This window comes from Goodfellowiella coeruleoviolacea (assembly GCF_024171785.1).
In the GTDB taxonomy this organism is placed as follows: domain Bacteria; phylum Actinomycetota; class Actinomycetes; order Mycobacteriales; family Pseudonocardiaceae; genus Goodfellowiella; species Goodfellowiella coeruleoviolacea.
In genome coordinates this window covers 143571-201241 of sequence record NZ_JAMTCK010000013.1, presented here as the reverse complement: position 1 = coordinate 201241, position 57671 = coordinate 143571, and the positions used below count along the sequence as shown (strand labels likewise).

General features: G+C 72.2%; 49 protein-coding genes and 1 pseudogene (2 of these 50 cut by a window edge). 24 read left to right on the top strand and 26 right to left on the bottom strand.

The window, feature by feature from the left end:
* Both LX83_RS26430 and LX83_RS26425 read right to left on the bottom strand, forming a co-directional pair.
* Positions 1 to 1089, bottom strand: the 5' portion of a protein-coding gene (locus LX83_RS26430; protein ID WP_301328926.1) for a cation:dicarboxylate symporter family transporter. The gene continues 315 nt to the left of window position 1, outside the view; the window shows 1089 of its 1404 coding nt (coding positions 1–1089); its start codon is at positions 1087 to 1089; its stop codon lies off the left edge, out of view.
* A gap of 206 nt (positions 1090 to 1295) precedes the next feature.
* Positions 1296 to 2537 carry a YihY/virulence factor BrkB family protein gene (locus LX83_RS26425; protein ID WP_253776074.1) on the bottom strand — a complete coding sequence of 414 codons (1242 nt, stop codon included), beginning with the start codon at positions 2535 to 2537 and terminating at the stop codon, positions 1296 to 1298.
* Positions 2538 to 2767: 230 nt separating this feature from the next.
* On the opposite strand from LX83_RS26425, the gene LX83_RS26420 reads away from it, so the two are divergent.
* The 5 genes from LX83_RS26420 to LX83_RS26400 all read left to right on the top strand — a co-directional run bounded on the left by LX83_RS26420 (position 2768) and on the right by LX83_RS26400 (position 9956).
* Complete coding sequence (locus tag LX83_RS26420) at positions 2768 to 4513, top strand: DEAD/DEAH box helicase (RefSeq protein WP_253776072.1); 1746 nt, start codon at positions 2768 to 2770, stop codon at positions 4511 to 4513.
* 446 nt (positions 4514 to 4959) lie between these two features.
* Complete coding sequence (locus LX83_RS26415) at positions 4960 to 6090, top strand: sugar ABC transporter substrate-binding protein (RefSeq protein WP_253776070.1); 1131 nt, start codon at positions 4960 to 4962, stop codon at positions 6088 to 6090.
* A 148-nt stretch (positions 6091 to 6238) separates the two neighbouring features.
* On the top strand, positions 6239 to 7012 hold the full coding sequence (locus tag LX83_RS26410; RefSeq protein ID WP_253776069.1) for an ATP-binding cassette domain-containing protein: 774 nt from the start codon (positions 6239 to 6241) through the stop codon (positions 7010 to 7012).
* Positions 7013 to 7113: 101 nt separating this feature from the next.
* Positions 7114 to 8643 carry a sugar ABC transporter permease gene (locus tag LX83_RS26405; protein WP_253776068.1) on the top strand — a complete coding sequence of 510 codons (1530 nt, stop codon included), beginning with the start codon at positions 7114 to 7116 and terminating at the stop codon, positions 8641 to 8643.
* Between the two features lie 140 nt (positions 8644 to 8783).
* Positions 8784 to 9956, top strand: a complete 1173-nt coding sequence (locus LX83_RS26400; protein ID WP_253776066.1) for an ROK family protein — start codon at positions 8784 to 8786, stop codon at positions 9954 to 9956.
* 304 nt (positions 9957 to 10260) lie between these two features.
* Here LX83_RS26400 and LX83_RS26395 read toward each other — a convergent pair whose 3' ends face one another.
* From LX83_RS26395 to ppgK, 3 genes are all read right to left on the bottom strand, one after another.
* Entirely contained in the window at positions 10261 to 10440 is a 180-nt protein-coding gene (locus LX83_RS26395) for a DUF7455 domain-containing protein (RefSeq protein ID WP_253776064.1), read from the bottom strand.
* 446 nt (positions 10441 to 10886) lie between these two features.
* Complete coding sequence (locus LX83_RS26390) at positions 10887 to 12275, bottom strand: RNA polymerase sigma factor (protein ID WP_253776062.1); 1389 nt, start codon at positions 12273 to 12275, stop codon at positions 10887 to 10889.
* A 278-nt stretch (positions 12276 to 12553) separates the two neighbouring features.
* Complete coding sequence (gene ppgK, locus LX83_RS26385; RefSeq protein ID WP_253776060.1) at positions 12554 to 13318, bottom strand: polyphosphate--glucose phosphotransferase; 765 nt, start codon at positions 13316 to 13318, stop codon at positions 12554 to 12556.
* A gap of 98 nt (positions 13319 to 13416) precedes the next feature.
* Between ppgK and LX83_RS26380 the strand changes: the two genes are divergently transcribed.
* Entirely contained in the window at positions 13417 to 14220 is an 804-nt protein-coding gene (locus LX83_RS26380) for an inositol monophosphatase family protein (RefSeq protein ID WP_253776058.1), read from the top strand.
* Between the two features lie 139 nt (positions 14221 to 14359).
* Here the strand turns inward: LX83_RS26380 and cei are convergent, their stop codons facing one another.
* Positions 14360 to 15061 carry an envelope integrity protein Cei gene (cei, locus tag LX83_RS26375; protein WP_308204054.1) on the bottom strand — a complete coding sequence of 234 codons (702 nt, stop codon included), beginning with the start codon at positions 15059 to 15061 and terminating at the stop codon, positions 14360 to 14362.
* A gap of 508 nt (positions 15062 to 15569) precedes the next feature.
* Here cei and LX83_RS26370 point away from each other — a divergent pair.
* Positions 15570 to 15869, top strand: a complete 300-nt coding sequence (locus tag LX83_RS26370) for a DUF4193 domain-containing protein (protein ID WP_253776053.1) — start codon at positions 15570 to 15572, stop codon at positions 15867 to 15869.
* 123 nt (positions 15870 to 15992) lie between these two features.
* Here LX83_RS26370 and LX83_RS26365 read toward each other — a convergent pair whose 3' ends face one another.
* Positions 15993 to 16481, bottom strand: a complete 489-nt coding sequence (locus LX83_RS26365; RefSeq protein ID WP_253776266.1) for a DUF3093 domain-containing protein — start codon at positions 16479 to 16481, stop codon at positions 15993 to 15995.
* Positions 16482 to 16529: 48 nt separating this feature from the next.
* Here LX83_RS26365 and dut point away from each other — a divergent pair.
* Positions 16530 to 16985: pseudogene (gene dut / locus LX83_RS26360) on the top strand (dUTP diphosphatase); the annotation flags it as partial.
* A gap of 173 nt (positions 16986 to 17158) precedes the next feature.
* Positions 17159 to 17806 (top strand): DUF3710 domain-containing protein, encoded by a 648-nt coding sequence (locus LX83_RS26355; protein ID WP_253776050.1) that lies wholly within the window; start codon positions 17159 to 17161, stop codon positions 17804 to 17806.
* Positions 17807 to 18423: 617 nt separating this feature from the next.
* On the opposite strand, the gene LX83_RS26350 is transcribed toward LX83_RS26355, so the two are convergent.
* Entirely contained in the window at positions 18424 to 19218 is a 795-nt protein-coding gene (locus LX83_RS26350) for an alpha/beta fold hydrolase (RefSeq protein WP_253776048.1), read from the bottom strand.
* Between the two features lie 106 nt (positions 19219 to 19324).
* Between LX83_RS26350 and LX83_RS26345 the strand changes: the two genes are divergently transcribed.
* A complete protein-coding gene (locus tag LX83_RS26345) occupies positions 19325 to 19702 on the top strand; it encodes an OB-fold nucleic acid binding domain-containing protein (RefSeq protein WP_253776046.1) in 378 nt (125 codons plus the stop codon).
* Positions 19699 to 20493 (top strand): DUF3159 domain-containing protein, encoded by a 795-nt coding sequence (locus LX83_RS26340; RefSeq protein ID WP_407649669.1) that lies wholly within the window; start codon positions 19699 to 19701, stop codon positions 20491 to 20493. Before LX83_RS26345 ends, LX83_RS26340 begins: the two co-directional genes overlap by 4 nt.
* Positions 20494 to 20682: 189 nt before the next feature.
* On the opposite strand, the gene LX83_RS26335 is transcribed toward LX83_RS26340, so the two are convergent.
* Positions 20683 to 21339, bottom strand: coding sequence for a potassium channel family protein (locus LX83_RS26335; protein WP_253776044.1), 657 nt, complete (start codon positions 21337 to 21339; stop codon positions 20683 to 20685).
* Entirely contained in the window at positions 21339 to 22004 is a 666-nt protein-coding gene (locus tag LX83_RS26330) for a potassium channel family protein (protein WP_253776042.1), read from the bottom strand. Before LX83_RS26330 ends, LX83_RS26335 begins: the two co-directional genes overlap by 1 nt.
* A 188-nt stretch (positions 22005 to 22192) precedes the next feature.
* Here LX83_RS26330 and LX83_RS26325 point away from each other — a divergent pair, with 188 nt between their 5' ends.
* The 5 genes from LX83_RS26325 (at position 22193) to LX83_RS26305 (ending at position 30015) form a co-directional block, all read left to right on the top strand.
* Entirely contained in the window at positions 22193 to 24205 is a 2013-nt protein-coding gene (locus LX83_RS26325; protein ID WP_253776041.1) for an APC family permease, read from the top strand.
* Positions 24202 to 25485 (top strand): class I SAM-dependent RNA methyltransferase, encoded by a 1284-nt coding sequence (locus LX83_RS26320; protein ID WP_253776040.1) that lies wholly within the window; start codon positions 24202 to 24204, stop codon positions 25483 to 25485. Before LX83_RS26325 ends, LX83_RS26320 begins: the two co-directional genes overlap by 4 nt.
* A 596-nt stretch (positions 25486 to 26081) precedes the next feature.
* Positions 26082 to 28034 (top strand): 1-deoxy-D-xylulose-5-phosphate synthase, encoded by a 1953-nt coding sequence (dxs, locus tag LX83_RS26315; protein WP_253776039.1) that lies wholly within the window; start codon positions 26082 to 26084, stop codon positions 28032 to 28034.
* Positions 28035 to 28166: 132 nt separating this feature from the next.
* Positions 28167 to 28874, top strand: coding sequence for a response regulator transcription factor (locus LX83_RS26310; protein WP_253776038.1), 708 nt, complete (start codon positions 28167 to 28169; stop codon positions 28872 to 28874).
* Positions 28875 to 28887: 13 nt separating this feature from the next.
* Complete coding sequence (locus tag LX83_RS26305; RefSeq protein ID WP_253776037.1) at positions 28888 to 30015, top strand: sensor histidine kinase; 1128 nt, start codon at positions 28888 to 28890, stop codon at positions 30013 to 30015.
* A 185-nt stretch (positions 30016 to 30200) separates the two neighbouring features.
* Here LX83_RS26305 and LX83_RS26300 read toward each other — a convergent pair whose 3' ends face one another.
* Both LX83_RS26300 and LX83_RS26295 read right to left on the bottom strand, forming a co-directional pair.
* Complete coding sequence (locus tag LX83_RS26300; protein ID WP_253776036.1) at positions 30201 to 30365, bottom strand: hypothetical protein; 165 nt, start codon at positions 30363 to 30365, stop codon at positions 30201 to 30203.
* 826 nt (positions 30366 to 31191) lie between these two features.
* Positions 31192 to 31581 (bottom strand): HNH endonuclease, encoded by a 390-nt coding sequence (locus tag LX83_RS26295; RefSeq protein WP_253776035.1) that lies wholly within the window; start codon positions 31579 to 31581, stop codon positions 31192 to 31194.
* Positions 31582 to 32314: 733 nt separating this feature from the next.
* Between LX83_RS26295 and LX83_RS26290 the strand changes: the two genes are divergently transcribed.
* A complete protein-coding gene (locus LX83_RS26290; RefSeq protein WP_253776033.1) occupies positions 32315 to 32548 on the top strand; it encodes a hypothetical protein in 234 nt (77 codons plus the stop codon).
* A 195-nt stretch (positions 32549 to 32743) separates the two neighbouring features.
* On the opposite strand, the gene LX83_RS26285 is transcribed toward LX83_RS26290, so the two are convergent.
* From LX83_RS26285 to LX83_RS26265, 5 genes are all read right to left on the bottom strand, one after another.
* A complete protein-coding gene (locus LX83_RS26285; RefSeq protein ID WP_253776262.1) occupies positions 32744 to 33628 on the bottom strand; it encodes a DUF72 domain-containing protein in 885 nt (294 codons plus the stop codon).
* A gap of 429 nt (positions 33629 to 34057) precedes the next feature.
* On the bottom strand, positions 34058 to 36178 hold the full coding sequence (locus LX83_RS26280) for a 3-hydroxyacyl-CoA dehydrogenase NAD-binding domain-containing protein (protein ID WP_253776031.1): 2121 nt from the start codon (positions 36176 to 36178) through the stop codon (positions 34058 to 34060).
* On the bottom strand, positions 36175 to 37377 hold the full coding sequence (locus tag LX83_RS26275) for a thiolase family protein (protein WP_253776029.1): 1203 nt from the start codon (positions 37375 to 37377) through the stop codon (positions 36175 to 36177). Before LX83_RS26275 ends, LX83_RS26280 begins: the two co-directional genes overlap by 4 nt.
* Before the next feature lie 329 nt (positions 37378 to 37706).
* A complete protein-coding gene (locus tag LX83_RS26270; protein ID WP_253776027.1) occupies positions 37707 to 38948 on the bottom strand; it encodes an HRDC domain-containing protein in 1242 nt (413 codons plus the stop codon).
* A gap of 51 nt (positions 38949 to 38999) precedes the next feature.
* Positions 39000 to 39716, bottom strand: a complete 717-nt coding sequence (locus LX83_RS26265; RefSeq protein WP_253776025.1) for a response regulator transcription factor — start codon at positions 39714 to 39716, stop codon at positions 39000 to 39002.
* A gap of 594 nt (positions 39717 to 40310) precedes the next feature.
* On the opposite strand from LX83_RS26265, the gene LX83_RS26260 reads away from it, so the two are divergent.
* Positions 40311 to 40457: a hypothetical protein gene (locus LX83_RS26260; protein ID WP_253776023.1), complete on the top strand. Its 147-nt coding sequence runs from the start codon at positions 40311 to 40313 to the stop codon at positions 40455 to 40457.
* Positions 40458 to 41047: 590 nt separating this feature from the next.
* On the opposite strand, the gene LX83_RS26255 is transcribed toward LX83_RS26260, so the two are convergent.
* The gene (locus LX83_RS26255) at positions 41048 to 41635 is read right to left on the bottom strand and encodes a DUF3000 domain-containing protein (protein WP_308204053.1); all 588 of its coding nucleotides are present in this window, start codon (positions 41633 to 41635) and stop codon (positions 41048 to 41050) included.
* 108 nt (positions 41636 to 41743) lie between these two features.
* On the opposite strand from LX83_RS26255, the gene hemE reads away from it, so the two are divergent.
* From hemE to hemQ, 3 genes are all read left to right on the top strand, one after another.
* Positions 41744 to 42832: a uroporphyrinogen decarboxylase gene (gene hemE / locus LX83_RS26250; RefSeq protein WP_253776021.1), complete on the top strand. Its 1089-nt coding sequence runs from the start codon at positions 41744 to 41746 to the stop codon at positions 42830 to 42832.
* Positions 42833 to 42902: 70 nt separating this feature from the next.
* On the top strand, positions 42903 to 44345 hold the full coding sequence (hemG, locus tag LX83_RS26245) for a protoporphyrinogen oxidase (protein WP_253776019.1): 1443 nt from the start codon (positions 42903 to 42905) through the stop codon (positions 44343 to 44345).
* A gap of 17 nt (positions 44346 to 44362) precedes the next feature.
* A complete protein-coding gene (gene hemQ / locus LX83_RS26240; RefSeq protein ID WP_253776017.1) occupies positions 44363 to 45055 on the top strand; it encodes a hydrogen peroxide-dependent heme synthase in 693 nt (230 codons plus the stop codon).
* A gap of 205 nt (positions 45056 to 45260) precedes the next feature.
* Here hemQ and LX83_RS26235 read toward each other — a convergent pair whose 3' ends face one another.
* Positions 45261 to 48566, bottom strand: coding sequence for a S8 family peptidase (locus LX83_RS26235; RefSeq protein ID WP_301328924.1), 3306 nt, complete (start codon positions 48564 to 48566; stop codon positions 45261 to 45263).
* Between the two features lie 807 nt (positions 48567 to 49373).
* Here LX83_RS26235 and LX83_RS26225 point away from each other — a divergent pair.
* Positions 49374 to 50801: an aminopeptidase P family protein gene (locus LX83_RS26225; RefSeq protein WP_253776015.1), complete on the top strand. Its 1428-nt coding sequence runs from the start codon at positions 49374 to 49376 to the stop codon at positions 50799 to 50801.
* 92 nt (positions 50802 to 50893) lie between these two features.
* Here the strand turns inward: LX83_RS26225 and LX83_RS26220 are convergent, their stop codons facing one another.
* The 7 genes from LX83_RS26220 to LX83_RS26190 form a co-directional block, all read right to left on the bottom strand.
* Positions 50894 to 51457 carry a hypothetical protein gene (locus LX83_RS26220; protein ID WP_253776013.1) on the bottom strand — a complete coding sequence of 188 codons (564 nt, stop codon included), beginning with the start codon at positions 51455 to 51457 and terminating at the stop codon, positions 50894 to 50896.
* Between the two features lie 173 nt (positions 51458 to 51630).
* Positions 51631 to 52062: a hypothetical protein gene (locus tag LX83_RS26215; RefSeq protein WP_308204052.1), complete on the bottom strand. Its 432-nt coding sequence runs from the start codon at positions 52060 to 52062 to the stop codon at positions 51631 to 51633.
* Complete coding sequence (locus tag LX83_RS26210) at positions 52059 to 52883, bottom strand: DUF692 domain-containing protein (RefSeq protein WP_253776011.1); 825 nt, start codon at positions 52881 to 52883, stop codon at positions 52059 to 52061. Before LX83_RS26210 ends, LX83_RS26215 begins: the two co-directional genes overlap by 4 nt.
* Before the next feature lie 261 nt (positions 52884 to 53144).
* A complete protein-coding gene (locus tag LX83_RS26205) occupies positions 53145 to 54095 on the bottom strand; it encodes a TIGR04222 domain-containing membrane protein (RefSeq protein ID WP_301328923.1) in 951 nt (316 codons plus the stop codon).
* A gap of 253 nt (positions 54096 to 54348) precedes the next feature.
* Positions 54349 to 54780, bottom strand: a complete 432-nt coding sequence (msrB, locus tag LX83_RS26200) for a peptide-methionine (R)-S-oxide reductase MsrB (protein WP_253776008.1) — start codon at positions 54778 to 54780, stop codon at positions 54349 to 54351.
* Between the two features lie 59 nt (positions 54781 to 54839).
* A complete protein-coding gene (locus tag LX83_RS26195) occupies positions 54840 to 55169 on the bottom strand; it encodes a hypothetical protein (RefSeq protein ID WP_253776006.1) in 330 nt (109 codons plus the stop codon).
* 64 nt (positions 55170 to 55233) lie between these two features.
* On the bottom strand, positions 55234 to 56202 hold the full coding sequence (locus LX83_RS26190; RefSeq protein WP_253776004.1) for an asparaginase: 969 nt from the start codon (positions 56200 to 56202) through the stop codon (positions 55234 to 55236).
* A gap of 213 nt (positions 56203 to 56415) precedes the next feature.
* On the opposite strand from LX83_RS26190, the gene ligD reads away from it, so the two are divergent.
* Both ligD and LX83_RS26180 read left to right on the top strand, forming a co-directional pair.
* Entirely contained in the window at positions 56416 to 57435 is a 1020-nt protein-coding gene (ligD, locus tag LX83_RS26185) for a non-homologous end-joining DNA ligase (protein ID WP_253776002.1), read from the top strand.
* Between the two features lie 112 nt (positions 57436 to 57547).
* On the top strand, positions 57548 to 57671 hold the 5' portion of the coding sequence (locus LX83_RS26180) for a hypothetical protein (protein WP_253776000.1). It continues 95 nt past the right edge of the window; only the first 124 of its 219 coding nucleotides appear in the window; it begins with the start codon at positions 57548 to 57550; the stop codon falls past the right edge of the window.

Genomic DNA, 57671 nt, shown 5'->3' with positions numbered 1-57671 from the left:
CGTGGCCAGCCCGGCGCCGGACACCCCGGCCGCGCCCTTGGACGCGATCACCATGAACAGCAGCAGGGTGATCTGCTCGGCCACCGACAGCGGCTTGCCCATGGCGTTGGCCACGAACAGCGAGGCCATGGTCAGGTAGATGGCGGTGCCGTCCAGGTTGAACGAGTAGCCGGTGGGCACGGTGATACCGGCCACCGACCGGCTCACGCCCAGGTGCTCCATCTTCGCGATCAGCCGGGGCAGCGCGGTCTCCGACGACGAGCTGCCCAGGATCAGCAGGAACTCCCGGCCCAGGTAGCGCAGCAGCGAGAAGATGTTCACCCGCGCCACCAGCCACAGCAGGGCGCCGAGCACCACCACCACGAACAGCACGCAGGTGATGTAGAAGCCCACCATCACCAGGGCCAGGTCGCGCAGGGCGGTGACGCCGGTGTTGCCGACCACGCCGGCGATCGCGCCGAACGCGCCCACCGGGGCCACCCACATGACCATCGCCAGGATGCGGAACACCAGCCGCTGGATGTGCCCGATGCCGCGCAGGATCGGCGCGCCGGTCTTGCCCATGGCCTGCAGGGCGAACCCGGCCAGCAGGGCGACCAGCAGCGTCTGCAGCACCTCGCCCTCGGTGAACGCGGACACCAGCGTCTTGGGGATGATCCCGAGCAGGAAGTCGGCCAGTCCCTCACCGCCCTTGACCTGGGCTTCCCCGGTCTTGCGCATGGCGTCGGTCAGCTGCAGGCTGTCCGCGTGCGGCAGCACGTTGCCGACCACCAGGCCGATGGCCAGCGCCACCGTGGACATCACCACGAAGTAGCCCAGGGCCAGGCCGCCGACCGCGCCGACCTTGGCCGCCTTGGCCACCGAGCCGATGCCGAGCACGATGGTGCAGAAGATGATCGGGCTGATCAGCATCTTGATCAGCGCGACGAACCCGTCACCCAGCGGCTTGAGGTTCTTGGCGACGTCCGGGGCGGCCAGCCCCACGACGATGCCGAGCAGGACCGCAGCGATGACCGCCAGGTAGAGAAAATGGGTGCGATCCCGCCTGCGCGGGGTCGGGCGCCCGTCAGACGGCGCGGTAGTGGACAACGCTCCTCCTCGACATGCTGTGCTGCTGCTGCGCTGCGGCGCACTGGCCCCGCGGGGCGGGTGACGGCGGAGCAACTATGTGCCAGTTCATGACCTGCGTCACCCTTGTGGTCATTTCGTACACGCGACACCGCCGTTACGGGCAGCACACGAAATCAGGGCCTGACCACGAATGGAGCATATTAGGTGCCCGCTGGCGGACACGCTCAGTCAGTATCCGTCCGGTTGGACTCGTCCGACGAGGGGGGCCGGCCGTACTCCGGTCGCCGGGCCCGGTCCGCGGTGGGCGGCCGGCCGTTGGCGCCGCGCCCCGGCTGCTCGGCCCACGGCCCGGACGGGCCGTCCGGTGGCTGAACGTCCGGGGACTGGCCGTGCGGGGGCTGGTCGTCCGGGGGCTGGTCGTCCAGGAGCGGCTGGTCGCCCGGCTGGTCCGCCGGGCGCCTGGCCCGCCAGGCCCGGCGGCCCTCCTCGGCGCGCAGCCGCTCGGCCGCCCGCTCCATCTCCAGCCGCCGCCACCTGCGGCGCTGCCGGCGGGTCATCTTCGCCGGGTACATCTCCTGGATCGCGCTGTTGAAGTAGGCGCCGCTGACGATGGCCAGCCCGATGAAGAACGCGAACAGCAGGAAGGCGATCGGGGTGGCCAGCGCGCCGTAGGTGTAGCCGGTGGTGGTGATCCAGCCGATGTAGAGCCGCAGGCCGATGCTGGACAGGATGAACACCACCATGGCCAGCACCGCGCCGGGCAGGCCCCGGTGCCAGGGCAGCTTGCGGGGCAGCGCCAGCTTGTAGAGCGTGGCCAGGGCGAGCACCAGCAGCACCGCGACCACCGGGTAGTAGAGCAGGCTGACCCACTCGGTGATGGTCGGCTGCCAGGCCACCGGGAAGAAGTTGGGCAGCAGGTCGGGGCCGATGGCCAGCACCGGCAGCCCGACGATGGCCAGCACCAGGAACGCCACGTACAGCAGCAGCGCGAAGATGCGCTGCCACACGTCGTGCCGCACCCCGTACTGGCCGTGCGCGACGGTGATGGCGTCCACGAACGAGGACATGGCCGACGAGCCCGCCCACAGCGAGAGCAGGAACCCCAGTGACACGATCTCGCTGCGGCCCTTGGTGAGGATGTCGGCCACGGTGGGCGCGATGATCCGCTCCACCACGTCCCGGTTGAAGATCGTCTGGCTGAACGACAGGATCTTGCCCTGCACCTGGTGCACCACGTCCGGCCCGAACCAGTCGCCCAGAAAGCCCAGGCTGCCCAGCAGGCCGAGGAGCAGCGGGGGCAGCGACATCGTCTGCCAGAAGGCGGCCTCGGCCGCCTCGGAGAAGATGTTGCCCTCCCACGCCTTGGCCAGCGTGCGCGCGAACAGCCGCAGCGCCCCTCGCCGCACCGGTGGCTCACCGGACGGGTGGCTGCTGCGGGCCGTGGTGTGACCGGACTGCGGATCCATCGCGTGCTCAAGCATGGTGCATGGACTTCGGCTGGGCCCAACCAACCCCGACATCAGGGGTGTGGCGCGCGGGCGTGGCCCGGCCCACGGGTGTTGCGCCACCGGGGCGATCGGCCGAACGGGTAGGCTGCCATGCGCCCTCACCAGCTTCCCGGCAGTGCTGCTGGCGCCCTGTGAGGGCATTCGTGCGTTCACGAGCCGGTGACCCCGAGGAAAGGAGCGGAGAGTCCGTGGCCCAGCCCGACTCCCTGGTCCAGGCTGACCCGGCAGCGGGCGTGCAGGCGCGGCCGCTGCGAGCCTGGCAGCGCAGAGCGCTGACGAAGTACCTCACCACCAAGCCCAGGGACTTCCTGGCGGTGGCCACGCCCGGCGCCGGCAAGACCACCTTCGGCCTGCGGGTCGCCGCCGAGCTGCTGGCCGACCGCACGGTCGAGACGGTCACCATCGTCGCGCCCACCGAGCACCTCAAGCACCAGTGGGCCGGCGCGGCCAGCGCGGCCGGCATCCCGATCGACTCCAACTTCCGCAACAGCTCCGGGGCGACCTCGCGGGACTACCGGGGGGTCGCCGTGACCTACGCCCAGGTGGCCGCGCACCCCTCGCTGCACCGGGTGCGCACGGAGAACCGCAAGACCCTGGTGATCCTGGACGAGGTGCACCACGGCGGCGACGCCAAGTCCTGGGGCGATGCCATCCGGGAGGCGTTCACCCCGGCCACCCGCCGGCTGGCGCTCACCGGAACGCCGTTCCGCAGCGACGACTCGCCCATCCCGTTCGTGGAGTACGAGCCGGACTCCGCCGGTGCGCTGCGCAGCCGCGCCGACCACGCCTACGGCTACGCGGACGCGCTGCGCGACGGCGTGGTCCGGCCGGTGATCTTCCTGGCCTACTCCGGTGAGACGACCTGGCGGACCAGCGCCGGCGAGGAGTACACCGCGCGGCTGGGCGAGCCGCTGACCGCCGAGCACACCGCCCGGGCCTGGCGCACCGCGCTGGACCCGACCGGCGAGTGGATCCCGTCCGTGCTGGCCGCCGCGGACAAGCGGCTGACCCAGGTGCGCCAGGGCGTGCCGGACGCGGGCGGCCTGGTGATCGCCACCGACCACGTCACGGCCAAGGCCTACGCGGACATCCTGCACCGCACCACCGGGCACGAGCCGGTGGTGGTGCTCTCCGACGACCCCAAGGCGTCCGGCCGCATCGCCGAGTTCTCCGCCTCGGACGACCGCTGGCTGGTGGCGGTGCGGATGGTCAGCGAGGGCGTTGACGTGCCCCGGCTGGCCGTGGGCGTCTACGCCACCAGCGCGTCCACCCCGCTGTTCTTCGCGCAGGCGGTGGGCCGGTTCGTGCGGGCGCGCCGGCCGGGCGAGACGGCCAGCGTGTTCCTGCCCAGCGTGCCCGTGCTCCTGCAGCTGGCCAGCGAGCTGGAGGAACAGCGCGACCACGTGCTCGGCAAGCCGCACCGGGAGAAGGGCGGCTGGGACGACGAGCTGGTCGCCGACGCCAACCGCACCAAGGACGAGCCGGGTGAGGAGGAGCGCGCGTTCACCGCGGTCGGCGCCTCGGCCGAGCTGGACCAGGTGATCTACGACGGCAACTCGTTCGGCACGGCCGCGCTCGCCGGCACCGCCGAGGAGCAGGAGTACCTGGGGCTGCCCGGGTTGCTCGAACCCGACCAGGTGCGCGCGCTGCTGCGGCAGCGCCAGCAGGAGCAGCTGGCCCAGGCCAGCAGGCGCAAGGCCGAGCAGCCCGAACCACCGCCCGAGCCCAAGCCGGCCCGCCCGGCGAGCGTGCAGGAGCACCTGGCCTCGCTGCGCCGGGAACTCAACACCCTGGTGGCGCTGCACCACCACCGCACCCGCAAACCGCACGGGGTGATCCACGGGGAGCTGCGGCGCGTGTGCGGTGGCCCGCCCACGGCCATGGCCACGGTGGAGCAGCTGGAGGAGCGCATCGCCACGCTGCGCTCCTGGTGACGCCCACCAGCGACGCCCGGCCCGCCCGCCAACCCGATCCGCCGGTCGGGTTGGCGCGGGCTGCCCGGATCAGCCCCGGCAGGCCCAGAACGAGGGGCCAGAACGGGACCCGGGACGGGGCCGGAACGGGGCGCTGAACCAGGCCGCGAACCGAGGCACCAGGTCCTGAACCAGGTCCTGGACAAGCCGCACCGACCGCACATCCGGCGGCCGCGCACCGGTCATCTGCCGGCCATCTGGCCGTTACACTGCGTGAACATTTGGTGTGAATGTCGCAGTCAGTCACCCGGTTAGTTATCTCGCTGTTGCCGCATCGTGTTGCGGAAATTCACCTGTATCGATTCCGTGTGGTTCCAGTCACCCGGCTGGGGGGCATACGTTGTGCGCCACAACATTCTCGGTCGGCGGCATCGACGCCGTCATGGCTGGCAGGAAAGGGATGGCGCATGCGCAGCAGAACCCTGGCCCTCGTCGCTGCGGGTACGGGCCTGGTCATGGGCCTCACGGGATGTGGGGCCAACAGCGCTGACAGCGGTTCGAGCAGCAGCACCACCAGCGCCGGCAACGGCAGCTCCGGTGGCGGCATCAAGGTGGGCGTGATCCTGCCCGAGACGACCAGTTCGGCCAGGTGGGAGGGGTTTGACAAGCCCCTGCTCGAACAGGCCATGCGCGCCCAGGGGCTGGACCCGGACGTGCAGAACGCCCAGGGCGACGTGAACAAGTTCTCCACCCTGGCCGACGGCATGATCAACAGTGGCGTGAAGGTCCTGGTCATCGCCTCGATCAGCAGTGAGAGCGGCTCGGCCGTGGCCGCCAAGGCCAAGGCACAGGGCATCCCCACCATCGACTACGACCGCCTCAACCTCGGCGGCAGCTCCGAGTACTACGTTTCCTTCGACAACCAAAAGGTCGGCCAGCTGCAGGGCCAGGGCCTGGCCGACGCGCTGGGTGACAAGCAGGGCGCGGAGATCATCGAGATCCAGGGCGCCCCCACCGACAACAACGCGACCCTGTTCAAGAACGGGCAGCGCCGGGTGCTCCAGCCCAAGTACGACTCGGGCGCCTACAAGCTGGTGCAGAGCCAGCCCATCGACAAGTGGGACAACCAGGTGGGCGGCCAGACCTTCGAGCAGATCCTCACCGGCAACGGCCAGAAGGTGGACGGCGTGATCGCCGCCAACGACGGGCTGGCCAGCGCGGTCATCACCGTGCTGCAGAAGTACGGCCTCAACGGCAAGGTCCCGGTGACCGGCCAGGACGCCACCCCGGACGGGCTCAAGGCGGTGCTGCGCGGCGACCAGTACATGACCGTGTACAAGCCGATCAAGCAGGAGGCCGAGGCCACCGCCAAGCTGGCCGCCGCACTGGCCAAGGGCGACACCGCGGGTGCCGACAAGATCGCCACCCAGACCGAGAAGGACCCGACCGGCAACCGCGACGTCAAGTCGGTGCTGCTGGAGCCGCAGCTGATCACCAAGGACAAGGTCAAGACCGTGTTCGACCAGGGCGAGATCAAGGTCTCCGACGTGTGCACCGGCGACACCGCCGCGCTGTGCCAGGCGCAGGGCATCTCCTGAGCACCACCACCCGCAGTCCGGCCCGACCCACCGTCGACCGAGCGACCCGAGGCGGTCGCGGGCCGGAACGCCCCCGTGGCGGGGTGCCGACCACACCCCGAACGGCACCCCGCCACGGCCCCACCCGTTCACGCATGGAGGAGTGCCGGTGAGCGAGCCCATTCTCGAACTACGCGGCATCAACAAGAGCTTCGGCGCCGTGCACGTGCTGCACGACGTCGACTTCACCGTCCGGGCCGGCGAGGTCACCGCACTGGTCGGCGACAACGGCGCCGGCAAGTCAACCCTGGTCAAGTGCATCGCCGGGATCCACCCGACCGACTCGGGCGAGGTGCTCTTCGACGGCAGGCAGGTCAGCATCCACGGCCCCAAGGACGCCGCCGACCTGGGCATCGAGGTCGTCTACCAGGACCTCGCCCTGTGCGACAACCTCGACATCGTGCAGAACATGTTCCTCGGCCGGGAACGCGGCAAGGCCGGCGTGCTCGACGAGGCCGACATGGAACAGGCCGCACGCCGAACCCTGGCCTCGCTGTCGGTGCGCACGGTGAAGTCGGTGCGCACCCCGGTGGCCGCGCTGTCCGGCGGCCAGCGGCAGACCGTGGCCATCGCCAAGGCCGTGCTGTGGGACAGCAAGGTCGTGCTGCTCGACGAGCCCACCGCCGCCCTCGGCGTCGCCCAGACCCGCCAGGTGCTCGACCTGGTGCGCCGCCTGGCCGAACAGGGCCTGGGCGTGGTGCTGATCAGCCACAACATGAACGACGTGTTCGAGGTGGCCGACCGGATCGCCTGCCTGTACCTGGGGCGGATGGCCGCCGAGCTGCCGACCAAGGACGTCAGCCACAGCCAGGTGGTCGAGCTGATCACCGCCGGCCGCTCCGGTGACCTGGGCATCGCCCGGCCGGACATGGCCGCGGTCTAGCGACCGGCCAGCCCACCACACCCGGCCGCAGCACGTCGGCCACCCACCGTCCACGGGACCGGACCACCAGAACCGGCCCGGCATTCGTGAGGACCCCGAGCATGAGCGACACCTCAGCCGGCACGGCGACGACCGGCGACAAGAACGACGAGCGCGGGCCCGCCCCGACCGGGGGCGAGGCCGGCGCGACCGCCAAGAACACCGCCAAGGGCCCGGACAGGAGCACCGACAAGGCGACCCCCAGCGCGGCCATCGCCGACTTCGGCATCGACACCACCTCCCAGACCACCGGCGAGGCCCTGCGCGCCTACGTCGCCCGGGTGCGCGGCGGCGAGTTCGGCTCGCTGCCCGCGCTGCTGGGTCTGGTGGTGCTGCTGGTCGTGTTCAGCGCCCTGTCCGACAGCTTCCTGACCCTGGGCAACATCGCCAACCTGCTGGCCCAGGGCACCGGCACCACGATCATCGCCATGGGCCTGGTCTTCGTGCTGCTGCTCGGCGAGATCGACCTGTCCGCGGGCACCGCGTCCGGCGTGACCGCCTCGGTGATGGCACTGCACCTGGTGCGCAACGGAAACCTGCTCTCCGGCATGGGCACCACGGTGTTCTACCTGTTCGCCGCGGCGCTCGTGGTCGCCGTGGTGCTCGCGCTGCTGCTGCGCGTCTGGATCGGCGCGGGGCTGTCCGCGGTGGCACTGGTCATCGTGCTGGCCGGCGTCCCGGCCAACCCGTGGGTGGAGATGCTGCTGGCGCTGTGCGTCGGCGCCGCGATCGGCTGCATCACCGGATTCCTGGTCGCCAAGGTCGGCATCCCCTCGTTCGTGGTGACCCTGGCGCTGTTCCTGGCCTGGGGCGGGGTCGTGCTCCAGTTCATCGGCGAGGGCGGCACCCTGGGGCTGCGCAACGACGTGCTGTTCGCGGTGGCCAACGGAAACCTGTCCACGGCGGCCAGCTGGGCGCTGTTCGTGGTCGCCGCCGGCGGCTACGCCGCGGTGGTGCTCACCCGGCACTTCAGCCGGCTGCGCAAGGGTTTGGTGGCCCAGCCGACCACCCTGGTCGCGGTCCGGGTCGGTGCCGTGGTCGTGCTCGGCGCGGCAGCCACCTACCTGCTGACGCTCAACCGCTCGGTGAGCAACGTGGTGACCATCTCCGGTGTGCCCTACGTGGTGCCGATCGTGCTGGTGCTGCTGGTGATCGGCACCTTCGTGCTGGACCGCACCCGCTACGGCCGGCACATCTACGCGGTGGGCGGCAACAAGGAGGCGGCCCGCCGGGCCGGCATCAACGTGACCCAGATCCGGATGAGCGTGTTCGTCATCTGCTCCTCGGTCGCGGCGCTCGGCGCCATCGTCTACTCCTCGAAGGTCGGCTCGGTCGACCCGAACGCCGGTGGCGGCAACACCCTGCTGTTCGCGGTCGGCGCGGCCGTGATCGGTGGCACGTCCCTGTTCGGCGGCAAGGGAAGGATCCGCGACGCGGTGATCGGCGGCGCCGTGCTGGCGATCATCCAGAACGGACTCGGCCTGCTCAAGCAGCCAGCCGCGGTCGTCTCCATCGTCACCGGCCTGGTGCTGCTGCTGGCGGCCAGTGTGGACGCGCTGTCCCGGCGGCGGGCCGCGGCCGCGCCGCGCTGAACCGCCTGACGCGCGCCACGTGGGAGATCAGGACCCGAGCGGATCAGCGTCGATCCGCTCGTGGTAGTCAACTGGTGTCCACTGTGCACGGCACGAGCAGGCAAGGCGCACCCGCTGAACGGGACTGACGGGATGACCACGTGACCACATCGACCGCTGGGGCCCGCCCGGACGAGGTCCGCAGACACAACCGGACCGCGGTGCTGCGCCGGCTGCACGTCGGCGGTCCGTGCACCCGGGCCGCGCTGGCCACCGAACTCGGTCTGAACCGCAGCACCATCAAGGCACTGGTCGACGGGCTCGCCTCGATCGGGCTGGTGGTGGAGAAGCTGCCGGCCCAGCGCAGCGGCGCCGGCCGGCCGTCGCTGCTGGTGCTGCCGCAGCCGCACGCGGCCGTGGTGCTGGCCGTGGACGTGCGGGTCGAACAGGTGGCCATCGCCATGGTCGGCATCGGCGGCGAGATCCTGGGCCGGCACAGCTGGAACCTGCACGGCAAGGCCCGCCGCCCCGACGAGGTGCTGACCCACATCGTGGAGTCGTCCCGGCTGCTGGCCGACGAGCTGTCCGTGGACATGGTGGGCGTTGGCGTGTCCGTGCCGGGCGTGGTCCGCCGCTCCGACGGGCTCGTGCACGAGGCACCCAACCTGCACTGGACCGACGTTCCACTGGGCGACCGGCTGTCCGCGGTGTTCCGGCTGCCCGTCCAGGTCGGCAACGACGCCGAACTCGGCGCACTGGCCGAACACGTGCGGGGCGCGGCCAGGACCGCCTCGGACATCGTCTACATCTCGGCGGACGTGGGCGTGGGCGGCGGCGTGATCTCGGACGGCGCGCCGCTGCGCGGCGCCGGCGGCTACATCGGCGAGATCGGCCACATGGTGGTCCGCCCGGACGGGCGCGCCTGCTACTGCGGCTGCCAGGGGTGCTGGGAGACCGAGGTGGGCGAGGCCGCGCTGTGCCGGGCCATGGCACTGCCCGAGGGCTCACCGCGCGGCGCGCTGGTCGCCGAACTGCGCTCGCTGGCCAGCCACCCGGACAGCGTGGCGCACCGGCTCGGCGAGTTCATGGACTGGCTGGCCCTCGGCCTGGTCAACGTGGTGAACATGCTGGCGCCCGAACTGGTCGTGCTCGGCGACCTGTTCACCGCGCTGCCCGCCCAGGTGGTGGAGCGGGTCAGCGCGATCGTGCGCGAGCGCAGCCTGGTGAGCAGGGCGGTCGGCGGCACCCGCGTGGTCAGCTCCCCGCTGGGCCGGGACGCCAAACTGGTGGGCGCCGCCGAACTGGCCTTCGAACCCATCCTCGACAACGTGTGAGCCGCGCCGCCGCACCCGAGCGGCTTCCACGCGGCGAGGACACGCCCCGGCCTCTGGTTGGTCCGGTCCGCACCGGGTACTGACCTCGGACGTGCCGGAAACTCGTCGACCTCATCGACCTCGTCGACCTCATCGCCGCGGGCCCGGGTTCCGCACCGCGGGTCGGCGCGCCGGTTCCGGCTCAGGCGGCTCGGCGGGCTCGTACCGGGTGGCGGGCCAGCGGGTGGCACCGGGAAGAAAAAACACCAGGGCGGGCGAGACCTGGGTGTCTCGCCCGCCCTGTGCGCCCGGAGTGCGGGTGCGGTCAGCCCTCCTGGATCTCGGCCGACAGCTCCCGCAGCTTCGCCCGGTGTTCACGCGCGTGGTGACCGCAGAACAGCAGTTCACCGCCGGTCGGAAGCACTGCGCGGATCTGCGCGGCGGCCCCGCAGCGGTCGCAACGGTCTGCAGCGGTCAGCTCGGGGCGGGTGAGCGTGGTGGTCATGGGTGTCTCCCTCCGTCCCGGCACCAGGGTTGGTGCCATTGATCCGGCTGCGACCACAGCGCCCTGGCTGGTCCGCGGTGCTCGCTAGTTCCACTCTTGCAGACGCTCGGCCGTACGTCAGTGTTCCCAGGCGGTTGGCGATTGCCGTCACGTCAGGAACTACCCGGATGTCGCAGCGATCAATCGCTCTACCTAACGTTTCCGTGCTTTCGAATGCTTCCCGCGTTCACGCACGGCGAACACCGGCCGACCGCGCCACCCGGCCCGTCAGCCCACCAACGGCGCCGCCGGCCGCCCACGCACACCAGCCGCCAGCGGGCCCAGGGCCGGCCAAGGCCGCTCGACAGCCACCCCAGAACGCCCCCGAACGCACCGGTGCCCCCGGCCGTCGTGCTGACCGGCCAGGGGCACCGCTGCGGGCTGTGCGCGTGTCGCGAAGGGGCAGCTCAGTCGAGGTAGTCGCGGAGCACCTGGGACCGCGACGGGTGGCGCAGCTTCGACATGGTCTTCGACTCGATCTGCCGGATGCGCTCCCGGGTCACGCCGTACACCTGGCCGATCTCGTCCAGGGTGCGCGGCTGCCCGTCGGTCAGGCCGAACCGCAGCCGGACCACGCCCGCCTCCCGCTCGGACAGCGTGGCCAACACCGACTGCAGCTGGTCCTGCAGCAGGGTGAAGGACACCGCGTCCACCGCGACGACCGCCTCGGAGTCCTCGATGAAGTCGCCGAGCTGGCTGTCGCCCTCGTCGCCGATGGTCTGGTCCAGCGAGATCGGCTCCCGGGCGTACTGCTGGATCTCCAGCACCTTCTCCGGGGTGATGTCCATCTCCTTGGCCAGTTCCTCCGGCGTGGGCTCACGGCCGAGGTCCTGGAGCAGCTCCCGCTGGATGCGGCCGAGCTTGTTGATCACCTCGACCATGTGCACCGGGATGCGGATGGTCCTGGCCTGGTCGGCCATGGCCCTGGTGATGGCCTGCCGGATCCACCAGGTCGCGTAGGTGGAGAACTTGTAACCCTTGGTGTAGTCGAACTTCTCCACCGCGCGGATCAGACCGAGGTTGCCCTCCTGGATCAGGTCCAGGAACGCCATGCCCCGGCCGGTGTAGCGCTTGGCCAGCGAGACCACCAGCCGCAGGTTCGCCTCCAGCAGGTGGCGCTTGGCCCGCTCACCGTCGCGGACGATCCACTGGAGGTCGCGGCGCATCTGCGGAACGAGCTTCTCGTTCTCCTCCTCGGCGCGGCGCACCCGCTCGGCCGCGTAGAGGCCGGCCTCGATCCGCTTGGCGAGTTCGACCTCCTCCTCGGCGTTGAGCAGCGCGACCTTGCCGATCTGCTTGAGGTAGGCCCGAACCGAGTCGGCCGACGCCGTCAGCTCGGCGTCCTTGCGGGCCTGCCGGAGGGCCTCGGACTCCTCCTCGTCCCAGACGAAGTCGCCGTCACCCGGCTTCGGCTCCTCAGCCTCGGCCTCGTCGGTGACGTCGTCGTCGACGAGGTCGACCTCGACGTCGGCGAGGTCCTCGACGTCCGGCGACTCCAGGTCGTCCGGCTCGTCGGAGTCGGAGACCTTCTTGGCCTTGGTCGGGCTCGCCTTGCCAGCGGTCTTCTTGGGCGCCCTGGTGGTCTTGGCGCCCGGCGATGCCGCCTTGGTGGTCCGGCCGGTCGCCGACTTCTTCGCGCCGGTCGACCTGGCCGCGGTCTTCCGCCCGGTGGTCGGCTTGGCGGCCTCGTCAGGCTCCGCCCTTACCGCGGCCGTCGTGGTGGTGGTGGCCTGGCTCGTCTTGGCGGCGCTCGCGGCGGTGCTGGAGCGTCGGGTTGCGGTTTCTGCGGCTGCCACGTACGCCCTTTCGCGACGATCGATCACGGCAGACCAAAGCGCGCGAACTTCGGTCGCCAGAATTCGGGGGAGAACCCATCGGCCTGAGAGTCCGCGTCAGGAGAGCTTGCGGTCCCAACCGCTCTCCCGCCGCCGGCCCTTGGTCGTGGGCACCGTTCCATTGTAACGACGAGAACCGCACCTGGTTGCTCCACGCGGCCAGCAAACTCGCGTCAACCAGCATCAGTGCAGCTAGAACGGGGTGCGGTTCTCGTCGTCCGGCAGTGGTGGCGCGAGGGTCAGTGCCCGATGCCGCCGCTGGCCGCCGAGGCGGCGCCGACGATGCCGGCGTCGTTCTTCAGCGCCGCCGCGACCACCTCACTGCGCACCTTCAACAACGGCAGCCACTTCTCCGCCTTCTTGCTCACCCCACCGCCGGCGATGATCAGATCCGGCCAGAGCAGGTTCTCCAGCGCGCCCAGGTACCGGCTCACCCGCTCGGCCCACTCCTCCCAGGACAGGTCCTTGTCCTCCTTCACCGAGGCGGCCGCGCGCTTCTCCGCGTCGTGGCCGTCCACCTCCAGGTGGCCGAACTCGGTGTTGGGCACCAGGTTGCCGTTCAGGAACAGCGCGCTGCCGATGCCGGTGCCGAAGGTGAGCAGCGTGACCACCCCGGACCGGTTCACCCCCGCGCCGAACCGCATCTCCGCCAGGCCGGCCGCGTCCGCGTCGTTGAGCACCACCACCTGGTCCTTGGCCAACCCGAGCCGGATCGCGAACAGCGCGGCGGCGTCGGTGTTGATCCACCGCTTGTCGACGTTGGCCGCTGTCAGCGCTGTGCCCTGCTTCACAACGCAGGGCAGGGTGATGCCGACCGGGCCGTCCCAGGCGAACTTCTCGACGATCTCGGCGACCACGTCGGCGACCGCCTCCGGGGTCGACGGCTGCGGCGTGGGGATGCGAAGACGCTCACCCTCCAGCGCACCTGCCTCCAGGTCAACAAGGCCGCCCTTGATGCCCGAACCGCCAATGTCAACCCCGAACCCGCGGGTAGTACCGCCCATCCCCGTGGTCCCTTCCTACTCGATTCAGTCCGTGGTGTCCGCAGAATCTAGCCTGGTGTAGTCCATAGGTGTCCTGCGAGTATGTGAAGAGGAACAATTTGAGGCACGACCTCCACGAGTTGGTCGACACCGCGCTGCGCGTCGCCACCGAAGCGGGTGAGCTGGTGCTCACCACCAGGCGCGCCGCCGTCGACCAGGTGGACACCAAGTCCAGTGCGACAGATGTGGTGACCGCCGGCGACCGGGCCGCCGAGCGGCTGGTCCGGACCAGGCTCGCCGAACTCCGCCCCGGCGAGCCGGTGCTCGGCGAGGAGGAGGGCGGGAACTCGACCACGGCCGGGCTGCGCTGGGTGGTCGACCCGATCGACGGCACGGTCAACTACCTCTACGGCATGCCCTGGTACGCGGTGTCCATCGCCGCACAGCTGGACGGGGTGTCACTGGCGGGAGCGGTGGTCGAGCCCGTGTCCGGCCGGGCGTGGACCGCGGCGCGCGGACACGGCGCCTACCTGGACGGTGCCCGGCTGCGGGTGTCCACCACCACCAGGCTGGACCTGTCCCTGGTGGCCACCGGTTTCGCCTACCGCGTCGAACGCCGCGCGCGGCAGGCCGAGATGGTCGCCAACCTGCTGCCCAGGGTACGGGACATCCGCCGCGCGGGAGCGGCCTCGCTGGACCTGTGCGCGGTGGCGGCGGGCTGGGCGGACGCATACGTGGAGCATGGCCTCAACCGGTGGGACTGGGCCGCCGGAGCCCTGGTGGCGGCCGAGGCCGGCGCCATCGTCACCCTGCCGGGCGATGCGGACAACAGGTTCGGCGCGGACGCCACGGTGGCCGCGACCCCGGGCATCGTCGACGAGCTGCACGCCGCCCTGCACGACTGCGGCTTCGCCGCTGTCTGACTCTGACCGCCACCCAGCCGCCCAAGCCCCTGAGCGCGGGCCCTGACGCGGGCCCTGACCGCTGCGGACCGGCGGGGGCCGCACGGTGCCGCCCGGTGCCGCCCGGCTGCCGGGAGGGCGCACGGGCCCGGCGGCGGCGTCAGCAGCGCACGTTGCGGGCGGCCTGCAGCAGCGCGGGGTCCAGGGTGGGCTGGCTGGCCTCGGCGACCTGCCCGCCCGGCTGCTCGGGGTGCTGCTCCGCCCACGCCTTGAGCTGGTCGAGCACCTTGCGCGCGTCGCCGTTCGGCTTGGTCTCGTCGAACTTCTCGCCCACGGCGAAGTCCACTGTGGCGTCCTGCCGGTCGTCGCGGACCAACTCCAGGCACGGCTCCACGATGCTGAGCGTGCGCGCGGCCTGCGCGCCGTTCGCGCCGAACCTGATCTGGCCGCGGCAGTTGAGGTCGCTGGCCGGGTACACCGGGTCGTTGTCCGGTTCCGCCGCCTGCTGGAAGCCCAGCTCGGTCAGCGCGGTCGCCGCGTACTTGGCCTGGTTGCGCCGGGTGCTGCCGTTGAACACCCGCACCTGCACCTCGTTGACCGGGATCGGGTCGGTGCGGTCAAGGGCGTCGTGCCCGAGCACCTGCCCCACCGGGGCGGCGGGTTCCCCGGACGGCCCCAGCGAGGGGTTCGTCGGAGCATTGCACCGGGTGGCCGCGTTCACGTCGTTGGCGTCGCTGAGCACCTCGACCCAGACGAAGACCGCCACCATGCCCAGGATGACGAAGAGCGCCAACGCCGGTAGCGGTCGCCGCCGCCGGTAACGCGACAACCGACTGCTCCCCCTGACGCCCGCGGCACCCACGTCCGCCGTCCTTCCTGGCCTCGCGCCACTAGCCCGGTTACTGAAGTTCGCCACTTGCCCGGTCACAGAAGTGTTTCCCCGGTCACTGAGTTGTTCGCGTTGATCAGCCTAGGTGTTGCCGCGTTTCCCCGTGGGGTCGCATACCCCCGGCGCTGCCGTTGCGGCACGCGATCGGGTCGACGCGGACAGTCATAGTGTGAATGACAAGCATCACGCTCCGCACGAGGTGGCAACACTGGTCACCAGCGTATCCGGCCAGCTAGGCCAGGTCCTTTCGTGGCATGGACTCCCTGTGGGTGACCCGATGCGCGAAACCGCGCGCGGTGGGCTACCCTCTCCGCGCTCTGCACACGATGGTCGGACTGGCACACGCGTTCTCAGGGGGTGGGCGTCCGACCGTGGGCACGAGACCTCCGTCACGTGGGCGGAGGGCACAAATTGGGGCGCTGGGACGTTGACCAGCGGCACGAACACAGTCTCCGTCGACCGCAGGGGTGAAAAGTAAGAGATGGCGACCGACTACGACGCTCCGCGCCGCAGCGAAGCGGACGAGCTCGCTGAGGACTCCCTTGAGGAGTTGAAGGCGCGGCGTAACGAGACGCAGTCAGGTGTGGTCGACGTCGACGAAGACGCGACCGCAGAGAACTTCGAGCTTCCCGGTGCCGACCTGTCGGGTGAGGAACTCACCTTCAAGGTGCTGCCGAAGCAGGCTGACGAGTTCACCTGCTCCCGGTGCTTCCTGGTGCACCACCGCAGCAGGCTCGCCGAGGAGAACAACGGGCAGTACATCTGCCGCGACTGCGCGTGATGGCCACATCGGCTTGACGGCCGCACCGCACGACAACCGCGACGCGCCGGGCCGCCACCCCGAAACGGGGTGCGACCCGGCGCGTTGTCGTTGACCCGTCCCGATCCCGCCGACCCGGCCGGCTCAGCGGATGCGCTCGCGCAGCAGCTCGGCCAACCGGTCCGCGGCGCGGACGCTGAACAGCCAGTAGGGGGTCGGGTCGTCCGGGTCGTTCAACCGCACCCGCAGCACCGGCCCGACCCAGCCGCGGTGCAGCACGAACGCCCTGGGGTCCAGTTCGGGGCCGAGCGCCTTGCGCTTGTCCTTGGCCGAGATCGCCTCGACCGAGTCGATGAACTCCACCGGCAGGTGCGCGTCACCCACCCACAGCTCGTCGTCGGCCAGCCGCACCCTGGTCCGGCCGAACATCAGCAACAGCAGCACCACCAGCGGCACCGCCACCAGGTAGGGCAGCCAGTACCAGATGCCGGGGAAACCCATGTTCACCTCGGCCGCCAGCAGGCAGCCGGCCACCAGCGGCAACGGCCACCCCCACCAGGGCACGGAGAGTCGTTCGGAGAACTCGGGCCGCACCTGCCGCCCGGGCTGCTCGCTGCTGTTCTCGCGGGTCATGGCCGCACCTGCCCTGTCGGTCACGGGTTCAGGGTAGTCTCGCGCGCCGTGCCCACCGTGGAGGTCCTGCTGACCCGGCTCGACCCGGGTGTCCCGTTGCCCAGCTACGCCCGTCCGGGAGACGCCGGCGCGGACCTGGTGACCACCACGAACGTGGTCATCGAACCGGGTGAACGTGTGGTGGTCGGCACGGGCATCGCCGTGGCGCTGCCCGAGGGGTACGCGGGCTTCGTGCACCCGCGCTCCGGGCTGGCGGCCCGGGTCGGGCTGAGCGTGGTGAACACCCCGGGCACGATCGACGCCGGCTACCGGGGCGAGATCAGGATCTGCCTGATCAACCACGACCGCCGGGAACCGGTGGTGCTGACCCGCGGTGACCGGATCGCGCAACTGGTGATCCAACGCGTGGAGCACGCCGTGTTCCGCGAGGTGGACTCCCTCACCGACCTGCCCGAGTCAGAACGCGGCAGCGGCGGGTATGGCTCGACCGGTGGACATCCCGTGTTCCACGGCTCACTGGAGGGCCCGGTGCGAGTACCGTCACCCAGCGCTGAGATCTCCGCCGACGTGACCAACACCGAAGTGGCCAATGTCGAGCCGGTCAACACGGAGGCGGGCGGCGGGGCGGCGGACGGTGCCGGATCACAGAGCCGGCAGGGGACGGAGGGGTAGACACGATGTTCGGAAGGCGCCGCAAGCGCGGCCGGCAGCACGACCAGTTCGACCAGCGGTCCGAGATCGACGCCGAGTTCGACGCGGACGAGCGGTTCGACGAGGACGTGACCGGCCCGTTCGACGAGGCGGACGCGCCCGACGACGGAGTGTCCCGCCTGGACCTCGGCTCGGTCCGGCTGCCGGTGCCGGTGGGCGCGCAGCTGCAGGTGGAGATGGACCCGGCCGGCGCGGTGCGCGCCGTGCACCTGATCACCCCGGGCGGCCAGCTCACCGTCAACGCCTTTGCCGCACCCCGGTCGGGCGGGCTGTGGAAGGAGGTCAGCCAGGAGCTGACCACCCAGCTCACCAGCGACGGCGCCCGGGTGAACCGGGAGACCGGCGAGTGGGGCCCCGAACTGGTCGCCCTGACCCAGGGCGTGACCGTGCGGTTCATCGGCGTGGACGGGCCCCGCTGGATGCTGCGCGCCGTGGGCGCCGGTCCCCAGGAGCACGCCGACGCCGTGGCCACGGCCCTGCGGGACCTGGTGCGCGGCACCGTGGTGGTGCGGGGCGGCCACCCGCTGCCGGTGCGCACCCCGCTGCCCATCGAACTGCCCGAGAAGATCGCCAGGCACATCTCCCAGGCCCAGGCCGGCCAACAACAAGCCTGACCGCGCCACCGGGCGCGCACGAACACCCGCGCGGGCGGCCACCGGCCGCCCGCAGGGGTGACTCCGCCCGCGGTCGGGCGTTGACTGCCGTCGGGCGCTGACTGCCGTCGGGCGCTGACTGCCGCTGGCTCCGCCGGTCGCGGTCCGTGGCTGACGGCGGGGCCGGTTTCGCGCGGCAGGCGGGCTCCGGTTCGGGCGGATGCTCGCTGCCGTCGCGTTGCTGGCTGCCATCAGGTTCTGACTGCCGTTGCGTTGCTGACTGCCGTCAGGTTCTGCTGCCGTCAGGTTCAGGGCCTGGCTGGCATCAGGTTCGGGTTCAGTCCTGGCTGCCATCAGTTCCGGCTCAGGCAGGTTCTCACCGCCAGCCGAGGGGACGGCGGCGCCCGGTTTCTGTCGGTGCTCACCGGTAACGTGAAATCAGGGGGACCCCCTCGCGGGGGACCCCTGTTCAGGTTGTCTTTGGTGGGCACTGCTGCCGGCTGTTTCACCCGTTGGGGCACTGCGCGCGGGATGGCGGGCCCGGGAAGTGACCGGCGCGCGGCGGGCCAGCGCCCGTCAGGAAGGGGCCAGCCAGGTGTGCGCCGCCGGTCAAGCGCCACGCCGCCCAGCCCGGTGCCTCACCGTCCCGGCTCGTGCTGTGCTGGCCCGTGCTGTGCCGTCGTCCCGTGGTTGCGGTGGCGGTGGCGGTGGTGCGCCCGGAGCCAGGCCAGGACCGCGGCGCGGCCCAGCGCCTGCCGGTCCACGCCCAGGGCGGCCAGCGTGGTGGTGCGCAGCTGTGCGTGCGGCAGCGCGGCCACCCACTCCCGCGCCACGGCCAGCGGGTGCACCGGGTCGTCGCGGCAGGCGGCCACGCCCACCGGCAGGGTGAGGCCGCGCAACTCGGCCGGGGTGGGCGCCGGGCAGGCAGCGGCGGCCAGCAGTGAGGCGGCCAGTCCGCTCCCGTGTCGCGGCCAGGCGCGGCCCAGTTCCTCGGCCAGCCACGCTGGCGCGCCCTGCCGCGCCCTGGCCAGCGCGCCGGCCAGGCCCAGCCGGGTCACCGCGGCCGCGCTGGCCCGGGCGGACAGCGCGCCAGGAGCGCCCTCAGGTGACCCGTGCCAGCCGGGCAGGGCCACCAGCAGGCCGGCGCACCGGTGCGGGTTGGCCAGCGCCCACCGCGCCGCCAGGTGCCCGCCCAGGGAGATGCCGCCGACCAGCACCGGGCCGGCCCCGGCCGCCGCGTCCAGCGCGGCGAGCCAGTGGTCCACCAGGTCCGGGCCGGGACGCGGTGCCGGCGCCACCACCTCGACCCCGAGCAGGGCCAGCGGCTCGGCGAAGACCGCGCGCACGAACACCTCGTCGGACCCGGCACCGGGCAGCAGCACGGCGACCCGGGCGGGCGGCCCGGACAGCCGTGGCGGAATCGAGTGAATCACGCGGAGGATCCTCCACCCGGGTAGCGGACCGGCCGGCCTCGGACGGTTACGCTGGCTCGTAGGCGGGCTTCGCGGTCGAGGCCCCTTGGACACAGGAGTTCGGGGAATGGGCGATAACGGAGACGGCTACTGGCGCCGTCTCGTGCGTCGGCTGACCAGCGACGTGGCAGAGCTGGACGCCGACGACCTATCGCGAAAAGCCGAGGCCGTCGGCGCTGTGCGGGCGTGCGACTGCCGGTCCGGTGAGGAAGTCACCGTGCTGGGCAGGGTCCGCAGCGTGGGGTTGTGCCCCCGCAACGCCGCGGCCACCCTGGAGGCGGAACTCTACGACGGCACCGAGGGCGTGACCCTGGTCTGGCTGGGCCGGCGCAAGATCGCCGGCATCGAACCGGGCCGCACGATCAAGGCGCGCGGTCGCATCTCCGTTCGGGAGGGGCGCAAGGTGCTGTACAACCCCTACTACGAGTTGCAGACGACGTCATGACCCAACCTGGCGAGCAGCCGAACGCACCGGACGAGCAGCCCCCGGCGGGGCAGCCGGCGACTGACGGACCGGCTGACGGACCGGCTGACGGGGCACAACCCACCCTGCTCGAACAGATGGGCGGGGTCAGCGGGCTGTTCTACTCGTCGGTGCCGGTGCTGGTCTTCGTCCTGGTCAACGCGCTCACCTCGTTGATGCCGGCGATCTGGGCGTCGATCGGCAGCGCGGTGCTCATCGCCGTGGTCCGGCTGATCCGCAAGGAACCACTGCAGCCGGCGATCTCGGGCCTGTTCGGCATCGCCATCGCCGCGTTCATCGCCTACCGCACCGGCTCGGCCAAGGGCTTCTTCCTGTTCGGCGTGTGGGCCAGCCTGATCTACGGCGGGGTCTTCCTCGTCTCGATCCTGGTGCGCTGGCCGCTGGTCGGGGTGGTCTGGTCCACGCTGAACGGCTCCGGCATGGGCTGGCACAAGGACAAGCCGGCGCGGTACGGCTACGACCTGGCCACACTGACCTGGACGCTGGTGTTCTTCGGCCGGTTCGTGGTGCAGCGCTGGCTGTACGAGGAGGACCAGGTCGGCTGGCTGGCCTTCGCCCGGATCGCCATGGGCTACCCGCTGACCGCGGTGGCCCTCGTGGTCACCGTGTGGGCGGTGCGCCGGGCGGACCGCCGGCAGCAGGCGTTCGAGGAGGCGCGGGAGGCGGAGAACCGGGAAGCCGAGGAGCGGCTGCGGGCCGCCGCCGCGGCCAGGCTCACCACCCGGCACCGCCTGGAGGGCGGCCAGAGCTGAGCGGCTGACGGCCCACTGGCTGGCGCCCAGCCGGGGGTGACCCGGACGGGCGCCGCCGCTGTCTGCGCACCCCGTCGGCGTCCGCCCGCCTCGGTGGGGCCGGCAAAGGCCACTCGGAGTCCACTCGGAGTCCACTCCGGGTCCACCGGGCGGACGCTCGGGGTGACCGGGTCAGCGGCCGGGCCCGGGTCAGTAGCCGAGCGCGGTGCGGATCTCCTGCTCCACGTCGGCGGAGGCCACGAACAGCAGTTCGTCGCCACCCTCCAGCGGGTCGTCGGGCTGCGGCACGATCACCCGGCCGCCCCGCAGGATGGTGACCAGCGCCGCGTCCTTGGGCAGCGCCAGCCGCCGCACCGGCTCACCGGCCAGCGGCGTGCCCTCGGGCAGGGTGATCTCCACCAGGTTGGCCTGGCCCTGGCGCAGGGTGAGCAGCCGCACCAGGTCGCCGACGCTGACCGCCTCCTCGACCATGGCGGCCAGGATCCGCGGGGTGGAGACGGCCACGTCCACGCCCCACGCCTCGGTGAACAGCCACTCGTTGGCGGGGTCGTTGACCCTGGCCACCACCCGGCGCACCGCGAACTCGGACTTGGCCAGCAGCGACACCACCAGGTTGACCTTGTCGTCACCGGTGGCGGCGATGACCACGTCGCACAGTTCCATGCCCGCGTCCTCCAGGGAGGACAGTTCGCAGGCGTCGGCGAGCACCCACTCCGCCTGCTCGACCGAGTGCGGCTCGAAGTGCGCCCGGTCCCGCTCGATGAGCATGACCTGCTGACCGCCCGCGATCAGCTCCTGGGCGATGGAGCGGCCCACGGCGCCGGCTCCGGCGATGGCGACCCGCATCAGTGGCTCTCCTCTGGGGGCTGCAGGGCGGCGGTGGTGACGTCGGTGACGGTTCCGGACAGCGCGGCCACGTAGACCACGTCGTCGGCCTGCACCACGGTGTTCGCGTCGGGCAGGACGCCGGTGCCGAACCGCATGATGAAGGCGACCCGGCACCCGGTCGCCTCCTGGAGTTCGGAGATGGAACGGCCGACCCAGTCCTCGTGCAGGGGCAGCTGCAGCACGGCGACGGTGCCGGACGGGTCCCGCCACGCGCTGGCCGTCCCGTCGGGCAGCAGCATGCGCAGGAAGCGGTCGGTGGTCCACGGCACGGTGGCCACGGTGGGGATGCCCAGGCGCTCGTACACGGCGGCGCGCTTGTGGTCGTAGATGCGCGCCACCACGTGCTGCACGCCGAAGGTCTCCCTGGCCACGCGCGCGGAGATGATGTTGGAGTTGTCGCCGCTGGACACCGCGGCGAACGCGCCGGCCCGCTCGATGCCGGCCTGCACGAGCACCTGCCGGTCGAAGCCGTTGCCGACCAGCTGCTGACCGTGGAAGTCGCTGCCCAACCGGCGGAACGCCTGTGGGTCCTTGTCGATCACGGCCACCTGGTGGTCCAGGCGTTCCAGGGCTTTAGCCAGGGACGTGCCCACCCGGCCACATCCCATGATCACCACGTGCACGACGTGCCTCCTCGCTCATGCGCCGCAGCACCGTACCCGCTGTGGTGCCGACTGCCACCGCGACGTGCCGAGCAAGGGCACCGACCCGTGTGGCAACGGCTCGGGGGCCCTGCCGAGCGCGCTCAGAATGCGCACCCTAGCCAGGCTTAATCTGAAACGGTGACGGTGGCCCCTTAGGCTGTGAAGTCGTGTCCAAGTTGACGACGGCGGCAAAGCGCCTCGTGCTCGGGCGACCGTTCCGCTCCGACCGGCTCGCCCACACGCTGCTGCCCAAACGGATCGCGCTTCCGGTGTTCGCCTCGGACGCGTTGTCCTCCGTGGCTTACGCACCCGAGGAAATCTTTCTCACCCTGTCCATCGCCGGTCTGGCGTCGTTCACCATGGCGCCGTGGATCGGTCTGGTCATCGTCGTGGTCATGTTGGCCGTGGTCGCCAGCTACCGGCAGAACGTGCACGCCTACCCCAGCGGCGGTGGTGACTACGAGGTCGCCACGGTCAACCTGGGCCGGCAGGCCGGCCTGACCGTGGCCAGCGCACTGCTCGTCGACTACGTGCTGACCGTGGCCGTGTCGATCTCCTCGGCCGCCGCCAACATCGGCGCGCTGGTGCCGTTCATCGCCGAGCACAAGGTCGCCTTCTGCGTGATCGCCATCGCGCTGCTGACCGCGGTGAACCTGCGCGGCATCCGCGAGTCGGGCACCGCGTTCGCCATCCCCACCTACGCGTTCATGATCGGCATCTTCGCGATGATCGGCTGGGGGCTGTTCCGCGTGTTCGTCCTCGGCGACGAGGTGCGGGCCGCCAGCGCCGGGTTCGAGCTGCACGCCGAGGACCAGAACCTGGTCGGGTTCGCGTTCATCTTCCTGGTGCTGCGGGCGTTCACGCAGGGCTGCGCCGCGCTGACCGGTGTCGAGGCGATCAGCAACGGCGTGCCCGCGTTCCGCAAGCCCAAGTCGCGCAACGCCGCCACCACCCTGCTGATGCTGGGGGTGATCGCGGTGTCGATGTTCTTCGGCATGATCCTGCTGGCCCAGGCCACCGGTGTGGTGATGGCCGAGGACCCGGCCACCCAGCTGGTCGGCGCGCCACCCGGCTACCAGCAGGAGACGCTGGTCGCACAGCTGGCGGGTGCCGTGTTCGCCAACTTCCAGCCGGGCTTCTTCTTCGTCACCCTGGTCACCGCGCTGATCCTGGTGCTGGCCGCGAACACCGCGTTCAACGGTTTCCCGGTGCTCGGGTCGATCCTGGCCCAGGACCGCTACCTGCCCCGCCAGCTGCACACCCGGGGCGACCGGCTGGCCTTCAGCAACGGCATCCTGTTCCTGGCCGGGTTCGCCGTCGTGCTGGTGATCGCCTTCGACGCGGAGGTGACCAGGCTCATCCCGCTCTACACCGTGGGCGTGTTCGTGTCGTTCACGCTCAGCCAGACCGGCATGATCCGGCACTGGAACCGGCTGCTGCGCGGCGAGACCGATCCGGCGCAGCGCCGGCGGATGCGCCGCTCCCAGGCCATCAACACCTTCGGTCTGGTGATGACCGGCTCGGTGCTGGTCATCGTGCTGATCACCAAGTTCACCGCGGGCGCCTGGATCGCCATCAGCGCGATGGCCGCGATCTTCCTGCTGATGACCGCGATCCGCCGGCACTACGACCGGGTGGCCGCGGAACTGCAGCGGGGCGACCACCAGCAGGGCCTGCTGCCCGCCCGCAACCACGCCATCGTGCTGGTGTCGAAGCTGCACCTGCCCACGCTGCGCGCGCTGACCTACGCCAGGGCCACCCGGCCGGACGTGCTGGAGGCGGTGACGGTCAACGTGGACGACGCGGACACCCGCCGGCTGGTGGCCGAGTGGGAGAAGCAGGACTTCAAGGTTCCGCTGAAGGTGGTCGAGTCGCCGTACCGGGAGATCACCCGGCCGGTGCTGGACTACGTCAAGCGGATCCGCAGCGACAACCCGCGTGACGTGGTCACCGTGTTCATCCCGGAGTACGTGGTCGGCCGCTGGTGGGAGCAGCTGCTGCACAACCAGAGCGCGCTGCGGCTGAAGGGCCGGCTGCTGTTCCAGCCGGGCGTGATGGTGACCAGCGTGCCCTGGCAGCTGGAGTCCTCCGAGCGGGTGCACGAGCGGCAGGTGGTCGCGCCCGGCGCGGTGCGCCGCGGCCTGGACCCCCGTGACCGGCGCAACAGCGGGTCGTCATGACCGAGAAGACCGACTGGACCGGGCGGCGGTTCGAGACCGAGGTGGGACCGGTCGCCCACGGCGGCCACTGCGTGGCCAGGGTGGCCGGGCGGGTGGTGTTCGTGCGGCACGCGCTGCCGGGGGAACGCGTGGTGGTGCTGGTCACCGAGGACCGCGGCGGCTCCTACTGCCGGGCCGACGCGGTGGAGGTGCTGACCGCCTCGCCCGACCGGGTCGCCCCGCCCTGCCCGTTCGCCGCGCCGGAGCTGGGCACCCGCCGCTGCGGCGGGTGCGACTGGCAGCACGCGGCCTGGCCGGCGCAGCGGGAGCTGAAGGCGGCGGTGGTCGCCGAGCAACTGCACCGGCTGGCCGGGGTCGACCGGCCGGTCGAGGTGGAGCCGCTGCCCGGCGGTCCGCTGGGCTGGCGCACCCGCACCCGGCTGGCCGTGGACCGGGCCGGCCGACCGGGACTGCGCGTGCACCGCAGCCACCAGGTGCTCGCCGTGGACCACTGCCCGATCACCGTGCCCGGCGCGCTGGACGAGGTGCTGGAGCGGCGGTGGACGCCGGGCGGCGAGGTCGAGGTCACCCGGGACGCCAACGGCCACAACCACGTCAGCGAGCTGCGCCCGGAACGCGGCGGCCGGCCAGGCGGCGGATCCCGCGCGGGCGGGCGCACCGCGGCCAGGGCCACGCCGCACCGGGTCAGCGGCGGCGACGTGGCCGAGGAGCGGGCGGCCGGGCGCACCTGGCGGGTGGCCGCGCACGGGTTCTGGCAGGTGCACCCGGCAGCGGCCGACGTGCTCGCCCGCACGGTGGGGCAGTGGGCCGAGGCGCCGGCGGGCGGCTGCGCCTGGGACCTGTACGGCGGGGTCGGCCTGTTCGCGGCGGTGCTGGCCGACCAGGTGGGTCGGGACGGTGCCGTGCTGCTGGTGGAGTCGTCGCGGCGGGCCGTGGCCGACGCCGAGCGCAACCTGGCGGACCTGCCGCAGGTGCGGGCGCACGCCGACCGGGTGGAGCGCGCCCTGGCCTCGGCGGAGCTGACCGGGCCGGGCTCGGCGTGGGCCAGCCCGGACGTGGTGGTGCTCGACCCGCCGCGCAAGGGCGCTGGCCACGCCGTGGTGGACGCGGTGGCCGGCCGCGCGCCGGCGCGGGTGGTGTACGTGGCGTGTGATCCGGCCGCCCTGGCCCGGGACGTGGCCCGGTTCGGCGAGCACGGCTACCGGCTGACCGAGCTGCGCGCCTTCGACGCCTTCCCGATGACCCACCACGTGGAGTGCGTTGCCCTGCTGACCCGCTGACCGCCCGCCGCCGAGTGCCCGTGCCCGAGCCGGGAACAGCACAGCCGCTGTGATTATTGTCACGTGCACGGGTGGCGGGCGTGGCGGCCCCGACCGGGGGTCAACGCCCCGGCGCGGCGGCACCGGGCGAGGCGGGCGCGGGTCCGGGCGCGAGCTGCGGCGGCGGCTCTCCCGGCACCGCCGATACGCAAAGCCACCCCCTCGTTCGAGCTACCGCCACCCGGGTGAAGCGCGAGTGGGCTGCGCGATCGGTCCGCTGCCGGGCCGATCGGGCCGCGGTCGTCCCGGCCCGCCCGCGGAACTGATCGTTTTCCCGTCACGACAAGGGGAACCCACCCCGGAGGAGCAGGTCACACCGAGTCAACCCGGCCCGGTGCTGACGCGTCCTCACACAGAAGGGCCAAACACGTTCAGTAACCTGGACTACTCCGATTGGGACGGGCATTGGCGAACGGTAAACACTATTGCCGGCTGTCTCAGCACGGTCTTCGTAGACTGGCCGGGATTTGGGGTCGGCCACCCGCTGGCCGGCGTGCTCCCCAGCACGGGCGAGCAAGGCGATCAGCAAGGCTTGGCAACTCAGGTGAGGTGACGTGGTGACGCTGCTGGAATCCGTGCGGGGACCGGCTGATCTCAAACGGTTGGAGCACGGTGAGCTGGTGCAGCTGGCCTCGGAGATCCGGACGTTCCTGGTGGACAAGGTCTCCCGGACGGGCGGGCACCTCGGCCCCAACCTCGGCGCCGTCGAACTCACCCTCGCCATCCACCGGGTGTTCGACTCGCCGCGCGACCGGATCATCTTCGACACCGGCCACCAGAGCTACGTGCACAAGATCGTGACCGGCCGCCGGGACGGGTTCGACCAGCTGCGCCAGCGCGGCGGGCTGTCCGGCTACCCCTCCCGCGCCGAGAGCGAGCACGACGTCGTGGAGAACAGCCACGCGTCCACCGCCCTGTCCTACGCGGACGGACTGGCCAAGGCGTTCCAGCTGACCGGTGTGCGCCGGCACGCGGTCGCCGTGGTCGGCGACGGCGCGCTCACCGGCGGCATGTGCTGGGAGGCGTTGAACAACATCGCCGCCGACCAGAACCGGCCGGTGGTGATCGTGGTCAACGACAACGGCCGCTCCTACTCACCCACCATCGGCGGCCTGGCCGACCACCTCGCGTCGCTGCGCCTGCGCCCCGGCTACGAGCGCGCGCTGGAGAGCGGTCGCCGCGCCCTGCAGCAGACCCCGGTGGTCGGCAAGCCGCTCTACGCGGCCCTGCACGCGGCCAAGCGCGGCATCAAGGACGCGATCAGCCCGCAGGCCATGTTCGAGGACCTCGGCCTGAAGTACTTCGGGCCGGTCGACGGGCACGACCTGCGCGCGCTGGAGTCGGCGCTGCGCCGGGCCAAGTCCTTCGGCGGCCCGGTGATCGTGCACGCGGTCACCCGCAAGGGCAACGGCTACCCGCCGGCCGAGAACCACGAGGCCGACCAGATGCACGCCACCGGCGTGATCGACCCGGTGACCGGCGAACCGGTCGGCCCGGCCAAGACGAGCTGGACGTCGGTGTTCTCCGAGGAACTGGCCGCGCTGGGCGGTGAGCGGGAGGACATCGTCGCGATCACCGCGGCCATGCGCGGCCCCACCGGTCTGGACCGGTTCGCCAACGCCTACCCCCGGCGCTGCTTCGACGTGGGCATCGCCGAGCAGCACGCGCTCACCTCGGCCGCCGGCCTGGCCATGGGCGGGCTGCACCCCGTGGTCGCGGTCTACGCCACCTTCCTCAACCGCGCCTTCGACCAGCTGCTGATGGACGTCGCCCTGCACGGGCAGGCGGTCACCGTCGTGCTGGACCGCGCCGGCATCACCGGCCCGGACGGCGCCAGCCACCACGGCATGTGGGACATGTCCATCCTCGGGGTCATCCCGGGCATCCGGGTGGCCGCGCCGCGCGACGCCAGCACCCTGCGGGAGGAACTGCGCGAGGCGGTCGCCGTGGACGACGGCCCCACGGTGCTGCGGTTCCCCAAGGCCTCGGTGGGCGGCGACATCCCGGCGCTGGAGCGGCTGGGCGTGGTGGACGTGCTGCGCCGCCCCGGCGCCCAGGAACAGGCCGACGTGCTGCTGGTCACGGTCGGCGCGTTCGGCGAACTCGGCATGGCCGCGGCCGAACGCCTCGCCGACCAGGGGATCGGCGTCACCGTGGTCGATCCCCGGTGGATCACGCCGGTTCCCGGGGAACTGGTCGACCTGGCCGCGGCGCACCGGCTCGTGGTGACCGTTGAGGACGGTGGTCGGCACGGCGGGTTCGGCTGGGCACTGGCCGCGGCGCTGCGCGACGCCGACGTGGACGTGCCGCTGCGCGATCTGGCGGTGCCGCAGCGGTTCCACCACCACGGCACCCGGGCCGAGGTGCTCGCCGAGGTCGGGCTGACCGCGCAGGACGTGGCCCGCCGGGTGACCGAGTGGGCCGCCGACCGGCTGGGTGAGCCCGTGCGGGCCGGCGTCGACGTGGCCGGTGGCCAGCTCCCGGTCAGCGAGAAACCCGAGCGCGCCTAGCGTTCCCGCGCCGGCCGCACCGCCGCGCACCGCAGCCCGCCGCGGCCACCCGGTCACACCGACGCCGGGTGGCCGCGGCGTTCGCGCAACCTGCCGAGTCCACTCTGCTCAGTGCTGTGGCACCGTAGAAGGGTGCGCATCCTGGTAGTCGAGGACGAACAGCCGCTGGCCGACGCGATCGCCCGTGGCCTGCGTCGTGAAGGCATGGCCGTGGACGTCGCCTACGACGGTGACGCCGGCCACGAGAAGGTGAGCGTCACGCGCTACGACGTGGTGGTGCTCGACCGCGACCTGCCCGGGATGTCCGGGGACGAGCTGTGCGGCGAGATCGTCCGGTCCGGAGCGCTGACGCGGGTCATCATGCTGACCGCCAGCGGCACCATCGAGGACCGGGTCGAGGGCCTGTCCCTGGGCGCGGACGACTACCTGGCCAAGCCCTTCGCCTTCCCCGAACTGGTCGCCAGGGTGCGGGCACTGGCCAGGCGGGCCACCCCGGCCACCCCGCCCGTGCTCACCGCCGGCGACGTCGAACTGGACCCGGCGAAGCGGATGGTGCGGCGGGCGGGGCAGCCGGTGGAGCTGACCCGCAAGGAGTTCGGCGTGCTCGAAGTGCTCATGGCCGCCAACGGTTCCGTGGTCAGCAGCGAGGAACTGCTGGAGCGGGTGTGGGACGAGAACGCCGACCCGTTCACCACCACGGTCCGGGTCACCGTGATGACGTTGCGCAAGAAGCTGGGTGAGCCCGGCATCATCGACACCGTCGTCGGTTCCGGCTACCGGGTGCCCGCCGCTGGCCAGCGGACCACCTCGGAGGCTGGCACGCACACGGCCGGAAACTGACGGAGGACACGGGGTGCGTACCCGACGCGGCCCCGGCCTGCGCGCTCGCATCACCCTGCTGGCAACCGGTCTCGTCGCCGGCGTGAGTGGACTGCTGCTGTGGCTGGGCTGGCAGGTGGTCGGCCAGGTCGCCGTGGCCGTTCCCACGCTGCCCGACGGCAGTGCGGTGCGGGTGAACGGCGTGGACGTGCAGGCCGACCAGTTGGCGCTGCTGCTGCGCGAGACGGCCAGGGCACAGGTGCTCAAGTACGGCTCGGTCGCGTTCCTGTGCATGGTGGTGGCCGCCGCGATTCTGGCGTGGACGATCACCGGCCGGGTGCTGCGGCCACTGCACGAGGTGACCGGCACGGCCCGCCGGCTGTCCGCGGAGTCGCTGGGGGAGCGGATCAGGCTGGAGGGCACCCGGGACGAGGTGACCGAGCTGGCCGACACCTTCGACGCCATGTTGGACCGGTTGCAGGCCGCCTTCGAGGCGCAGCGCAGGTTCGTCGCCAACGCCAGCCACGAACTGCGCACCCCGCTGGCGGTGGTGCGGACCGAACTCGACGTGACCCTGGCCGATCCCGACGCCGACGTCGCCGAACTGCGGCGGATGGCCGAGGTGGTGCGCGCCGCCACCGAGCGGTCCGAGCAACTGGTGGAGGCGCTGTTGCTGTTGGCCCGCACCGACGGCATCGGGTTGGCCGTGCGCGAGCCGGTGGACCTGTCCGCGGTGGTGGCCAGCGCGTGGCGCGCGGTGCGGGCCGAGGCCGACCAGCGCGAGCTGCGGGCGGTCTTCCACACCGGACCCGCGCTCGCCGTGGGCGATCCGGCACTGTTGGAACGGGTCGCCGGCAACCTGCTGGAGAACGCGGTCTGGCACAACACCAGCCCCGGCTGGATCGAGGTGCACACCGAGAGCAGTCCGGAGTGGACGGTGTTACGGGTGGCCTCCTCCGGGCCGGTGGTGGCCAGTGACCGGGTCGCCGAGCTGTTCGAGCCGTTCCGCCGGGGCGGGGTGGCCCGGACGGCGCGGTCGGGCACGGGCCTGGGACTGTCCATCGTGCGCGCGGCCGTTGCCGCGCACAGCGGCCAGGTGCGCGCCGAGCCCGTCGCCGGCGGCGGACTGGCCGTCACGGTCCGCCTGCCAGCAGCCCCCTGACCGAGCACCGGCTGGCCGTTCGCCGCGTCCGCCCGGCCGCCCGAATCCGCCTGCCAGCGGCGGGAAGCGCGCGCCGGCGTGGGCCGTGCCGGCGGCCTGGCTGGCGGCCCGGTGAGGTCGGGTGGCCCAGTGTGGTCGGGTGGCTGGATGGCGGCCGGGCGGCGTGGTCATGTGGGGCGGCGTGGTCATGTCGGGTGGCAGCCACTGGCCGGGGCTCGGGCCAGCCAGCCCCAGGCCGGGCCGGTGCCGCCACCGCCGACGCAGCTGGTGCCGGTGCTGGTTCCGCCGCCGATGTCGATGCCGCCGCCGGTGCCGGCTTCGCCGCAGCCGCCGGTGTCCACACCCGACACCGCCGGCTGGTCGATGTGCGGTGAACCGGCGCCAGCAGGGGCCCCGTCACAGCTGAACGACCAGGCCGCCCACCGCGCCCGACCGCACGCCGCCCACCGTGCCCGACCGCCGTCGGAAACCTGTTGCGGCCGCGGGACCAGCCGCGGCACCGGACCGCTGTCACCGCCGTGCGGCTGCCCGTCGATCCCGCCGACCCCGTGCGGAACAAGCAGCCGAACGCGGCCGTGTCCCCAACGGCCACTGGACCACCAACCCGGTCGCGACAACGCCCAGCCTTCCGGCTCGCCAGCGCGGGCGCCCCGCTGATCCGCCTGCACGGCAACGGGTTGAGCCGGCGCCCCGCCCCTGTCCAGCGCGCCGCGGCAGCCCCACCGGTCCACCTGCCGGGCTCGCCTGCTGCGACCGGAGCACGGGCACAAGGCCACGCGTTCCCCCGACCACCGGACACCGGCCAGTCCGGAAACCTCGCAGATTGGCCTGAACCACCTGCCCGGCCTGCCCTGGCCTGTCCCTCAACCGAGCAGCGCACCGGTCCGGCCCGCCAGCACAACCCCCACCGCGACCCCTGCCCGGAGCCGCCCGCTACCAGTGCGGCGCAGCCAACCCCGATCCCCTGACCCCACCGACCAACCCGCCGCACACCCCAACACAGGCCACGCAGTCCGCTCCACCGAGGCGGCCAGCGCACCCGCCAACAGGCCTTCCCCCGCCCTCCCAGGGGGGCGACCCCGCGTCCAGCCTATCCCCACCACCACACCGGGCACAGCGCGACAACGTGGCCTGTGGATAACTCGCGTGCCTGTGCACAACTCAACGCGCGACCGCTCATTTCCGGCTCCGCTGCGCTAGCCTGCGCACCTGCGCGTCGAGGTACGGGCGGGCCCGCCGCTGCCCACCGCGCTCGCCGATCGCCGCCTGCAGGGACGCCAGCACCCGGCGCACCCGTGCGATGTCGGGACGCCAGCCCCGCCGCTGGCACTCGGCCAGCCAGTCCGCCGGGCTGAGGTGCCCGCGCTCCCGGTTGCAGCGCCGGCACGCGGCCACCTCGTTCTCCAACCAGGACGGTCCACCCTTCACCCTGGGCACCAGGTGATCGGTGGTGGGCGCGACCAGCGCGCCGAGCGCCCGGCCGCACCAGGTGCAGTCGGCGCCGTCGCGCTCGATCGCCAGCAGCAGCCGGGTCGCCCGGTCCACCTGTCCAGATCGCGGTGTCATCCCTGCCGATGATGCTCCGCGCGGCAGTGCTTGCCAACGCCGATTCGGTCACCCACCGCACCGGCCCCAGGCCGGCCGCCCGCGCGACACCGCCCCCACTCCCGCACGGGAGCCGATTCCACCGAACCAGCCCGACACCACCGTCGACGCCAGTACCGCTGGCACCGCCGAACCACCGACACCGCCGGGAAATCCGACGAACCGGGCCAGCTGGCGCCCAGTGGTCACGACCGGTTCCCACGGCGTTCCGGGTGGGGCGGGCTGCGGGAGGCAACGCCGGTGGGCAACCCCGCGTGCGCGGCATCGGTACATTGTGGATCTACGTGCGGTCGGAACTCGCTGATAAGCACAGGAATTCCACGGTAAGCGCAATCTCTTCCCTGCATAGTCCATATTAGACGTCGTTCACTCCGGTTACTCTTTTTGGGAGAACGTGGGGAAGACCGGGGTAGCAATTCGTATCCCCGCGAGTACTCTCATTGTTGAGTTTGAGGCGGTATCTCCGCTCTACTCTGGACTCGAAAGCCCCAACCCCACCGCCGCACGGCGACGCCGCACTCCGGAGAACTCGGAGCCTGGCAGTCGTCTCCGGTGGGCACCCCGAACCCCCATACCCACCACCTGCTCCCGCGGCACCGATGTCGGCCCGAGTACCCCGCTCCACGCACCCACCGCGTGTTGCTCGGGTCGCCAGGGGCGCGGTGAGCGGTGGCCGAAGAACGGTGGACCCGCGATGACCGCGACGCACAACTACCGCTGGCTGATGTCGGAGTACGACGCCACCTGGCACTGCTTCCCCAGCAGCCAGGTCGACGACCCAGCGCGCCGGTTCCTCGAAGCCAGCTGCAACCACTCGGTACCGGTGAGCAAGGTGTTGGACGCCGAGCCGAGGAAACTCTGCCCGGACTGCCTGCTGAGCTTTGGCAAGTTGTTATTGAACGACTGGCCCAGAGGTTCTTCACATTAAACCGATGACTGTCCGGCCTGCCGCGCTCCCCGCCGCTGGCCAGTTCGGTGGCGGTGGGGAGGCTGCCCTCTGACTGTCCGAAGAGGAGGAACAAGATGCCGAATCCGGCGAGAAAACCGTTGTGTCCCAACGAGAACGCCAGGCCCTCGCGGGACTGGTGCCGGTCGGGAACCAGGTCGACGGGCCGGAAGGGGGTCAGCCGCCGACTGCGCCCGGGTCGCGGTCAACCCCCAGCTGCCTGGCCAGGGCGATGGCGTCACCAGGAGCCTTGACCTTGGCGTCGTTGTCGAAGTACACATACACGTCCCGGCCCTCCGGCCGACTCGGTGCGGTGTGCGTGCCCGCGGTGTGCTCGCTGCGGGGAGCCTCGCCGGTGTGCCAGGCCCTGATCCGCTGTGCCCACGTGGACAGCGCCTGGGCGGTGTAGCCACTGGCGTAGAGTTCCTCGGCGCCGTGCAGTCGGACGTAGACGAAGTCCGCGGTCACGTCGTCCAGCAACGGCCAGATGCCGGCGGTGTCGGCCACCACGAGCGCGATCCCGTGGGACCGCAGCAGCTCGACGAACTCCGGTGAGCGGTAGCTGGGGTGGCGGACTTCGAGCGCGTGGCGCAGCGGGCGGTTCGCCTCGGTGGTCGTCCAGGCCCAGTCGCCCACCCGCTGGTCGTGTTGCTGGGCCAGCTCAGCGGCGGCACGGGTGTCGCGGGGCAGGATCGCGAAGAACTCCGCCAGCCGGTCGGGTTCGAAGGCCAGGTTCGGCGGCAGCTGCCACAGCACCGGGCCGAGCTTGGGACCGAGCGCCAGCACACCCGAGGCGAGGAAGTTGGCCAGGGGAGTGACCACGTCACGCAGCCGCTTCATGTGCGTGATGAACCGGCTGCCCTTGACCGCGAAGACGAAGTCGTCCGGGGTCTGCGCGCGCCACGACTGGTAGCGCTCAGGGCGTTGCAGCGAGTAGAACGACCCGTTGATCTCGGCCGAGCCCATGCGCCGGGACAGGTACTCCAGTTCGCGGCGGTGCGGCAGCCCGGTGGGGTAGAACCGGCCCCGCCAGGCCGGGTAGAGCCAGCCGGACGTGCCCACGTGGATGCTGGCCCCGGCTCGACCGCGACCAGCGGCGGCCGCGGCGGCCGCGGTCGCCGCCGCCGTCTTGGACGCTGTCCGTGGCGTGATCACACCGTCCAATCCGGTGGGCGAACACTGACATTCACCTTGCTAACACGGAATCGTCCAGCCGGCACGCCGACCGGAGATCAATCCCGTTATTTCGTATATGCACATTCACGGACGGTGGCAGGAAAGGAGGCCGTGGCAGGAAAGGAGAGCGTGCTTCCGGTGGCTCGCGTCCGGGAATCCCGGCCGCGCGGACTCGCATTCCCCGGCGCGGACCGCCAGAACCGCGGCCTGCCGAGGCAAGGCGTGCGGCCACCACCGTTGACGGACAACAGACTCGGGGCCGGGCGCGTCCGATCTGGTCGCACCCGGCCCCGACAACCCAGCCGGCGGTCCTGGTCAGCCCGCGGCCGGCACGCTGGCCACGCCAGGGGCGAGGAACCGCTTGCCGGTGACCTGCTCGGCCACGCCGGACCGGTCCAGGTACGGGGTGATGCCGCCGAGCCAGAACGGCCACCCGGCGCCGAGGATCATGCACAGGTCGATGTCCTGCGCCTCGGCGACCACGCCCTCGTCGAGCATCAGCCGGATCTCCTCGGCCAGTGCCCGCAGCGCCCGCTCCCGGACCTGTTCCTCGGTCAGCGGGGCGGACCCGCCCTGCCACAGCTCGGCCACCTCGGGGTCGAGCTTCTGGTTGCCCTCGGCGTCCCAGGTCCACACGGCGGTCTTGCCGGCCTCGACGAACCGCCTCATGTTCTCGCTCACCCCGAAGCGGTCGGGGAAGGCGCTGTGCATGGTCTCGGCCACGTGCAGCGCCACGGCCGGCCCCACCAACTGCAGCAGCACCATCGGGGTCATCGGCAGCCCCAGCGGGTTGAGCGCCCGATCCGCCACCTCGAACGGCGTGCCCTCGTCGACCGCGCGGATGACCTCACCAAGGAACCGGGTCAGCAGCCGGTTGACCACGAACGCCGGCGCGTCCTTGACCAGCACGCACGACTTCTTCAGCTGCTTGCCCACGGCGAAGGCGGTGGCCAGGGCCGCGTCCCCGGTGCGCTCGCCGCGCACGATCTCCAGCAGCGGCAGCACCGCGACCGGGTTGAAGAAGTGGAAGCCGACCACCCGCTCCGGGTGGGCGAGCTTGGCCGCCATCTCGGTCACCGACAGCGACGAGGTGTTCGTCGCCAGCACGCAGTCCGCCGAGACGTGCTCCTCGACCTCGGCGAACACCTGCTGCTTGACGGACAGCTCCTCGAACACGGCCTCGATCACGAAGTCGGCGTCGGCGAAGGCCGCCTTGTCCAGTGAACCGGACACCAGTGCCTTGAGCCGGTTCGCCTCGTCCGGGGAGATCCGCTTCTTGCCCAGCAGCTTGTCGATCTCGGCGTGCACGTAGCCCACGCCCTTGTCCACGCGCTGCTGGTCGATGTCGGTGAGCACCACCGGCACCTTCAGCCGGCGCACGAACAGCAGGGCCAGCTGGCTGGCCATCAGCCCGGCGCCGACCACGCCCACCTTGCCCACCGGCCGGGCCAGAGACCTGTCCGGCGCCCCAGCCGGCCGCTTGGCCCGCTTCTGCACCAGGTCGAACGAGTACAGCCCGGCGCGCAGCTCATCGGTCAGCAGCACCTCGGCCAGCGCCTCGGTCTCGGCCGCGTACCCGCGGTCCAGGTCGTTGGCCCTGGCCAGCTCCAGCAGCTCCACGGCCTTGAGCGCGCCAGGGGCGGCCCCGTGGGTCTTGGCCTCGACGATCGCCCTGGCCCGCGCCAGCGCGGCGTCCCAGGCCGGTCCCCGGTCGATCTCCCGGCGCGGCACGGTGACCTCGCCCGTCACCACCTGGACCAGCCAGCGCAGGGACTGCTCCAGGTAGTCGGCGGAGTCGAAGACCACGTCCACGATGCCCAGCTCGGCCGCCTGGGCCGGCTTGAGCATCCGGTTCTGGTTGAGCGCGTTCTCGATGATCACCGTGACCGCGCCGTCCGCGCCGATCAGGTTCGGCAGCAGCTGGGTGCCGCCCCAGCCGGGGAACAGCCCGAGGAAGCACTCCGGGAAGGACAGGGCGGCGGCGTTCGAGGACAGCGTCCGGTAGTGGCAGGACAGCGCCAGCTCCAGGCCACCACCCATGGCCGCGCCGTTGACGAAGGCGAACGTGGGGATCGCCGAGTCGGTGAGCCGGCGGAACACCTCGTGGCCGAGCCGGCCGATCTCGTGCGCCACCTCGCGCGAGGTCACCTGGCCGATCCCGGACAGGTCCGCGCCCACCGCGAACACGAAGGGCTTGCCGGTGACGGCGATGGCCGAGGGCTCGGCCGCGAACGCCTCGTCCAGCGCGGCGTTCAGGCTGAGCAGCCCCTGCGGGCCGAAGGTGGACGGCCGGGTGTGGTCGTGGCCGTTGTCCAGGGTGATCAGGGCGACCGGCCGGTCCAGACCGGGTACCCGCACCAGCCTGGTGACCGCCTTGGTGACGACCTCGTCGCCGAAGGCGCTCGCCAGGTCCGTTGCCGACAGCGTGCTGGTCACTTGGCGCCCCCGTTGTTGTCCTTGGCCGGCTGGTAGTTCGGGTTCTCCCAGATCACGGTCCCGCCCATGCCGATGCCGATGCACATGGTGGTGATGCCGTAGCGCACGTCGGGGCGCTCGGCGAACTGGTTGGCCAGCTGCGTCATCAGGCGCACGCCGGAGGAGGCCAACGGGTGGCCGCAGGCGATGGCGCCGCCCCACTGGTTGACCCTCGGGTCGTCCTCGGCGATGCCGAAGTGGTCGAGGAAGGCGAGCACCTGCACGGCGAACGCCTCGTTGATCTCGAACAGGCCGATGTCGTCGATGGACAGGCCGGCCCGCGCCAGTGCCTTCTCGGTGGCCGGCACCGGGCCGACACCCATCACCTCCGGCTCCACCCCGACGAAGGCGTAGTTGACCAGCCGCATGCCGATCGGCAGACCGAGCTGGCGGGCGGTCTCCTCCTCGGCCAGGATGCAGCCGGTGGCGCCGTCGTTGAGGCCGGCCGCGTTGCCGGCGGTGACCCGGCCGTGCGGGCGGAACGGCGTCTTGAGCGTGGCCAGCGCCTCCACCGTGGTGCCCGGGCGCGGCGGCTCGTCCGCGGTGGCCAGGCCCCAGCCCTGGGCGGCCGAGCGGGTGGCCACGGGAACCAGCTCCGGACCGATCTTGCCGGCCTTGACCGCGGCGTCGTACTTGGCCTGCGAGGCGGCGGCGAACCGGTCGGCGCGCTCCTTGGTGATGCCCGGGTAGCGGTCGTGCACGTTCTCGGCGGTCTGCCCCATCACGAGCGCCGAGGTGTCCACCAGCCGGTCGGCCAGGAACCTCGGGTTGGGGTCGACGCCCTCACCCATGGGGTGCCGGCCCATGTGCTCGACGCCCCCGGCGATGGCCACGTCGTAGGCGCCGAAGGCGATGCCGCTGGCGGTGGTGGTGACCGCGGTCATCGCGCCGGCGCACATGCGGTCGATGGCGTAGCCGGGCACCGTCTTGGGCAGTCCGGCCAGCAGCCCGGCGGTGCGGCCGATGGTCAGGCCCTGGTCGCCGATCTGGGTGGTGGCGGCGATGGCGACCTCGTCGACCCGCTCCGGAGGCAGCTCGGGGTGCCTGCGGAGCAGCTCGCGGATCACCTTCACGACCAGGTCGTCGGCTCGGGTCTCGGCGTAGATGCCCTTGTCGCCGGCCTTGCCGAAGGGCGTGCGAACGCCATCGACGAAGACCACGTTCCGAACGGCACGCGCTGTCGAGCCACCCGTCGCGGTGACGGGCGCTCCGGCCGGTGCCGGTGCTGCTGGTGCGGCCACGGCGTGTTCCTCCTTGGTGTGGGCAGAACGAACGGCCGGGCAAGTCGATGCGACAGCAGCCACTACCGGCCGGTAACTCAAACTCTAACTCTCGTTACTGGTGAGTAACCACACCGGTCCCGCTGTCGGGTGCGTCACAGCACCCAACAGCGGGCGAGCCGCACCCGCGGACGCGATCACCACCTCCGGACCAGGACGACGGCGTGACCGGACGGGTGGGCGACCGGACGGGTGGGCCGTGGCGGCGGTCAGGCGGTCGCCCGCAGCGCCGTGCTGAGCACCTCGCTGGTCAGTGCCACCTGCCAGGCCCTGGCCCCACCCGCGCGCAGCACCTCGGCCACACCGGTCGGGCTGGTGTCCGCCGGCGGCTGCCAGCAGGTGCGCCGCACCAGGTCCGGCAACAGCAGGTTCTCCACCGGGAGGTTGTGCCGCTGGGCGATCTCGCCCAGCGCGGCACGCGCCTTGGCCAGCCGGGCGGCGGCGTCCGGGTCCTTGTCCGACCACCGGTTCACCGGCGGCGGCCCCTCGTGCGCCGGTGCCGGATCGGGCAGCTGGTCCTTGGGCAGCTGACTGGCCAGCCGCAGCGCGGCCAGCCAGGTGCTGGCCAGGCGGCGCTGGGCCCGACCGCGGAACACCGGCAGCGCCAGCAGTTCGCCGTGCGTCCTCGGGTTGACCGTGGCCGCTTCCATCAGGGCGCTGTCCGGCAGCACCCGCCCGGGCGCGATATCCCGCTCCCGGGCGATCGCGTTCCTGGCCTCCCAGAGCGCCCGGACCGCGGCCAACTGCCGTGGCGTGCGCACCCGGTGGATCCCGGAGGTGCGTCGCCACGGCTCCTGCCTGGGACGGGGCGCCGGCGCCAGGCGAACCGCCTCGAACTCCTCCAGCGCCCAGTCCAACTTGCCTTGGTTGCGCAGTTCCCGTTCCAGCACGTGGCGCAACGGGATCAGCAGCTCCACGTCCAGCGCTGCGTAGTTCAGCCAGTCGGCCGGCAGGGGGCGACGCGACCAGTCGGCCGCGCCGTGCCCTTTCTCCAGCCGGTAGCCGAGCAGTCGCTCGACGAGGGTGCCGAGTGCCACCCGCTCGAACCCAGCCAGCCTGCCGGCCAGCTCGGTGTCGAACAGCGTGCCTGGTCTGAGCCCGAGTTCGGCGAGGCACGGCAGGTCCTGTGAGGCCGCGTGCAACACCCACTCGGCGCCGGACAGCGCGTCCACCAGCGGGTCGAGCCGGCCGTTCAGCGCGACCGGGTCGATCAGCACGGTGCCCGCGCCCTCGCGGCGCAACTGCACCAGATAAGCACGCTGCGAGTAGCGGTAGCCCGAGGCTCGCTCGGTGTCCACCGCTATCGGCCCATCCGCTCCGGCGAGCGCCGCGGCGACCTGCCGCAGTGTCTCCGGGTCGGACACCACCGGTGGGACGCCCTCGGCGGGCTCCGTCAGTGGTACCGGGTTGGATCCGGTCGGCTCAGCTGGTTCGGCGGAGGGTGCGTTCACGGCGGAAGACCCTACGTCGAACCAGCGACTCGCGGGCGTGTTCGGCTGGTTTCAGCGGATCACACCGGCCCGCATGGCCAGCGCGACCATCTGCGCGCGGTCGCCCGTGCCCAGCTTGCGCCCGATCCGCGACAGGTGGCTCTTCACCGTGAGCGCGGACAGGTTCAACGCCTCGCCAATCTCCTTGTTGGACTGGCCATCGGCGACGAGCTGGAGCACCTCGACCTCACGCGCGGACAGTTCCCGCGGTGTGTTGTCGGTCCCGGGCACCCTGGTGCCAGCGGCGAGAACCGGCGCGACACTCGGATCCGCGTAGACCCCGCCGTCCAGCACCCGGCGCACCCCGTCGGTGACCACCATGGGCGAGGCGGACTTCAGCAGGTAGGCCTGAGCGCCTGCCTGGAAGGCCGACCGGACCGCATACGGGTCGTCGGAGGACGCGAGCACCACGATTCGCGGCCAGCCCTGGGCACGGAGTTCCGTGACCAGGTCGATGCCGGTGCCGTCGGGCAGCCCGAGATCGAGGATCGCGAGATCGCACGGCCCCGTGGCCAGAGCGCGCGCTCTGGCTTCGGCGACCGAAGCGGCCTCATGCACTGTCCCGGCGCCCATCTGGGTCAACCGGGCCGCTATCGCCTCCCTCAGCAGTGGGTGGTCGTCGACCACCAACACCGAGAACAGCTCCTCCCGCGGGTGCGGGACCATGTTGGCCGGCAATGAGCCGGCTGGCGTGGTACGAACGGCCTGACCTAAGCCGACGGCAGCCACGTCACTACCTCCCTGGAGTCGGTCGTGCCCCCCGACCGGCACCGGGACTTTCGACCAATCAGCCGCGCCACTGATCGACCGAAAGTGGTGTCGTCGGAGGCAGCGTAGCCGCCTCAGCCAGCCAGCGGGACGATCAATCGGGTATCTATCCCTATCGAGTTGTAACTTCCGCCCTGGTTTGTCCCACGATCGGAGGACAAGGGCCCAAAACCCGTAACGTGAGAGGTCTTCACAACGACAATAGAGGTTTGGTCTTGAGGCGGATCGGCGTGTCGCGGTGGCGGCGCGGCGCGCACCGGTCGGCGTGGCGACGGCGGCTGGCACGGCTCGCGGCGTCCGGTTCCGGGTGCCGGACCCGGTCGGGCGGAGGCGGCAGGGCCGGGCGCGGGACGGCTGGCTCGGCGCGCCACCGCAGGTTCACCGTTTTGTGTGACTGCCGGAGTTATCGAACGTCTGTTTGACTGGGGCCGTGAACACGAACCGTGCCCCCGTCCCCGCTCTCGTTCTCGTTGTCCGCGACTGCCCGGCCGGCACCGGCTCCCCGTGCGGTGCTGGGGGAGAACGCTTACCCGGCGACTCGCCGGGGCCCGCCACATGACGCCGGGCGGCGGACACCGCCCGGCGAACACCGCGCCGGTGGACGCCGTGCGGATGGAGACCGTGCTGGCGGAGATCGTGCTGGCGGAGATCGTGCTGGCGGAGATCGTGCTGGTGGAGACCGCGGACGTTGTGCTCGGTTGACGCGCACCCGAGAACACGTCGGCTCCGCCGCGGTACCCGTCGCGGGCCGTTGTCCGTGGCCAACCGGGGAGTTGGTCGGCCGACCGGGCAGTCGGCGACCAGGTAGTTGTGCCGTGCGGTCAGGCGCGCGGCGCTGACCAGTGCTGTGAATAGCCGCAGGTTCTCCTTTGGCGTTCGCCAGTCCTCGTCGAAAGCACTTCGATCCGAGGGGAGTATTTCGGCCTATTGCTTCAGTGTTGACAAAATTTAATCCAATTGCCGGCGCAAGCAGTTTTGCGTTGTGTGCACGTCGCCCGAGGCGTGCCTGGGAAAACCCATGCCGTCAGCGGTTGCGTCGTGGCCATCCGCAGGACGGAGTGCGCCGACGGAACAGCGACGGAACACGGCGACGGAACCACAGCGACGAATCGCGTGAGCGAACAACTCCGTGACCGGGCGTGAGGCGGATCGACGGATCGGGCGCGCACCTCACCTCGACCGGGCCGCGCCTCCGCGATCCGGGAGCGGGAGGCGCTGGCAACGGAGGCCAGGAAGCCAGGAGGCCCGGGCGGCGGTGGAGAGGAGGGAACCGATGGGTGGTCGCGCTGGGGTCAGCCGGGACGGTGGTGGTCGAGCATGGACACGCCGACCGGCGGGAGGCCGACGGCGCTGGTCATCAGCTCGCAGAAGGCGGCGCCGTGCGGGGACAGCTCCGCGTGCCCGTCGGTGACCACCGCGGTCCAGGAGGCGCGCAGCTCCAGGTCGTCGGTGCGGGCCGGGCCGGCGATGTCGCCGAACCGGGCCGACGAGGTCTGCGTCACGGTGCCACCCAGCGCCGTCCAGTCCGCGCCGCAGTTGTCCAGGGCCTCGGTCAGCCAGGACCAGCCCACCTCGGGCAGCAGCGGGTCGCCGGCGAGTTCCGGGTCCAGCTCCACCCGCACGTAGGCCACCAGGCGCAGCACGCCGTCCCACGCCTCGGCCCCCTCGGGGTCGTGCAGCAGGATCAGCCGGCCGGTGGACAGCTCTCCGGCGGCCCCGTTGACCTCCCCGGTGAGCGCGAATGCCCAGGGGGCGAGGCGCTGGGGTGGGCGCACCTCACCGAGTTCCATTTCCGGGCGGGGACGCAGCGACCGCAGTGCCGTCACCGCCGTCCGGAACAGCTCGGGTACTTCCGCCTCCGCTGACGACGTTCCGGTCACGGCAGGTGACTGTATGCCCGCATCGCGCGATCCGTGGTGGAGGCGCGCCGAGGGCAGGCCGCGACCTGAGCACACCCGCTTCTCGCGGCGTGGGACGATGAAGGCGAGATGACCGACATTGCGCCGGTCTCGGCCCGCCGAGACCTCTCCCAAGCCCCGCTGCTGGTCGCCGCTGCCGGCGGCCGTCCATCGCGTGTGCCCGTGTGGTTCATGCGGCAGGCCGGACGGTCCCTGCCCGAGTACCACGAGTTCCGCGCGGGCACGCCCATGCTCGAAGCCTGCCTGGACGCCGAGATGGTGTGCGAGATCACCCTGCAGCCGGTGCGCCGGCACGGGGTGGACGCCGCCATCCTGTTCAGCGACATCGTGGTGCCGCTGCGCGCGGCCGGCGTCGACCTGGACATCGTCCCCGGCACCGGTCCGGTGGTCGCCGAGCCCGTGCGCTCGGCCGCGGACGTGGCCAGGCTGCCGCGACTGTCCGAAGACCAGGTGCGTCCCGTGGCCGACGGGGTCGGGCTGCTCCTGCGCGAACTCGGCGACACCCCGCTGATCGGTTTCGCCGGGGCGCCGTTCACCCTGGCGTCCTACCTGATCGAGGGTGGGCCCAGCCGCAACCACGAGCGCACCAAGGCGCTGATGCGGTCCGAACCGGACACCTGGCACGCGCTGCTGGGCCGGCTGACCGAGATCGCCTCGACGTTCCTGCGGGTGCAGGTGGCCGCCGGAGTGGACGCCGTGCAGTTGTTCGACTCCTGGGCCGGGGCGCTGTCCGAGCGGGACTACCGCGAGTTCGTGCTGCCGTACTCGGCCGCGGTGTTCGCCAGCCTGGCCGACGCCGGCATCCCCAAGATCCACTTCGGGGTGGGCACCGGCGAACTGCTCGGCGCGATGCGCCAGGCCGGTGCGGACGTGGTCGGCGTGGACTGGCGGATTCCGCTGGACGAGGCCGCGCGCCGGTTGCGGGCGGCCGACCCGGGCGGCCCGGAGCCGGTGGTGCAGGGCAACCTCGACCCCGCGCTGCTGTTCGCCAGCCCGGACGTGCTCGAACGCGAGATCGTCAGGATCGTCGACGAGGGCAGGTCCGCGGGCGGCCACATCTTCAACCTCGGTCACGGAGTGTTGCCGCACACCGATCCGGACGTCATCACCCGGGTGACGGAGTTCGTGCACGGCCTGTCGCCGGCCGACGCGTCCTGACCGGCGCCCGCGATGGTCACCGTGGCGGCACCGGGCTGGGGTTTAACAACAGGTTCATGAGAGTGACGGGGTGACGCACGTGCACGTCGCGGTCGTCGGAGGCGGGGTCTCCGGGCTCAGCGCAGCGCATCGGCTCAGATGTCTGCTCGGTGAGCAGGCCAGGATCACCGTGGTCGAGCAGGCCCCGCACCTGGGGGGCAAGCTGCGCACGGTCGAGTTCGCCGGTCACCCCGTGGACCTGGGGGCCGAGGCGTTCCTGCACCGCCGCCCCGAGGCCGCGGAACTCGTGGCCGAACTGGGGCTGGCCCCGCAACTGGTGCACCCCACCAGGGCGGCGTCCACGGTCCGGGCCGGCGGCCGGGTCCACCGGATGCCCAGCCGCACCCTGCTGGGCGTGCCCACCTCGGCCGAGACCGTGCGCGGGGTGCTGTCGGCGGAGGCGGCGGCCCGCGTCGCGGCCGAACCCTCGCTGCCGCCGCTGCGGCTGGAGGGCGACGTGGCCGTGGGCGCGCTGCTGCGCGAGCGGTTCGGCGACGAGGTCACCGAGCGGCTGGTCGACCCGATGCTGGGCGGGGTGTACGCGGGCCGGGCCGACCGGCTCAGCCTGCGCGCCACCATCCCGGTGCTGGCCAACGCCCTGGACTCGGGCATCGGCTCGGTGGTCGAGGCGGCCGCCGCCGCCATGCCCGCGCCGGCTCAGCCGCCGCCGGACCCGGCGCCGCCGGTGTTCGGCACGCTGCGCGGTGGGCTGGGCGCGCTGATCGACCGGCTGGCCGAGGTGGCCAAGCCCGAGGTGCGGCTGGGACAGCCCGTGCGCGAACTGCTGCGCGCCGACCACGGATGGCGCCTGGTGATCGGCCCGGCCACCGCACCCGAGGTGCTGGACGTGGACGGCGTGGTGCTTGCCGTGCCGGCGCCCTCGGCGCGGCGCCTGCTCGCCGACATCGCCCCGACCGCGGCGACCAGCCTGGCCGAGGTCGAGCTGGCGTCGGTGGCGCTGGTGTCCATGGCGCTGCCCGGCGACACCGACCTGACGGTGAACGCCGACGTCCCGCTGGCGGCGGGAGTGCTGGTCGCCGACCGGGAGCGGCACGCCGACGGCACCCCGTTCACGGCCAAGGCGTTCACCTTCTCCAGCAACAAGTGGGCGCACCTGACCGGTGAGGTGAAGTTCGTGCGCGGCTCGGTGGGCCGCGTCGGCGAGACCGAGTTGCTGCAGCGCAGTGACGAAGAACTCATCGAGGCGGTGCGCGCCGACCTGGCCGAGCTGATCGGCGGGCCGGTGCCGGCGCCGCTGGAGGTGCTGGTGACCCGCTGGGGCGGCGCGCTGCCGCAGTACGGCGTCGGCCACCTGGAGCGGGTGGAGCGGATCGAGGACGCCGTGGCGCGGGTGCCCGGTCTGGCCGTGGCCGGGGCACTGCTGCACGGCGTTGGCGTGCCCGCCTGCGTGGCCACCGGCAACGCCGCCGCCGCCCGTGTCGCTGCCCACCTTCTCGGCCGCCGGTGGAACTGAAGTGGGACGATGAGGACATGGCCCGCCTCAATTACACCGAGCTGAACGACACCATCCGCTACACCATGTGGTCGGTCTTTCGCGTGGAAGCCGGCCGGCTGCCCGATGACCGGGGTCCGGCGGCCACCGAGGCGCAGGACTACCTGGATGCCTTGGCGGACAAGGGTGTTGTGGTTCGCGGCGTGTACGACGTCGCCGGTCTGCGGGCCGACGCCGACTACATGATCTGGTGGCACGCCAGCGAGATCGAGCAGGTGCAGGCCGCCTACAGCGGGTTCCGCCGCACCACGTTGGGGCGCGCGTCGGTGCCGGTCTGGAGCAACGTGGCGCTGCACCGGCCGGCCGAGTTCAACAAGAGCCACATCCCCGCGTTCCTGGCTGGCGAGGAGCCCCGCAAGTACGTGTGCGTGTACCCGTTCGTCCGGTCCTACGAGTGGTACCTGCTGCCTGACGACGAGCGCCGCGCGATGCTGGCCAACCACGGCAGGGAAGCGCGCGACTACCCGGACGTGCGGGCCAACACCGTGGCCTCGTTCGCCCTGGGCGACTACGAGTGGATTCTCGCGTTCGAGGCCGACGAGCTGCACCGGATCGTGGACCTGATGCGCCACCTGCGCGGCACCGAGGCGCGGCGGCACGTCCGGGAGGAAACCCCGTTCTACACCGGCACCCGGGTCCCCGCCGCCGAACTGGTCACGAACCTGCCCTGAGCAGCGCCGTTCGCGTGGCTGCCCACGCCCGTGGGGACGGCAACGGGCCCGCCCGGTGGGGTTGACCGGGCGGGCCCGTCACGTCAGCCGCGGCGCCCGGGGTGTGCGGGGCGTCCGTCGCGTGTGGACCAGCGGTGTGTGCGCACCACTGCGGTGTTGGGGCTGACCGCTGGTCGCGGCCGGTCCTGGGGTGGGCGGTGCCGGGTCAGGCGATCTTGTAGGCGCGGATGATGGTCTGCTCGACACCGTTGTCCCGGCCCGAGGCGGTCGCGCGCAGTGACACGAAGCCGGCCTTGGCCGGGTGCACGAGTTTGGCGGTGCCGTGCACCACGGGCACCCGCTTCCAGGTGGCGCCGTCGTCGTAGGACACCTCGACGGTGCGCAGCCGGGCGGTGCCCTGCACGGACACGGGCACGTCGAACCGAACGCCGGCGGGTGCGGTGTTGGCCGCGTCCAGGGTCGGGGTGAAGCGGACCGCGGAGATGGGCACGGCCACCGGGTCGGGGCCGTCGGCGTGCCCGGAGGTGAAGGTCCACGTGGCACTCACCGTGCTGGACACGTCGAACCGGGTGCCGCGCTCGGCCGTGGTCTCCAGGGTGTACCGGCCCTGGGCGGCCGGCACGGTGAACTGGCCGCGGCCCGGCAGGTTGGTCTCGCCGATCACCTCGCCGCCGAGGGACAGCACCGTCCGCGCCTTGTCCACAGTGGAGTTCCCGTAGTTGCCGGCGCTGTCGGTGAACAGCGGCAGCGCCGGGTACAGCACGTCGCCCACGCGGAAGACGCCGCCGATGCGCTGGTCGTTCGGCGCACCAGGGCCGAACGGTCCTCGGTTGAACCGCTCGGTGAACCGCTCACCGGCCCGGTAGGTGCGCGCCGGACTCACGAACTCCGCTTCCACCACGGGGAAACCGCCCGGGTCGGTCTCGCTGGTGAGCTGGTCGAGCAGACCGGACCAGCTCACCTCGTCCGTGGTGACGAAGTCGGTGGCGGTCGTGGGCAGCGACACGTCGGACAGGGCCACCCAGCCGCCCGCGCCGTTCGGACCGGTGGAGATGAGCCCCCACTGGCCCCGCTGGCCGGCGGGGCCGTTGAGTTCGGAGCGGACCTCGGCCAACTCGTCCGTGCGCACCTCGGCGGTGAACCCGGTCGGCACCCGGGGCAGCGGCCAGGTCAGGTCGTAGAAGGTGGCGGCACCGGTGGGGCTCGCCCACTGCGTGCCGATCCAGGCGCTGGTGCCCTCAGCCGGCGTCTCGGGGCCGAGTTGCGTGGTGCTGAGAATGCCCAGCCCGTCACCCCTCTGCAGCACCCACCCGAAGCTGTAGCGGCCGACCGCCGTCCGCACGGTGAGGGAGAAGTCGCCGAGGGCGAACCGCGCGGCGGGATCGGGTGGGGTGATCGTGCTCGGCTTGGCCTGCCTGGCGTCCACCTCAAGGGTGGCGTCGCCGGTCACGGAGAACTTCGGCTGCGGCAGCCAGGCGTACCGGTACTGGTTCTCCCCGGTCAGGGTGAACACGTTGTTGTCGAGGGCGTAATCGCCCCTGGGCACCCGCACGGTGGCGGTACCGGCCACGGCCGAGGCGGACGTGGCCTTCGCGGTGGCGAGGTTGAGCAGGGTGGAACTGGCGCTCCACGCGGGTTGGCCGTCCGGTCCGGTGTAGTGGACCGTCAGGTCGTAGCTCTCCACCTCGCGGTTGACGGCCAGCGGGGTGCGCACGGCTTCGGTTCCGCCGGCACCGGCGACCAGCGCGCCGGTGTAGACGCCGTCCACGCTGCCCCGGGTGGTGTCGGCGGTGATGGTCGTCTCGGCGCTGCCCCCGGCGGGCACGGTGAGCTGGGTGGGGGTGACGGTGAACAGGCCGGCGGGCGCGGGTTGGCCGTCCGGGCCGGTGACGGACAGGGCCAGGTTCAGGGTGAGATCGGTGGTGCCGGAGTTGTGGTAGGTCACCGAGTGGGTGATGGGCTGGTCGTCGTGGTGCGGCCAGCGCGCCACGCCGAGGCTCACGATGCCGGGGGTGCTGGTCAGCGTCTGGGTGATGGCCTTGGCCACGTCCACCCGGCCGGCGCCCTGCTCGAACACGGACAGGGTCGGGTTGGGCTTGGCCGAGCCGACCAGGGCGGCCTTGAGCCGCGCGCCGGTCCAGTCCGGGTGCAGCTGGGCGAGCAGGGCGGCGGACCCGGCCACGTGCGGGGTGGCCATGGACGTGCCGGACAGCGCCACGTAGCCGTCCTCGACCGGGGCGCCGATGGTGCCGGCGGAGTGCCGGGCGGCCACGATGTCCACGCCCGGGGCGGTGATGTCGGGCTTGATCGCGCCGTCGTTGACGCGGGGGCCGCGACTGGAGAACGGGGCGAGCGACTCGTCGCGGTCGACCGCGCCCACGGTGAGGGCCGCGTCGGCGCTGCCCGGCGAGCCCACGGTCTCGGTGTTGGGACCGGAGTTGCCCGCCGCGATCGCGAAGAGGATGCCGTACTGCTCGGACAGGGTGTTGACGGCCTCTTCCAGCGGATCGACCTCGGGGGTGTCCAACCCGCCGAGGCTCAGGTTGGCGATCTTCGCGCCGGACTCCGCGGCCCACTGCATGGCGGCCAGGATCCAGGATTCCTGGCCGTAGCCGTTGTCGTCGAGCACCTTGCCGTCCAACAGCTTCGCGCCCGGGGCGACACCGCGGTACTTGCCGCCCGACTTGGCTCCGGTGCCGGCGATGATGGAGGCGACGTGCGTGCCGTGGCCGAAGTTGTCCACAGCGGACTCGGTGTCGGTGAAGTTCTTCTCCCCGATCTCCTGGGTGGTCAGGTCGGGGTGGGTCTGGTCGACGCCGCTGTCCAGCACGGCGACGGTGACGCCGTCGCCGGTGTAGCCGGCCTCCCAGGCGGTGGGCGCGCCGATCTGCGCGACGCTGCGGTCCAGGCTGGCCTGGCGCTTGCCGTCCAGCCACACCGTGTCCACGCCGGCCGCGGTGGACCGCACCGACCCGGCGGGGGCGGTGACGGCTTCCCACAGCGCCGTGGCGTTGGCCTTGCCGGTGGCCACGGCCGTGCCGTTGATGCTGGGCAGGTCCTGGGTGACGGCGGTGCCCTGGACCGCCAGGCTGGCCCGCGCCTGCCCGGTGGGGTGCTTGATGATCAGCGGGAGGGTGTCGCGGTGGGCGTCGTCGTAGCCGAACTCGATGAGCTGGGTGATGTCGAACAGCCTGGGGTCGAGTTTGCCGCTGGCGACCAGCGGGGCGGCGTCGACCGGCACCACGTGCAGGTGGCCGTTGAGCTGCTGGGTGGTGAAGGCGATGTGCTCCCGGCCCGGTCCGGGGCGCACCGACCGGGCCCCGTTCGGGCCGAGCACGACCTGGTCACCGGTGATCAGGGTGACGGTGGTGTTGCCCGCCTGGTCGGTGGTTGCCGCTGGTCCGGCCAGGGCGGCCGGGGCCGCTGTGTTGGCCGGGGATGCCACGGCCTGCTGTGCGGTGCCGACCGCGAGACCGAGGGCGAGCGCGCCCGCCCCCAGTCGCGTGGTCAACCGGCGACCTCTGGTTAATCGCCGCTCTCGTGAATGCACCAGTACCTCCAGTCGTTTCCCGTGTCAGTCCGCGGGTACTTTCCGGCGAGCACGGAAAAGAACTCGCCGGAGAGCTGGGACTTGCTCTCGAACGTACTGATGTGCACGGAACAACGGCAATCGACTGTCAACTGTGAAATATGTGTTTCCGGGTTGCGGAAAAAAGGCGGTCCGGCTGCGGCAGGTGGTGGGTGAAACGCATCCTGGGGAATTGACCGGTGTTTGCCGGGTAGAATTCCGTGCTGGTCTGATCCGGTGCTTGCCCGGTGGCGCTGGTCGCTGCCGTGCCGTTGTCCTGCGGTTTCGATCCCGATCCCGGGGCCGGTCGGCGCTCGGGTGAGTGGCGCTGCCAGTGGTGGGGCTGCGCCGCGTGGGCCGCCGTACCGGATTCCGGTGCGCTGGCGCGGCCGGCGCGCCGCACCGGGAGCGCGGGATTGTGATTCGGTGTGGATGGCGCCGGACAACGCCGCCCTCGATGACGTGGTCGGGCCGGTGCCCCGGCCGTTGGCGACATTTCCGCCGGTGTTCCGCCGCAGTGGAACCAGAAATTCATCCGGGTGCCGGGATGATTCACCCTGACGGCCGATCAAGGCCGGGAGCCGTGCCGGTGACGGTCGCGGTGCGGTTGGGGGTCGCGCGGGGTGGGCGACCCTGGCTGGCGCGAGCGGGTGAAGTCGGACAAGGATCGCGGCAGCAGCGCAGCACCACCGCAGCGACACACCACCACAACGACACAGCACCGCAACGACGACACCGACGGAGGCAGTCATGAGCACCGAGGGCAACCAGCGCCCGGCCCGGCGTGATCCGAGCAGGCTCGTGGACGCGGCCGGGTTCCGTGCCTTTGTCCAGTCCGGTTGGGACGATCCGGTCCGCGAGCCGCGGTTGCCCGCCGGGGCCGCCCAGGCCGCGGCCGACCACCGGCGGCGGCTCAGCGAGCAGGTGCCCGGCCGACGCGTGGTGGTCGCCGCCGGCCGCGCGCCCGTCCGGTCCAACGACACCGACTACGCCTTCCGGCCGGACAGCGACTTCTCCTGGCTGACCGGGTGCGATGCCGAGGGCGCCGTGCTGGTCATGCACCCGGTTCCCGGCGGGCACGAGGCCGAGCTGTACCTGCGCGCCCCGGCCGGTCCCAAGGAGGTCGACTTCTTCGCCAACGCCAGGGACGGCCAGCTGTGGATCGGCGCCGTGCCAGACCTGGACGCGTGGTCGCGGGTGCTCGGCATGCCCTGCCGCGACCTGGAGGGACTGCCCGCGGCGCTGCGCGGCCGGCACCCGGCGATCATGGCCACCCGCGGGGCCGACCCGCTGGTGGACGCGCTGCTCGAAGTGGAGTCCGCCGGGTCGCTGCGCACCACCCTCGCCGAGCTGCGCGCCATCAAGGACGACTGGGAGATCGGCCAGCTGCGGGCGGCCGTGGACGCCACCGTGGTCGGCTTCGGTGAGGTGGCCGCCGCGCTGCCGGCCGCGATCCGCGGTGGTGGTGAGCGCTGGCTGCAGGGCACCTTTGACCGGCGTGCCCGGACCAGCGGCAACGGTCCCGGGTACGCCACCATCGTGGCCGCCGGCGAGCACGCGCCCGTGTTGCACTGGGTGCGCTGCGACGGCGCGGTGCCCGAGGACGGGCTGGTGCTGCTGGATGCCGGCGTGGAGGTGAACACCCTCTACACCGCCGACGTGACCAGGACCTTCCCCGCGTCCGGGGAGTTCAGTCCGGCGCAGCGGCAGGTCTACGACCTGGTCCACCGGGCGCACCTGGCCGCGATGGCCGAGGTGCGGCCGGGGCAGGACTACGGCGCGTTCCACCGCACGGCCATGGCCGTGCTGGCACAGGGCCTGCACGACTGGGGTCTGCTGCCGGTGTCCGTTGACGAGGCGCTGGAGTCGGACAACCAGCACCACCGCCGCTACATCGTCTGCGGTGTCGGCCACTTCCTCGGGCTGGACGTGCACGACTGCGCGAGCGCGCGGGCGTCCGCGTACCACGAGGCCGTGCTCGCGCCGGGCATGACCCTGACCGTGGAGCCGGGGCTGTACTTCCACGCGACCGACCAGACCGTGCCGCCCGAGCTGCGCGGCATCGGGGTGCGCATCGAGGACGACCTGGTGGTGACCGCGACCGGCGCTGACGTGCTCTCCGCCGACCTGCCCATCGACGCCGACGGCATCGAGCGCTGGGTGGCCAGCCAGCGGTGACCAGCCAGCGGTGACCAGTTGGTGGTGACCAGTCGGCTGGTGACCGGCCAGCGGTGACCGGCCGGGCGCCTGGTCGGGCCGCGTGGGGCGCCTCAGCCGGTGGTCGTGGTGGCGGACCCGGCCGCCGGGGCGCGTCCGGTCACCTGGCCGTCGCCGCTGACCAGCAGCCCGGCCTGCGGCCCGCCCGGTGGGCAGCCGGGGCCGTTCGGGTGCTCCAGCGCCGGCGTGGTGTCGACCTGCTGCTCGACCACGGTGGTGCCGGTGGTGTCGGTCAGCGTCAGCCGCACCCGCACGGCCCGCTCCGGCAGGTTGCCCAGGTCGGCGAAGCCGTGCTTGCCGCCGGTGGGCACCGCCTCGGCCGCGCAGGCGACGTCCGGGCCGGTGCCGCCGCTGGCGCAGCTGGCCGGCCCGGCCGTGGTGGCCGGTGCCAGCTCGACCAGCGGTGTGCTGCACACACCGTCCCAGCACACCGTCATGGTGGCGGCCGCGACCCGATCGGCCAGCGGTGGGGCGATGTCCAGGCTGATGCCCACCCGGGTGGCGATCTCGGTGCAGACCTGGCCGCCCGCCTCGACGGCACTGCCGCAGGCGGTCAGCGCGACCAGGGCGGCGGACAGCGGGACGAACGGACGGAGCGTGGAGGTGTGGTGAGGCACACCGCACAGACGGACCAGCCGCCGCACCGGGTTGCCTCACCAGGAGGTGACAGCCCGCCCCGGGGAGCACGCGCCGTCGCCGACACCGGTGCGGCCGGGGTGGTGCCGGGTTTTTCTGGCTCTTGTCACCCGGATGGCCCTGCCTGAACGTGCAACTCGCGGGGTTTGCAAAGTCAACTCGCGGGGCGGGGGTGCCACCAGCGGCGTCGGCGGGGTGGGGGCAGTGCGCCCCGCTCGACGAGCCAGGTGGCGAACGCGGCCGCGTCCTGGCGCATCCGGGTGCCGGCGCGGCGCGGGTGGTCGGCGGCGAACTCGTCGAACAACGGGCGGAAGCGCTCGTCCAGTGCCTCGGTCAGGTCGGGGCGCAGCACGGCCACGACGCCGCGCCGCTTGGCCAGCAGGGCGCTGGCCTCGGCGCGCAGCCGCTGCTGGTCGAATCCGGCCGGTGGGGTGCCGCCGGCCAGCAGCGCGTGCAGGAGTTCGGCCTGCTGGGCGGCCAGCCGTTGCCGCGCTGCCTCGGTGGCCCTGGCGTCGCTTGCGCGGTCGTTGCTGACCCTGGCGTTGCTGGGGCCGGCGCCGCGCGCCGCACCGGTGGAGCTGGTCACCGCCGCTGCTCCGGGTCGGCCAGCACGGCGCGGATGGCGTCCAACTCCGCGGCCAGTTCCGCGTCACTGGGGTAGTTGTCGTCGCGTTCCAGCAGCACGCCGGGCGGGTCGACGCGGCGGCGCAGCTCCGCCAGCAGGTCGAGCACCTCGGGCAGCACCGGGTGGGCGTGCGTGTCGTGGTAGACGCCGTGGTGCTCGACACCACCGGCCACGTGCACGTAGGCCAGCCGCTCCAGGGGGATGGCGGTCAGGAACTCGGCCGGGTCGGTGTTGATGTTGCGGGCGTTGGCGTGCAGGTTGGCCACGTCCACCAGCAGCAGGCAGTCGGTGCGCTCGACCAGTTCGGCCAGGAACTGGCCCTCGGTCAGCTCCCCGTCCGGCCAGTCCAGCAGCGCGGCCACGTTCTCCAGGGCCAGCGGGACCGGCAGTTCGGCCTGGGCGGCCCGGACGTTGGCCACCAGCACGTCCAACGCGTCCGCGGTGCGCGGCACCGGCATCAGGTGCCCGGAATCCAGGCCGCCGGCCCGCACGAAGCACACGTGGTCGCTGACCAGCGGCGCGTCCAGCGCCTCGGCCAGCGCGGCCAGGTGTGCCACCCGGTCCCGGTCGACCGGCTCAGCGCCGCCCAGCGACAGGGACACGGCGTGCGGCAGCACCGGCACCCCTCGGCCCCGCAGCACCCGCAGCGACTCGGGCAGCCGGTCGGGGCTCAGGTTCTCCGCCACCACCTCGACGAAGTCGACCTGGGGCAGCCGCTCCACGGTCAGGTCGATCTCCGACCGCCAGCCGATGCCCACCCCCAGTCGGGGAATCGCCACCATGTCCGTTTCCTCTCTCCCGCTGCGGCTCTCGCCCCGCGACTCGTGTTCCCGCGACTCGTGTTCCGGCGGCTCGTGTGCCGCGGCCGGTTCTCGGCCGCGGCCGCGCCGGGGAAGGGGTGCCCGGCCGGCCGGCCTGGGCACCCCGGGTGTTGAGCGGTGTCGACGACGGTCCGGGCGGCTCAGCGGCCGACCAGCGGCGACCGGTTCGACAACCCCCGTGGTCCGCTCAGCACCCCCATCCCCCCGGGCTGGTCTTCGAGGTCACCCGCCGCCCCCGCAGCCGCCGCCACAGCCACTGCCGCAGCCGCTGCTCCCGCTGCCGCACGAGGACGACGAGGACGACGAGTCCGAGCCGCTGGAGCACGAGCCGCTGGCGACGATCCCGCCCGAACAACTGGAGGCGACCGTGGTCGAGGACCCGAAGCGGCGGCGGGGCCTGGCCGGCGCCAGCACCCGCCGCACGGTCGGGTCGGGGTAGGCGCCCAGGCCGTGCACCGCGACGAGATCACCCGCGGCCGGCGGCACCTGTCCGGGCGGCACCCCGTGCCAGGGGGACACGGACCCGGTCAGGCGGTCCCTGGCGGCTTCCAGCAGCCGCTGCCCGCGCTCGGTGCGCGGCACGGCCGGGCGGCTCCTGAGCAGCACCGCCAGCACCGCGGTGACCAGCAGCAGCACCGTGAGCCAGCCGACGGGCGCGCCCACGGCCACCCCGTTGATCCAACGCAGCACGCCGACGCCGAGCAGCACCAGCAGGGGTGTCACCGCCAGGCGCAGCCTGGCCCGCACGGTGTCGGCGGCGACCAGCAGGTCGCGGCGCACCAGCGCGCTGGCGAGGTCGCGGCTCAGCGCCGGGTGGTTGACCACCGACGCCAGCAGCAGCGACACGGTGCGGCGCAGGTGCCGGCTGGCGTCGGCGAGCACCGCCTGGTCCACCGGACCGGTGGCCGGCACACCGGTGACCGACACCGTGCCGGCCCGGCTGGTCCGCAGCGCCCCCGACTCGACCAGCCGGGCCAGTGCGGCCTCGGCCACCCGCCTCGGCCCGCCGGCGAGATAGGCCAATTCGTCCGCGGAAAGCGGCTCAGTTGATTTGTTCTGGGCGGCCGCGCGCATTCGGGCGCGCACGATCAGGCCAGAAATCAAAGCGACGGCGAGAGCCACGCCGTAGCCGGCCAAAAACTGTGGACCCGTCAAACCCCACGACTCGTGCATGTTGCCCCCTCAGCGTGGCTGGGCCGGTGAACTCGGTGGTTCGCCGGGCTGATCCAGATCCACGGCCAATGGTGTGCCCTGGGCCACACCGGGGCAAGAGGATTGACGAAGGCTTAGGGTTTCGTTTTCGACAACGGTCGGGGCATTCCGGCAACCGGCCCAGCGGTCACCGGAATGCCCCGGGAAAAGACGCGATTCGCTACTTCGCCACGACTGTCGGACGCACGCGGGCCGGGTCGGCCGGCCCTGGTGGTCAGCCCTGGTCCGACTCGCTGACCAGGGTCAGCGAGATGCTGTTGATGCAGTACCGCTGGTCGGTCGGGGTCGGGTAGCCCTCACCCTCGAACACGTGCCCCAGGTGGCTGTGGCAGGTGGCGCACAGCACCTCGGTGCGCACCATGCCCAGGCTGCGGTCCTCCCGCAGGATGACCCGGTCCTCGGCCAGCGGGGAGAAGAACGACGGCCAGCCGCAGTGCGAGTCGAACTTGGTCTCGCTGCGGAACAGCTCAGCGCCGCAGGCACGGCACTGGTAGACGCCCACGGTCTTGGTGTCCACGTACTCGCCGGTCCAGGCCGGCTCGGTGCCGGCCTCGCGCAGCACGTGGTACTCGGCCGGGGTCAGTTCGTCCCGCCACTCGCGTTCCGACTTGGTGACCTTCGGGGTGGCATCGGCGACAGGCTTCATATGTTCACGCTAACCCGCGCGTCCACCAGGGCTCCGGTGCGGGACTCCGGGGCAGGACGTCAGAACAGGATGGCGACGATCGAGCCGAGGGCCTGCCACACGGCCACCAGCACACCCAGCAGGATCAGGCCGACCACCAGGACCGCGACCAGGCGCTGGTGGCCGGTGCTGCGGTTGGCCGAGTCGACGAAGTCGCCAACGCCGTCCAGGTAGCCCTCGACCGTGTAGCTGGGGCGGATGCGCTCCATCCGGTCGAGGTGCTCGGCGAACGCCCTGGCCTCGGGGTCGTCGGGGTCCAGCCCGACCAGGTCCTCACCGAACCGGCCGGGCGGTCCGGAGCGCCGCTCGTCGTCCCCGTCCCCCGGCCGGGGCGGAACGTAGACACCCATGCCCCCACAGTACGGCGGCGCGCACCGGCAGCGCAGCCGCACGCCCGGGGTGCGACCGGTCGGGTCAGGCCAGGACCGGTGCGGGTACGACCGCGCCGACCTTCTCCCCGTGGCCCAGCACCGGCACGGCGGCGATCTCGGCCAGCGCGGCCAGGTCGGCGCGGTCCGCGGCCAGCCCCAGCCGGCGCAGCGCCGCCACCAGCACCACCGGCCGGGCCCGGCTCGACCCGTCGGCGATCTTGACCGCCACGGCCGAGCCGTCCGGCAGGCCCAGCCCGTACACGCCCTCGGCGCCGTCCTTGGCCACCGCGCCCGGCACCGCGCGCATCAGCGCGGTGACGTCCCGGCCGGTGCCGCCGACCCATTCCGGGTGGCGGCTCATCGCGTCGGCCACCCGCCGCCGCCTGCTGCCGGCCGGTGCGCTGGCCAGCCGGCCGAACGCCCTGGCCAGACCGACCAGGCTGATCCCGAACAGCGGGGCGCCACAGCCGTCGACGCCGACCGCGCCGATCGGCTCGCCGGCCAGTTCGGCCAGGGTGTCGCTGACGCGGGTCTGCAACGGGTGGTCCGGCGACAGGTAGCTGGCCGTGGGCCAGCCGTTGTGCACGCAGGTGGCCAGCATGGCCGCGTGCTTGCCGGAGCAGTTCATGTACAGCGGTGCCGGACCGCGGCCGGCGGCCAGGTGGGCGGCGTGCGCGTCCGGCCCGATCGGCAGGCCGGGGGTGCACCGCAGGTCGGCCTCGGTCAGCCCGGCGCCGGCCAGCACCCGGCGCACCCCGTCGACGTGGAAGTCCTCACCGGAGTGGCTGGCGCAGGCCAGGGCGAGCAGTTCGGCGGGCAGGTCCAGGCCGGCCCGCAGCATGGCCAGCGCCTGGAACGGCTTGTTCGACGACCGGGGGTAGACCACCCGCTCCGGCTCGCCCACGGACAGCACGGTCCGCCCGTCCGGCCCCAGCACCACCACGCTGCCGTGGTGCACCGACTCCACGAAGTCCCCGCGTCGCACCTCGGCGACGACCTGGTACCCGCTCACCCGCTGCCACCCGCCCCTTCCTCGTCCCAAACGTTTGGCCACGGCGCGCGCGGAGGCCCGCCCCGCCGCGGTGGTGGCCAGTGAACCCAAGCGCCGGCCGCGCTGTCGAGCCGTGGACCGGCCGAAGAGACGCACGTGACACACCCGCCTCGGGCGCGATCACTCAGGGCGTTCACCCGGTGGCCGGGTGCGCGCGGCACTACCGTCGCTGTCATGGGCGAGCACCTCGAACTCGACGTGCCAGGGCCCCACGGCACCCGGCGCGTGCGCGTGTCCAACCCCGGCAAGGTCTACTTCCCGGAACCGGGCATCACCAAGGAACAGGTGGTGCGCTACTACCTGGCGGTGTCCGAGCCGCTGCTGGCCGTGCTGCGGGACCGGCCGACCATGCTCAAGCGCCACCCCGACGGCGTGACCGGCGAGCCGTTCTACAGCAAGCGGCTGCCCAGGGGCGCGCCCGACTGGGTGGAGTCGGCGCGCATCGAGTTCCCGTCCGGGCGCAGCGCCGACGAGCTGTGCCCGACCGAGCCGGCCGTCCTGGTGTGGGCGGCCAACCTGGGCACCTTCGACTTCCACCCGTGGCCGGTGCGCCGGCCCGACCTGGACCACCCGGACGAGCTGCGGGTGGACCTGGACCCGCAGCCGGGCACGGACTTCGCCGACGCCGTGCGCGTGGCCGGGGTGCTGCACGAGGTGCTGGACGAGGCCGGGCTGGTCGGCTACCCCAAGACCTCGGGCGGCCGCGGGGTGCACGTGCTGGTGCGCATCCGTCCGGAGTGGACCTTCACCGAGGTGCGCCACGCGGTGATCGCGCTGGCCAGGCAGGTGGAGCGGCGGATGCCCACCGAGGCGACCACGGCGTGGTGGAAGGAGGAGCGCGGCCGGCGGGTGTTCCTGGACTACAACCAGGCGGCCAGGGACCGCACCATCGCCTCGGCCTGGTCGGTGCGCGCCACCCCGCGCGCCACCGTGTCCGTGCCGCTGGACTGGGCCGAGCTGACCGAGGTGGACCCGGCCGAGCACACCGTGCTGACCGTGCCCGACTGGCTGGCCGAACACGGCGACGCGCACGCCAGCGTCAACGACCGCGCCTTCGGCATCGAGGGCCTGCTGGAGTGGTACGAGCGGGACCAGCGCGACCACCAGCTGGGCGACCTGCCCTACCCGCCCGACTACCCGAAGATGCCGGGAGAGCCCAAACGGGTGCAACCCAGTCGGGCCAAACGCCGGTGACCTGCGCATCCGTCTGCCCCGGGCAACTCGCCCGGCGCGACCAGGCGTGCGCTCCGCCCGAGGTCCGTAGCATGGATGGCGGGCACGCGGTCGGCTGAACGGAGGGATCCCGATGACCGAGGACTACGTCGTGCGGTTCGTCGGCGGCCCGCTGGACGGCCGGGTCGAGTCCCGACCGCAGCCGCTGATCCCCAAGCAGACCGTCACCCACGTGTACCTGCACTCCGGGCCCAAGA

Coding starts and splice junctions, on each gene's coding strand:
- LX83_RS26195 (WP_253776006.1), bottom strand. CDS start 55,169: ATGGGTGTCTACGTTCCGCCCCGGCCGGGGGACGGGGACGACGAGCGG.
- LX83_RS26370 (WP_253776053.1), top strand. CDS start 15,570: ATGGCGACCGACTACGACGCTCCGCGCCGCAGCGAAGCGGACGAGCTC.
- ligD (WP_253776002.1), top strand. CDS start 56,416: ATGGGCGAGCACCTCGAACTCGACGTGCCAGGGCCCCACGGCACCCGG.
- ppgK (WP_253776060.1), bottom strand. CDS start 13,318: ATGGGCGGTACTACCCGCGGGTTCGGGGTTGACATTGGCGGTTCGGGC.
- LX83_RS26295 (WP_253776035.1), bottom strand. CDS start 31,581: ATGACACCGCGATCTGGACAGGTGGACCGGGCGACCCGGCTGCTGCTG.
- hemQ (WP_253776017.1), top strand. CDS start 44,363: ATGGCCCGCCTCAATTACACCGAGCTGAACGACACCATCCGCTACACC.
- LX83_RS26415 (WP_253776070.1), top strand. CDS start 4,960: ATGCGCAGCAGAACCCTGGCCCTCGTCGCTGCGGGTACGGGCCTGGTC.
- LX83_RS26335 (WP_253776044.1), bottom strand. CDS start 21,339: ATGCGGGTCGCCATCGCCGGAGCCGGCGCCGTGGGCCGCTCCATCGCC.
- LX83_RS26355 (WP_253776050.1), top strand. CDS start 17,159: ATGTTCGGAAGGCGCCGCAAGCGCGGCCGGCAGCACGACCAGTTCGAC.
- LX83_RS26210 (WP_253776011.1), bottom strand. CDS start 52,883: ATGGTGGCGATTCCCCGACTGGGGGTGGGCATCGGCTGGCGGTCGGAG.
- LX83_RS26340 (WP_407649669.1), top strand. CDS start 19,699: ATGACCCAACCTGGCGAGCAGCCGAACGCACCGGACGAGCAGCCCCCG.
- LX83_RS26260 (WP_253776023.1), top strand. CDS start 40,311: ATGACGCCGGGCGGCGGACACCGCCCGGCGAACACCGCGCCGGTGGAC.
- LX83_RS26345 (WP_253776046.1), top strand. CDS start 19,325: ATGGGCGATAACGGAGACGGCTACTGGCGCCGTCTCGTGCGTCGGCTG.
- LX83_RS26290 (WP_253776033.1), top strand. CDS start 32,315: ATGACCGCGACGCACAACTACCGCTGGCTGATGTCGGAGTACGACGCC.
- msrB (WP_253776008.1), bottom strand. CDS start 54,780: ATGAAGCCTGTCGCCGATGCCACCCCGAAGGTCACCAAGTCGGAACGC.
- LX83_RS26225 (WP_253776015.1), top strand. CDS start 49,374: ATGAGCACCGAGGGCAACCAGCGCCCGGCCCGGCGTGATCCGAGCAGG.
- LX83_RS26395 (WP_253776064.1), bottom strand. CDS start 10,440: ATGACCACCACGCTCACCCGCCCCGAGCTGACCGCTGCAGACCGTTGC.
- LX83_RS26205 (WP_301328923.1), bottom strand. CDS start 54,095: ATGCACGAGTCGTGGGGTTTGACGGGTCCACAGTTTTTGGCCGGCTAC.
- LX83_RS26320 (WP_253776040.1), top strand. CDS start 24,202: ATGACCGAGAAGACCGACTGGACCGGGCGGCGGTTCGAGACCGAGGTG.
- LX83_RS26405 (WP_253776068.1), top strand. CDS start 7,114: ATGAGCGACACCTCAGCCGGCACGGCGACGACCGGCGACAAGAACGAC.
- LX83_RS26425 (WP_253776074.1), bottom strand. CDS start 2,537: ATGGATCCGCAGTCCGGTCACACCACGGCCCGCAGCAGCCACCCGTCC.
- hemE (WP_253776021.1), top strand. CDS start 41,744: ATGACCGACATTGCGCCGGTCTCGGCCCGCCGAGACCTCTCCCAAGCC.
- LX83_RS26365 (WP_253776266.1), bottom strand. CDS start 16,481: ATGACCCGCGAGAACAGCAGCGAGCAGCCCGGGCGGCAGGTGCGGCCC.